A 57,322-nucleotide genomic window follows, 5' to 3' on the forward strand; every position below is an offset into this window, starting at 1 on the left:
CACGCCCGCCCGACGAAGCCTTCTCACGCCCGGCCGACGAGGCGCCCTCACGCCCGCCCGACGAAGCCTTCTCACGCCCGGCCGACGAGGCGCCCTCACGCCCGCCCGACGAAGCCTTCTCACGCCCGGCCGACGAGGCGCCCTCACGCCCGCCCGACGAAGCCTTCTCACGCCCGGCCGCCGCATGGGCGGCGGCCACCGGCCCCGCGGCCCCCAGCCCTGCGGCCACCCGTCCTGCGGCCGACAGCCCCGCGGCCCCCAGCCCTGCGGCCGCCCGTCCTGTAGCGGACAGCCCGGCGGCCGTGTCCACAGCACCCGACAGCCCGACGGCCGAGTCCACAGCACCCGACAGCCCGACGGCCGAGTCCACAGCGGCCGACAGCCCGACGGCCGAGTCCACAGCGGCCGACAGCCCGACGGCCGAGTCCGCGTCGTGGATTCGGACGACGTAGTCCGGTCCGCTCATCACGCCGTTCGTGGTGCGCAGCCGGGCGGTCCGGTCAGCGGCCGCGGCCACGTCCTCCAGGAGGATCTCCACCCCGCCGTCCGCGCTGACGGCTCGGCGCACGCCCGTGCTGTCCGGGCGGGACGACAGTGCTCTGCCGAGCAGGTCGAGCAGCCGCTCGAACGCCGCCGGGTCGAGCGCGCCGAAGGCGGAGAGCCGTACCGGCCGCCCGTCGGTGGTCAGGGCCTGCCAGGCCGCCTGCAGTTCGGCGCGTTCCCGGCGGGCGCGCTCGGCTCGCGCGGCTCTCGTCGCGGAGATGTCCCGCACCCTGCCGGTGCGGGTGAAGCGCTCCGTGCGGCCGCTGGTGCGCAGCAGCGCGGACACCTCCACCGGCGGCGCGTCGGCCCAGGTCCGGGAGACCGGGACCAGTTCGGGGTCGGGATGCGCGAGGTGGGCGTGGCGCGCGGACCCCAGTCCGAAGGCCAGCGACCACAGCCGGTGCAGGTCCTCCTCCCCCGGCGCGGCGGCGAACCAGCGGGCGAGCTCCCGGAAGTCCTGGACGGCGCTGGACGAGCGCCGCCGTGACTCCGTGATCCGGTCGAGCACCTGCAGCAGCGAGACGATCGCCCGCCGGGCGACGTCGTGCAGCTGCTCGACCCGGGGCGGCGACCCGTCGGTGGGCAGGAACCAGGCCCGCAGCCCCGCCCAGCGCGCCCGGCGCCGCTCCAGCCAGGCGGCCGCCGGGTCCGCCCCGGCCGCCGGCGGCAGTTCCGCGCCCCGCAGCGCTCGCTCGTGGAGCAGCCCGACGCCGCGCTCCTCCACGCGGCCCACCGCCACGGCGACCCCGGCGCCACGCCGGTCCAGGTTGACGAGGAACTCCCGCAGGTACGCCACCGTCGCGGCCTTCACCTCCCGGAAGACCCCGGGATCGGCTCCCTCGGCGCGCAGCAGCCGCTGCAGTTCCCCGTTGAACGTCTTGGTGTTGTCCAGCAGCGCTTCGAGGTGCCCCTCCAGTTCCTGGAGGGTGCTGAAGATCCGGCGGTCCGCCGACGAAGGCTGCTCCAGCAGGACGTACAGCTCGTCGAGCCGGTCGGTGACGGCCTCCAGTACGGCGGTCTGGAGCGCCCCCGTCGAGGCGAGCACGGTCAGCGCGTGTTCCACGCCCGCGATGGCGGCCTCGCCCTGGCGGGTCAGGGAGTACTGGAGGTTGCGGCGCTCGTACTCCTCCGCGGTGCGGTAGTTCTCCGCGTGGTTCTGGACGACGTCCAGCAGGTTCCACCGCTGGAGCATGCGGAGCGCGTCGTGCAGTTCCTCGTCCGTGATCGCGTCCAGCCACCCGACCGTCCGCAGCCGCGCCCGGACCTCGTCGAGCCCGAGGGCCGTCTCCAGCCGCTCGTTGGCGGCTCCGAACGCCCGCAGCACCGCCCCGTAGAGATCGGCACGATCCCCCGTGGTGAACCGGAACATCTCCGGCGGAACCCTGCGCACGTGCCTCCCCTCCCCGACAGCGAGCCATCACCAGCTCACACAACGGTAAGGGCCGCCACCGACAACCAGGGCGGAAAGGTGGGGAGAACCACCGTCGGCACGGCCGTGCAGGACCTTCGTAACGGCCGTGCAGGACCTTCTTCACGTCCCCGCGGGACTGCTGATCGACGGCATCCGAGACGGGGCACGCGCCGCACCGTTCGGCACCGGTCCCTCCCCTCGTGCGGACCGCTGCCGAACGGTGCGGACGGCGTCGACCGCGCCCCGTCGAGGGGCTGTCGACCGCGCCCGGTTGATGCGCTTCTGCCTCGGGATCGTGCCAGCTGAGGCCCGATCCGAGGAGGATCCGGTGTCCGGTCAGCCCCTTCTTCGCAGGTCAGCCATATAAACTGGGTTTTCCGGTCCGGATTTCCAGGTGCGGGGGAAGTAAGGGGTGGAGGCCTTGAGTCCCGACTCGGGGGCGCGTACAGCCTTCGCGGAACGACTCGCGCTGCTGTACAAGGAGGCCGGCAACCCTCCCCCCTCAAGCGCGTGTCCGAGGCGGTCGTCCGGCTGCAGCGGGTCGATGAACGGGGGCGGCCCGTACGGGTGTCCGCCCAGCGGATCAGCGACTGGCGGCGGGCCAGAAACGTTCCCGCGCAGTTCGCCGCCCTCGCCGCGGTGCTGCACGTCCTGATACCCGAGGCGCGCCGCTCGCGGCCCGCGCCGGTGTCGACCGGTCTGTACGACCTCGCCCAGTGGCAGCGGCTGTGGGAGCGGGCGGTGGCCGATCCGGTCGTCGGCGACGTCCCCGTCGCCTCCGTGGCGGACGAACGGCCTCCGGCCGAAGGGTCCGGCGTCCCCGGGGGCGTGTGCCCGTACCGGGGCTCGCTTCGTACCGTGAGGAGGACGCCCGTTGGTTCTTCGGCCGGGAGCGGAGCACGGACGTCATCGTCGGCCAGCTTCGCGCGGTGGAGCGGACGGGCGGCCTGGTCATGCTGGTCGGCGCCTCCGGGGCGGGAAAGTCCTCGCTGCTCAGCGCCGGCCTCGTGCCCGCGCTGCAGAACGGCGCGATGGGCGATGCGCCGGGTGAGCGGAGCGGCGGGGCGAAGGTCCTGCAGCTCGTGCCCGGCGCGGACCCCCTCGCCGAGCTGACCCGCCACATTCCCGAACTCGCCTCCGTCATCGCCGGGGAGCCCACCCCCGACAACCCGCGTTTCGCCCGCGCCGTACGGAAGGCCTTCACCGCGTGGGCCGCCCACGACGCCCCCTCGTCCCCGGCGCCGTCCCCGTCCCCGTCCTCGACGTCGACCTCGCCCTCGCCGTCACCCTCGCCGTCACCCTCGCCGTCACCCTCGCCGTCACCCTCGCCGTCACCCTCGCCGTCACCCTCGCCGTCACCCTCGCCGTCACCCTCGCCCCCCTCCCCCTCCCCCTCCCCCACCCGCCCCGTCATCATCGTCGACCAATTCGAAGAGGCCTTCACCCTCTGCCCCGACGACGCTGTTCGCCGGCTCTTCATCCAGCTCCTGCACGCGGCCTGCACCCCCGCCGAAAGCCACAGCCACAGCCACAGCCACATCGCCAGCGACAGCGACAGCCACAGCCACAGCCACAGCGACAGCGACAGCGACAGCGCGAAGGAAACCGGGACCCCGCCCCCCGTCCTCGTAGTCCTCGGGATTCGCGCCGACTTCTATGAGCAGTGCCTCAGTCATCCCGAGCTCTCCGACGCCCTCCAGCATCGGCACATGGTGCTCGGGCCGCTGAACACGCCGGAGTTGCGGGAGGCGGTGATCGGGCCGGCCAGGGCCGTGGGGCTGGAGCTCGAACCGGGGCTGGCGGAGCTGATCATCCGTGAGGTGACCGTCGACGGTCCGCGCGGAGCGCACGCCGGCGTGCTCCCCCTGCTCTCGCACGCCCTGCTCGCCACCTGGCAGCGTCGCAAGGGGGGTCGGCTGACGCTGGCGGGCTATCGCGCGGCGGGCGGCATCCAGGGCGCGGTGGCGGCGACCGCGGAACGCGCCTGGTCCGGGCTCGACCCCGCCGCACGCGCCGCGGCGCGGCTGCTCCTGCTGCGGCTGGTCCGGCTCGGGGAGGACACCCAGGCCACCCGGCGGCGGGGCACGCGCCGTCAGTTGGCGGCGGAGTCGACCGACCCCGGCAAGACGGAGGAGTCGCTCGAAGCACTGGTGCGCGCCCGGCTGGTGACCCTGGACGCGGAGACCGTCGAGATCACCCACGAGGCGCTGCTGCACGCCTGGCCCCGGCTGCGGGACTGGATCGACGAGGACCGCAGCGACCATCTGCTGCGGCAGCGGCTGGAGGAGGACGGCCGGGCCTGGGAGGGCTCGAACCGTGACTCGGCGCTGCTCTACCGGGGTTCCCGGCTGGAACAGGCCCGCAGCTGGGCGAAGTCGGCCGGCAACACGTTCCTGACCCGCAGCGCGGTGGAGTTCCTGGCCGCGTCGGTCCGGTTGCGCCGGCGCACGGTGTGGATCTTCCGGAGCGCGGTGTCGGCGCTGGTGGTGCTGGCGGTCCTCGCCGTCGGCGCGGCCTTCGTCGCCTGGCAGCAGCGCAACGACGCCGTGTTCGAGCAGGTCGTCGCGGAGGCCGACCGGGTCCAGTACACGGATCCGTCGCCGTCCGCCCAGCTCGACCTGGTGGCGCACGACCTGCGGCCGGACGACGAGGGCACGAGCAATCGCCTGATCTCGATCGTGAACGCGCCGCTGGCCACGCCTGTCCTCGGCCACACCGGCGCCGTCTATCTCACCTCGTTCAGCCCGGACGGCAAGGTCCTGGCCACCGCCGGCTACGACCGGACGGTGCGGCTGTGGGACGTGAGCGACCGCTCGCACCCCAAGCGGCTGGGCAAGCCGCTCACCGGGCACACGAGTTGGGTGAGCAGCGCGGTCTTCAGCCCGGACGGCCGCACGCTCGCCAGCGCCGGGGACGACGGCACCGTCCGTCTGTGGGACGTCCGCGACCCCGCTCGCCCGCGCGCTCTCGGGGCGCCCCTGACCGGCCACACCGGCACGATCTACCTGCTCGCGTTCAGTCCGGACGGGCGGACGCTGGCGTCGGCCGCCGAGGACCGCACCGTACGGCTGTGGGACGTGACCGATCGCGACCGGGCGCGGCCGCTCGGCGCACCGCTGACCGGGCATACGGCGGCGGTGCGTTCCGTGGCGTTCAGCCCCGACGGACGGCTCCTGGCGACGGGCGGCGACGACAACACGATCCGGCTGTGGGACACGGCCGATCCGGGTCGTCCCGAGCCGATCGGCAAGGTCCTCACCGGGCACACCGACACCGTCCACTCGCTGGCCTTCAGCCCCGACGGCAGCACCCTCGCCAGCGGCAGCGCGGACGACACCATCCGGCTGTGGAACGTCGTCGACCCGCGCCGCGCGACCCAGTTGGGCTCGCCGCTCACCGGCCACACCGGTCCCGTCTGGTCGGTGGCCTTCAGCCCCGACGGCCGGACCCTCGCGGCCGGCAGCGCGGACAGCACGGCCAGCCTGTGGAACGTCAGCGACCCCGCCTACCCGTCGCAGGTCGGCGAGCCGCTCGCGGGAGGAAGCGGCGAGATGTACGCCGTGGGCTTCAGTCCCGACGGCAGGACCCTCGCCACGGGCAGCGGCGACAGCAAGGTGCGGCTGTGGTCGGTGCCGACGTCGGACATGGTCGGCCGCAGCGGGGCGTTCCGCCCGGACGGGCAGGTGCTGGCCACCGCCGCGCGCGACGGGCGGATCCGGCTGTGGAACGTGCGGGTTCCCGGCCGGCCCGTGGCGATGGGAGAACCGTTCATGCCGGGGGACGGCGACCAGCGCATGCTGACGTTCTCCCCCGACGGCCGCACGCTCGCGGTGCTGAACGGAAACCGGCAGCTGTACCTGTGGAACGTGACCGACCCGGCCCACCCCGCCCCCTACGGCAAGCCCCTCACCCTGCGGACCCGCTTCACGGGCTCCGACACGCTGACGTACAGCCCGGACGGGCGCACGCTGGCGACCCCGTACGACGACCGCACCATCCAGCTGTGGGACGTCTCCGACCCGTCGCACGCCGTCAAGCTCGGCGCACCGCTCACCGGCCACAAGGGTTTCATCAACAGCCTGGCCTTCAGCCCGGACAGCCGTACCCTCGCCAGCGGCAGCGCGGACGCCGCCATCCGGCTCTGGAACGTCGCCGACCCCCGCCATGTCACCCGCCTCGGCGCACCCCTCACGGGGCACGGCGGACCCGTCAACGTCCTCGCCTACAGCCCGGACGGTCATACGCTGGCCAGCGGCGGCGACGACGACACCGTCCGGCTGTGGGACGTCTCCGACCCGCTCGACGCGAGCGAGTCGAGCAGGCCCCTGGCCGGGCACACCGAAGCGGTCGTGTCGCTCACGTTCAGCCAGGACGGCCGCACCCTGGCGAGCGGCGGCAACGACAACACGGTCCGGCTGTGGAGCGTGTCCGACCCGGGATCGGCCTCCCCCATCGGGCAGTCCATGAGCCCGAACGCCAAGACCGGCGACTTCCTGTCGTTCAGCCCGGGCAGCCATCTGCTCGGCGTCTCCAGCGGCGCCGACACCGTACGGCTGTGGAACCTGGACGTCGACGCGGCGATCAGCTGTATCTGCGCGACCACGCGGGGCGTGCTGACGGCTGACACATGGCACGAGTACCTGCCCAGGCTGTCGTACGACCCTCCGTGTGAGGAGTGATCGGGGGGATACGTGAGGGATAAGCGACGGTTAAGCAAACACGGCGGCGTGACAGTGATCCCGATCACAACGGCAAGGCAGCTGAGAAGTCGACTCCCGTCCGACTGCCTGCCTTGTTAGCCTTGGCCATAGCCCGGTCGCTGGTGCATCCCCCGTCGCCAGCGACCGGGCCTCTTCGCGCCCGCCGACCGCCCACCGACTGCCCGGCGACTACCCGGCGACCTGGGATCACGGGCCGAGCGGGCCGGGACCCTTACCGTGGTGCCGTGCCCAAGGCCTACCGAGTGATCGCCGTCCGTGACAACGGCAGGCACCAGTGGGAGAAGGACCGGGCCCGCTGCCCGGAAACCGCCCGTGCCGCAACCGGAGCGACGGAACGCGACACCGGCCTCCCCTCCGAGGAACTGGTCTTCCACGCCGCGTACCGAAGGATCGAGGCCCCCGAACCGCTCGCGGACGCGTTCGGCGTCCCGCCGGGCACCCCACTCCTCAAGCGCTCCTACCGCACCCGCTGCGCCACCGGCCACGCCCCGCACAACCTCGTCACCTCCTACCTCGTGCACGCGATGGTCGCCGTGAACCCCGAGCTGCTGGACGAGACCAGGGAGCCGTGGCCCGGCGGCACCCAGAGCCAACTGCACACCGTCGGCATCGAGGTGGACCGCGTCGAGGAGCGCCTCACCGCTCGCCCGCCGACCCCGCAGGAGGCCCGGGAGCTGGACCTGCCGCCGGGGACGCCGGTGATCCTGCTCCGCAAGACGTCGTACGCCGTCGACGGCCGCGTGGTGGACGTCTCCGACGTCACCCTGCCCGCCGACCGCACCGAACTGCTGTTCACCACCCGTCTGGAAAAGTGGTGAGTGCCGCCGTGAGCCGGCGCATCGTCATCGTCACCGCCGTCCACGCCCCGCCGGCCCGCTACCTGCCCGAGGCCTACGAGTCGCTGCGCGCACAGGAGTTGCCCACGGGGTGGGAGTGGCAGTGGGTGATCCGCGAGGACGGCACGACGAACGAGGTCGCGCGCCACGTGCCGGTCGCCGACGCTCGCGTGACCTTCCGCCAGGGGCGCGCCGGCGGCCCCGGGGTCGCCCGCACGCTCGCGCTCGCGCACGCCGAGGGCGAGTACGTGAAGGTCCTCGACGCCGACGACCGGCTGGCGCCCGGCGCGCTCGCCCGCGACCTGGCCTCGCTGGAGGGCGACCCGGACCTCGGCTGGGCGACCTCGCGCGTCCTCGACCTGTTCCCGGACGGCTCCACGGCCGGCTTCCCCGGCGACCCGGCCGAGGGGCCGATCGAGCGGGGGACCGTCCTCGCCCACTGGAAGGCCCACGACTTCCGCGCACCGGTGCACCCGGCCAGCCTCTTCGCCCGCCGGAACCTCCTGACCGCCCTCGGCGGCTGGATGGCCCTGCCCGCCTCCGAGGACACCGGGCTGCTGCTGGCGCTCAACTCGGTGAGCCGCGGCTGGTTCACGGCGGAGGTCGGCCTGCACTACCGGAAGCGGGACGGCCAGGTGACGGGCCAGGCATCGCACGTCGACCCCGTCGAACGGGCGGCGCGCATGGCGGTCGTGGAGGCGAGGGCCCGGGCGCTGGAGTCGTTCCGGTGGAGCTATCCGACGGCCTCGGCCTCCCCTGCCGCCGTCGGCTGACGGTCACCCGGCCGGTGCGCCGGCCACCGCCATCCAGTGGGCGACCCGCCGCAGCGTGGTCTCGTCGACCCTGTCGACCAGGGTCCGGACGGCCGTCACGTCGTCCGGGGTGAGGTCGTAGAGGCCGGCCTTGCTCAGGCCCGCCATGAGGACCTGATGCCGACGGTCCTCCATGCGTTCCGCGAGCTTGGCGTGGCCGGGGCGGGCGGCGCCGTCGGCCGGCGCCGGGGAGAGGGCCTCCGCCGGGGAGCCAGCCTCCGCCCCGGAGTCCGCCTCCGTCGGGGCAGCCGCCGCAGACGGGTCGAAGCGCTGCCACTCGCCGTCCTTCGGGCCCCACAGGGCGACGGCCGCCTCGTCGCCCCGGGCCCGTTTGACCTGGGTCATCTCACCGATCGCGTACAGCACGGGCGTGCGGTCGGGGGACTCGGCGGCCTGCCGCCAGGACGCCGAGGACGGGTCGTAGAACATCGCCACCCAGCGGGGATCCCCCGACGGCTGCGGGCTGCGGGAGGTACGGGTCGAACGGTCCGGGTCGGTCTCCATGGCGCTCACCCCTTCTGCGTCGTCTGCTGCGCCGACGCACGTGTCTGCTGCGCCGGCTTCCGCTCGGCTTCCGCGTCGGCACGTGCGTCGGCGCAGCAGACGATATCTGACGGGCCGTCAGCTCACCAGGTCCCAAGCCGCCGAGGTCCGGCCCGGTGGCCTACTTGGCCGCCGCGATCGCCGCCCTGGCCCGCTCCCGGAAGGCCTCCAGCTTGTCCACCGGCTCCGTCAGCTGCCGGCTGCGGGGCCGGATGCCGACGTCGTGCCCCGCGGCGGCCTTGCGCAGCGCGCCCACGGTGGCCCGGTCCCGGGGGATGTGACGGAAGGGGTCGAAGGAGTACCAGCGCATCGCGTTCTCGTGGGTCATCTTGGCGATGTCGTCGTCCGGCACGGAGCACTCCCGCAGCACGCCGTGCAGTTGCTCGGGCGCGTCCGGCCACAGGGAGTCGCTGTGCGGGTAGTCGCCCTCCCAGGCGATGTTGTCGATGCCGATGTCGTGGCGGAGCCGTACGCCCAGCCTGTCGGTGATGAAGCAGGTCAGGAAGTGTTCCCGGAAGACCTCGGAGGGCAGCTTGCCGCCGAAGTCCTGGAGGGTCCAGGCCGCGTGCATCTCGAACGTGCGGTCCACGCGCTCCAGGAAGTACGGGATCCAGCCCGTGCCGCCCTCGGACAGGGCGATCCTGAGGTCGGGGTACTCCTTGAGGACCCGGGACCACAGCAGGTCGGCGGCGGCCTGGACGAGGTTGATCGGCTGGAGGGTGATCATCACGTCGGGCGGTGAGTCGACGGCCGGGATGGCGAGGCGTCCCGAGGAGCCGATGTGGATCGACAGCACGGTGTTCGTGTCGCAGGCCGCCTGCCACAGGGGGTTCCAGTAGGGGTCGTGGAAGCTCGGGTAGCCGAGGGCGGCCGGGTTCTCGGGGAAGGTCATCGAGTGACAGCCCTTGGCGGCGACGCGGCGCAGCTCGGCCGCGCACAGCTCGGCGTCCCAGATGGCGGGCAGGGCCATGGGGATGAACCGTCCGGGATACGCCCCGCACCACTCGTCGATGTGCCAGTCGTTGTAGGCGCGCACGAGGGCGAGCGAGAAGTCGGAGTCCTCGGTGGCGAACATCCTCGCGGAGAAGCCGGGGAAGGACGGGAAGTTCATCTGGGCGAGGACCCCGCCGGCGTTCATGTCCTTGACCCGCTCGTGGACGTCGTAGCAGCCGGGCCGGATCTCGTCCATGCCCTGCGGGTCGAGGCCGTACTCCTCCTTCGGCCGCCCGGCCACGGCGTTGAGCGCGGCGTTGCCCACGGTGTTGTCGCGGAACTGCCAGACGTCGCTGCCGTCCTCGCGGTGGACCAGGCGCGGGGCGTCGTCGCGGTACCGCTTCGGCAGGTGGTTCACGAAGATGTCCGGCGGCTCGATGATGTGGTCGTCCACGCTGACCAGGATCAGATCGTCCCGTTCCATGTTCGGTTCCTTCCGCGCGTTCAGAGCATACGAGCAGGACCCTCTCTGTAAACGTAAATTACATTCTCACCAAGAGAGACTCAACCTTCCGAACGGCACCGGCCGTTGAAAGACGCGGAAAGGCGCGGAAAGGCGCGGAAGGGTGCTGAGGGCTGCGGAAGGGCGCTGAGGGGTGCGGAAGGTTGCCCAGGGGTGCGGAAGGTTTCAGACGCCGTCGACGCCGTCGCGGGTGAGGGCCGCTTCCCGGTGGTCGTTGCAGCGCGGGAGGGCCGCGTCGTCGGCCGCCGGGTTCCTCTGGTGGGCCTGGAGGGCGGCGCTGACCAGCGTCATGAGCAGGTCGATGTCCGTCTCGCACTCCAGGTGGACGGTCACCCAGGGCGAGCCCGGAAACAGCCGGATGGCCGTGGAATGCCTCAGGTCCCTCTCGAACCGCCGGATCGCTCTGGCGGTGAGGTGCAGGTCGACGCTCATGTCGGAATGGAAGTGCGCGATCTCGACGCCACCCGAGCGCAATGCCCGACCGGTGCCGCAGCTGGGCCGGTCCTCTGCGAGGTCCGGCCAGGTCGCCAGTCGTGTCAGGGCACGCGAGGCCGCCGTCATGCCCCCATCATGAGGCGATCACCGCCCGGCCACCAGGGGTTGAGGGGGGCGTAACCGGGAGGTAGCGCAGGGTGGTTCGTCCCGTGCGGTGTCCGGTCAGTTGTTCCACGACTCGTCGTAGGGGTCCCGCGGGGTCGCGGTCGGCTTGGCGGCGGTCACCTTGAGGAAGGGGATCGGGCCGTTGTTGACCGGGTCGTGGGCAGTGCGCGGGGTGTAGGCGCCGGTGACGGTCAGCCAGGTGTCCGGCTGGAGGACCGGGGGGATGTCGCCGGTCAGGCCGACCTTGACCGGCTGGGCGTCGGCGGCGCAGCAGTTGAGGGCCATGCGGACCAGGTAGGGGGTGCCGTCGTGGTCCAGGGCGACGAAGCCCGTGAGCTGGACCTCGCGTCCGGTGAGGGTGCGGCCGTGGTCGTAGACGGCTCGGCCCGCGTAGTCGACGACGCTGAGGGGGAGCGGGTTCGTCGCGGGGAGCGCCGGATAGGCGAGGGGTTCCTGCAGGGCCGTGCCGGTGCGGGTCGCGCTGTACGAGCCCAGGGCCGGCGGGGCGACGAGGATCAGCGCCAGGAGGGGGAGGATCAGGAGCCAGGAGACACGGGGTTCGGGGTGGGCGTGGGCGACCTCCCCACCCTCGTCGCCCTCGTCGCCCTCGTCGCCCTCGTCGCCCTCGACTTCGCCGGCCTCCTTCTGCTGGTGCTTCGCATGCTGTTGCTGCACCTGCCGGTGCTTCGCCTGCTGGTGCTTCGTCCTGCGGCGTTCGTACCAGGCCGTCGCCAGTGAGGTCGCGATCAGGACCGCGCCGGACGCCAGCAGGAGCGGTTGCAGGCCCGCCTTGACGTAGCGGAGGTAGAGGTCGGTGGCGCCCGCGTGCAGGAGGGCCGCGCCGAGCAGGAAGAGGACGGCCGCCTGGGACTGTCGGTTCACAGGAGGATCCATCCCGTCAGGACCGCCGACGCGATGGCCAGCACGAACGTCGCCGGGGCGAAGCGCAGGGCGAAGCCCCGGCCGAACGTGCCCGCCTGCATGGCGAACAGCTTGAGGTCGATCATCGGGCCGACCACCAGGAAGGCCAGTTTGGCCGTGAGGGAGAACTGGGTCAGCGACGCGGCGACGAACGCGTCCGCCTCCGAGCAGATGGAGAGGACCACCGCGAGGACGGCGAGCGTCAGGACCGCCAGCAGCGGGTTGTCCGCCGCCGTGCGCAGCCATTCCTGCGGGGCGACGGCCTTCAGGGTCGCCGCCGCCATCGCGCCCACGACCAGGAAGCCGCCCGCGTGCATCACATCGTGGCGGACCGAGTCCCAGAACGCCGCGCCCTTGGTCTCCCCCTCGTGCGGCGCGTGGGTCGGCAGGCGCAGCCAGTCCGGGCGGCCCAGCCGCTGCCACAGCCAGCCCATCACGCACGCCGCGAACAGGCTGGCCACGAACCGGGCCAGCACCATCTCGGGGTTGCGGGGGAACGCCACGGCCGTCGCCGTCAGCACGATCGGGTTGATCGCCGGGGCGGAGAGGAGGAAGGCGAGGGCCGCGGCCGGGGTCACCCCCCGGCGGACCAGCGCGCCGGCCACCGGCACCGACGCGCACTCGCAGCCGGGCAGCACCGCGCCCGCGACCCCGGCGACCGGGACGGCGAGCGCGGGGCGGGAGGGGAGCGCGCGGGCGAAGAAGGAGGGGGGCACGTAGACGGCGATCGCCGCCGACAGCAGCACCCCCAGCACCAGGAACGGCAGCGCCTGGACCACGACGGCCACGAAGACGGTCGTCCAGCTCTGCATCACCGGTGCGGACAGCGCGCGGCGGATGGGGCTCTGCAGCAGCACCATCAGGAGCAGCAGCATGGTCAGGACGAGGGGGGAGGTCAGCCGCCTGGGCTCGTCCGGCGCGGGAGGCGTCTCCCGTCGGTCGTGGCGCGTGCCCTCCTCACGCGGAGCCGCCTTGGTGATGGCCACGGGTCGCGCACCTCCGGCTTCCGTGTTCGCCCTGCTGTCGTCGCTGTCGGTTTCCTGCATTCCCTCCCCTTTCATACGGGAGTTCCGCGCCGGTTGTTCATGTGTGTTCACGTCCGCCGTGGAACCTCCCGTCCCGGTGAGGCAGTCTTCTCCCTCGTGGGGAGCGTTCCGAATCAGGGTCAGCCGCCGCCGGGCTCTGCCGGCGCGCACATGGTGGTGTGCGGCGACGACGGTCTCGCGCACCGGCTCGCCGCCGAACTGCGGGGCGTGTACGAGGAACAGGTCACGCTCGTCGTGCCGCCCGCCGAACGGACGGCACGGCCGCCGGTCGTCGGGCGGGCCCGCGCGGTGTCGGCGGCGCTGCTCGACCGCGTGGTGAGCGCGGCCGTCAACCGGGCAGCGGGCAACGGCACGATCACCGCCGCCCCGGGCGAACCCGCTGACGGCCAGCGCACGTTGGAGGCCGTCGAGGCGACCGAGGCCGTGCTCGCCGAGGCGGGCGTGGAGCGGGCCGCCGCACTGGCGCTCGTGTACGACGACGACGAGACCAACATCCGCGCCGCCCTCACCGCCCGCCGGCTCAACCCCAGACTGCGGCTCGTCCTACGGCTGTACAACCGGCGGTTGGGCCAGCACATCGAGGAACTCCTCGACCAGGCAGCCGCGTTGGCCACCGGCGGCGTACCGGGGGACGGCTCGGCGAGCGACGCCTCGACGACCGTCCTGTCCGACGCCGACACCGCCGCGCCCGCACTCGCCGCGACCGCCGTCGCCGGCACCACCAAGGTCGTCCAGACGAACGGGCTCCTGCTGCGGGCCGTCGAACGGCTGCCGACCGGGCCCGGGGAGGCCGACCCGCCGGGCCTGCCCACGCTCGCGCTGCTCTCCGCGAACAGCAACGACCCGGCCTTCGCGGACGGTTCCGACGCCAGCGGGGAGCAGGGGCCGCTGCTGCTGCCCGACGCGGCGACGGTGCGGGATGCGGCCGCGGCCGGCAGGCGCGGGTCGGTCGTCCTGGAGCAGGTCGCGTACTCCGCCGGACCGGCCGTGCAGTCCGGGCGGGGAGTCGGAGTGGTGGCGTCGTTCGCCTCGCTGTTCTCACGGCGGCTCAGGTGGTCGCTGGCAGGCCTGGTCGGGTGTGTGTTCGCGCTGGCGGCGGCGTTGTGGCTGGCGACCGGAATCCATCCGCTGGGGGCGCTGTACCTGACGCTGCTGGACCTCTTCTCCATCAACGACCCGGCGATCGGCTCGACCACCGAACGGCAGGTCCTCCAACTCCTCTCCGGACTGGTCGGGTTGCTGCTGCTGCCGGTGCTGCTGGCGGCGGTCCTGGAGGCGCTCGGCACGTTCCGCGGGGCGGGAGCGCTGCGCCGACCGCCCCGGGGCCTCGGCGGCCACGTCGTACTCCTCGGGCTCGGCAAGATCGGCACCCGTGTGCTGATCCGGCTGCGCGAGCTGAACATCCCCGTGGTGTGCGTCGAGGCGGGCCCAGAGGCACGCGGACTCGCGGTGGCCCGCCGGCTACGGGTGCCGGTCGTCCTGGGCGACGTCACCCAGGAAGGCGTCCTGGAGGCCGCGAAGATCCACCGCGCCCACGCCCTGCTCGCGGTGACCAGCTCCGACACCACGAACCTCGAAGCGTCCCTGTACGCCCGCTCGCTCCGCCCCGACCTGCGGGTCGTGCTCCGTCTCTACGACGACGACTTCGCGACCGCCGTCTACCGCACCCTGCGCGCCGCGCACCCCCAGGCGCTGACCCGCAGCCGCAGCGTCTCCCACCTCTCGGCGCCGTCGTTCGCCGGGGCGATGATGGGCCGCCAGATCCTGGGCGCGATCCCGGTCGAACGCCGGGTACTGCTCTTCGCCGCCCTGGAGGTCGGCGGCCACGCCCAACTGGAGGGCAGGACGGTCGGGCAGGCCTTCCGGCCGGGCTACTGGCGCGTCCTGGCCCTGGACACCGGCCGCGAAGGCCAGGGCGGCTCCGGCCTCCTCTGGGACCTCCCGGACACCCGTGTGCTGCGCGCCGAGGACCGAGTGATCCTCGCCGCCACCCGCCGAGGCCTGGCGGAACTAGTGCGCCGACGGGGTCGAAGGGCGGCGGGGGCGTAGGGATCGACGCCGCGAGAAGTTCTTGTGCAGGACAGGCACCGCCTCATCCGCACGTGTCCGGTCACGGCGAGGGTGGTCACGACGTTCCCTCGGTTCGACAGCAACTCGCGGATCCTCGCCCGCGCTTCGCCGACCGTGTGCGATGCCGACCGGCCCGCTGTGTCCGAGTACAACGCGTTGTGTTTCCCGAGGTCAGCCGGGACGTCGTCCAATCGCCAGCAGATGGGAGCTCGCCGCGAGAAGCTCCGGATACGGCTCGGCCATGCGTGCCGCGGTCAGCACCGACTGGAACAGGTCCGCGTCGCGGAAGGACTCGCCGGTGTTCCGCTCTGCCGCCGCGAGCATGGACCAGGCCGGGCCTTCGACGCCGAAGACCTCGGCCTCCTCGAAGCCCGCAGCAGCCACCTCGCCGCGCAGTTGCTCACCGCTGTGGAAGAACGCGGCGGTGAAGGCCTTCTTGCCGTCATGGATCTGCGTGGCGAGGATGCCGCCGATGCTCCTCTGCATGGGCTCCTCGTGCAGGTGGGCGAACGCGGCGTGCTCGAACAGTGATGCGTACCGATTGATGCCGGCCGCCGCCAGGAGACCGCCGGGCTTGAGTACGCGGTAGGCCTCCGCGAGAGCCTGGTCGCGGTCGGCGCGGTCGAGTAGGTGGTAGAGCGGCCCCAGCACGAGCACGACGTCGTACGAGGCGTCCGCGGCGGCCAGGGCACGAGCGTCGCCCAGTTCGACGGTGGCGCCCGTCTCCTTGGCCTTGTCGATGTGCCGGGCGATCGGGTCGACGAGATGCACCGTGTAGCCGTCCGCGACGAGCCACCGGGCGTGCACCCCTGGTCCGCCCCCGACGTCGAGCACCCGAGCAGCCGGCTCTGGGAGGTATCGGCGCAGCAGCTCTTGCGTGCGCAGCAACTCCAGCCGTCCGTCGGCTGTCTTGGTCAGCCGGTCCGTCTCGTCGATGGTTTCCGTGTAGAACTTCACGATCTCCGGCGCTACCTCAAGGATCGTCATGTGAGGCATTGTGTGGGCTCACCGGTGGACCAGTCCAGTGAACGGAAGTGCGCGCCCATGCCACTGCTGAAGTACGAGCAGATCGCTGAGGATCTCCGCATACGTATGGCGAATGGCGAGTTCGGCCCTGGCGACTTGCTGCCCTCCGGTCGCGACCTGGCCGAACAGTGGACCGTCTCGCGGGCCACTGTCGTCAAGGCTTACGACATCCTGCGCAACGACGGCTTGGTGGTCGCGCGGCAGGGTGCCGGATTCACCGTCGCCGAGACGCCGATCGCACGGCCTGCGGGTGGACGCCGCGCAGGCTCCACTCGTGTGTCGGGTGGCGCACCGTACCGCCGCCTCGGTGTCCCGGACCGCACCGTGCCCCCGTCGCACATCGCCCACGCCCTGGGCCTGAAGCCCGGCGAGGAAGCGCTGCGCAGGATCCGGCTGGTGCTGCTCGACGACGGATCGCCGCACAGCCTGGTGACCGCCTGGTTCCCACCCGCCGTCGCGGATGCTGCGCCGCGTCTGGCCCTGAAGGGGCCGATCGCCGAGGGCACCACGCTGTATGTGCGGCGCGAGACAGGCCGTTTTCCAGTGGAGGGTGTGGACGTCACGATGGTGCGGCTGGCCACCGAGGAGGAGGCCGGACTGCTGGACGTCGATGCGCCGACGGCGGTGGCTGTCGTGCTGCACGTGGCACTTGACGAGGATCGCCAGGCCCTCGTGTGCGAAGAGGGTGTGACGCCGTCGCACGTTTTCGAGCAGACCGACAACTACCCGATGGGGTAGGAAAACTGACGTTCCGCTTGACTGGACCGGTCCACCGGTCCAGTCTCCTTTCAGTGCCCGGCAGCTGACACTGCGAACCCCGGCGACCGCTCGCGACGGTCCCGGGGCGTGGCCGACTGAAAGGAGTCGACATGACGAACGGTACCGCCCCGCCCGGCAGCACCCACGGGAGTGCCGAGACGACGCCCGGCGGGGGCCGCTTGGCGCGCTCCACCGTAGGGAGCGGCAACACGACGCACCCCGTGGACATCGCCTTGATGCGGGAAACCGTGGAGATCCTGCTGGCCCCGGACGCCGCGCCGGGCATGCTGCCCCCGCCCGCCGACGAACTGGCCACGCTGACAGAGACCGTACGCCGACACTTGGAGCTGCTCATCCCCGAAGTCGAGCAAGCGGCCGGGAAGCTGGGGAAGGACAGCATCCCTCGATACTGCGCGCTCGCCTGTGTCGGGGAAGCACGCGGGAAACTCCGGACCGATCCGAGCCCGAGATTCGGCGGAAATGTCGGCCACGCCCAGCGACTGGCCCGCGTCCTGAACGCCCTGTGCGACCACTACGTGAAGATCGGCAGCGATCACTCGTGACGACGGTGACCGACACCACCGAGACCCTGTCCGCCGAGTGCACGCTGGCCCGCACGCCCGGCTACGAGGACGTACACGCCTGGTGCCGCCAGCTCGACGACGTACCGCTGCCGCACTCCACGCGCGTACTGCTCGTCCACCGATGCCGCTGCTCGTGCCACCGGCAGCAGCCGCCGAGGAACCCCGCGTGAGGGCCGTCACCGGCCTGTTCGTGTACGTGGCGGCCGTATCCGCCCCCGTCCTCGCCCTGGTGCCGGCGCGGGCACCGTACTGACGCACCCCACGCACCCCACGCACCCCCATGGCGGCCGCTCCGAGACAGGGCCGCACCGCAGGTGACGCTCGACTCCGCGCAGGTGGACCGCCCCGGCCGCAAGAGGCTGGGGCGCGTCCTCGTCGAAGCGCGTGCGCTGTCGTCGGACTGGGCTCCCACCTTCGCGGTCGTAGATCGAGCCGCCTTCCTGCCCGACCTGATGTGGCCGTTCGACATGGACGCGGGCAGGAGCGTCGCCGTGGACCGGGCGGGCGACCCAGACGCCTGGTATGCCGCTGCCGACAGCAACATCCCCATCGTGACCCAGTGGGACGACGGTGAGCACTCCGGCACCGAGCCCGGGCGGGTGTCCACCAGTTCCTCCTCCATGCCCTCCGTCGTGTACGCGATGCTGCAGACCCTCGACGTGGACGAGGCGATGCGCGTCGTCGGCACCGGCACCGGCGAGACGGCGGGAGCCCTGACACACCGGCTCGACCGCCGGAAGGTGACCACGGTCGAGGTGGATCCCTCCGTGTCGCGACAGGCCCGCGAGCGGCTCCGCGCGGCCGGGCTCCATCCGGAGGTGATCGCGGGCGACGGGTTTGAGGGGCATGCGGTCGCGGCACCGTACGACCGCGTTCTGGCCACCGTCGGAGTCCGGGAGATCCCTCGGGCATGGATCGAGCAGACCCGGCCCGGCGGCCTGATCGTCGCCCCATGGGGCACGCACTTCAGCGCGATTCTTGCGAGGAACCCCAGGCGTTCACGCCTGAGAGGAATCGCATCGTGAAGGGGTGACGCGGAGCGTTGCAGGATCCGGGAGTTCGGGCGCGGAGCGCCCGTTGGGCTGTCCGGCGAAGCCGGGGGCGCGGCAGCGTCGAACGTATGGTCGGTGGGTCGCTGAATGGCGGGACGGGTGTGCGGAAGTCGGCTGTTCGTACGGGATGGCTGTGTAGCTTTGGGTGTCATGAAGCTGGTGGTGCAGGTCAAGCTGTTGCCGACGCCCATACAGGCGGCGGCGCTTGAGGCGACCCTGCACGCCTGCAACGAGGCGGCGACCTGGGCGTCCGAGGTCGCCTTCGACAGGGATGCGAAGCGGAACTTCGCGCTGCGCGAGCACACCTACACCGAGATCAGGCAGCGGTGGGGACTGGGCGCGCAGGCCGCCCAGCACGTCATCAAGAAGACGTGCGACGCCTATACGACTCTCAAGGCGAACCTGAAGGCCGGGAACCTGGGCAAGCCGTGGTCGAAGCGGTACCGGCGGGCCGCCGAGAAGCCGGTCGTCTTCCGTCCCGAGGGCGCGCAGCCCTACGACGACCGGATGCTGTCCTGGCAGATCGCTGAGCGGACCGTCTCCATCTGGACCCTGTCGGGGAGGGTGAAGGGGGTGGCGTTCACCGCCTCCCCGCAGCAGCTGGCCCGCCTCGCCCTGTACCGCAAGGGCGAGTCCGACCTGCTGTACCGCGACGGCATGTGGTTTTTGCAGGCCACCTGCGAACTCCCCGAGGCCGAGCCGAACACCGCCCCGGACGGCTTCCTGGGCATCGATCTGGGGATCGTGAACATCGCGACCACCTCGGACGGCGAGATCATGGCCGGGCGCGCCCTGAACCGGGGACGGCTGCGTGAACGCACCCTGCGGACCAAGCTGCAGAAGAAGAACACCCCGTCCGCCAAACGCCGGTTGAAGAAGCGGCGGCGCAAGGAAGCGCGGCGGGCGAAGGACGTCAACCACAAGATCGCGAAACATGTGGTGGCCGAGGCGGAACGCACCGGTCGCGGAATCGCCCTGGAAGACTTGACGGGCATGCGCGAACGGGTACGGCTTCGCAAGCCCCAACGGGCCACCCACTCCAGCTGGTCCTTCGCCCAGCTGGGGGCGTTCATCGCGTACAAGGCCAAGAAAGCCGGGGTGCCGGTGGTGTACGTCGATGCGGCGTACACCTCCCGCACCTGCGCCGAATGCGGCCACATCGACAGAGCGAACCGGGTCTCCCAGGCCTGGTTCGCGTGCCGGTCCTGCGGATTCGTTGATCACGCAGACCGCAACGGCTCCCGCAACATCCGTGCTCGTGCGGAAGAGTTGTGGCGACGCGGGGCGCAGTCAACCGCCCCAGACCCACCCCCGACACCCGAGGGCGGGACCGGACGCAAGCGCAGCACCACAGCCAGTGGCGCCCGCTGTGCAAGCCCGGGACTTTAGTCCCGGGTCGTTGACCAACGCGGATGCCGTCGCCCGGCTCGTCGTCGGCGCAGGGGAGGCGTCCGGGCACTTCACCCGTCCCGTGGAGTTCATGAAGCTGCGTGCTCAGCGACTGTCGTTGCCACGGCATGGCGAGTACGTCCCAGCGGAGGGCATGGACGGTGACGGTATCCACGTGTCCGCCACGGAGATCACGGAATCGGAGTTCGTCACCGGAAGGCACACCGCTCTCCCCTTCGCTCTTGGACTGCGCGTCCGGGACTGCGTCCAGGCTGTGGCCGACAAGCGCGACGGAGCCCGCCCAGTGTGGTTCTACGGGCTCAGCGACCGTTCGTGGGCATGCGTGATGTTCCGCGACGGGGAGGACGAGGCCCGCGTCTGGCAGTCAGGGCCCCGCCGGTTGTGGGACGAGGTGGAGGCGGCCCATCGGTGGTGGATCGGCCACGACAGGCCCGAGCACACACGCTTCGGCCTGACGGTCACCACCGAGGGACGACAGGCAGCCTGGCTGGACGAGCCGACGCACTCCTGGGCCGTCTGAGGCGGTGCGTGGACGGACGCCGCGCCCGATGGTCCCCTGGGATGGTCGATCGCCGAGAGCGACCCCGCCCGTCCGCCCCGTCCGCCCGTCCACCCCGTCCGGTCGAAACAAACCGCCTACCCCAAGTGCCTCTCTGCGAACTCCAGTTCCAGCCTCACCTGCTTGATGCGTTCGTCGACCACCAGGGAGCCGTGGCCCGCGTCGTAGCGGTAGACCTCGTGGGTGGCTCCTCTTGCTTCCAGGCGCTTGACGTAGTTGTCGATCTGCCGGATGGGGCAGCGGGGGTCGTTCACGCCGGCCGAGATGTAGACGGGGGCCCGGACCTTGTCGACGTAGGTCAGGGGGGAGGAGGTCTCGAAGCGGTCGGGGACCTCCTCCGGGGTGCCGCCCAGCAGGGTGCGGTCCATCGCCTTCAGGGCCTCCATCTCGTCGTGGTAGGCCGTGACGTAGTCGGCGACGGGGACGGCGGCGATGCCCAGGGTCCAGGCGTCGGGCTGGACGCCGAGGCCGAGGAGGGTGAGGTAGCCGCCCCAGGAGCCGCCGGTGAGGATCAGCCGGGCGGGGTCGGACAGACCGGACGAGACGGCCCATTCGCGGACGGCCTCGATGTCCTCCAGCTCGATGAGGCCGACCCGGTGCTTCAGCGCGTCCGTCCAGGCGCGGCCGTAGCCCGTGGAGCCGCGGTAGTTGACGCGGACCACCGCGTAGCCGTGGTCCACCCAGGCCGCCGGGGCCGCCGCGAAGGCGTCGCTGTCGTGCCAGGTCGGGCCGCCGTGGATGTCGAAGACGGTGGGGAGGGGGCCCATGCCCGCGCCCTGCGGTCGTTGCACCAGGGCGTGGATACGGCCTCCCGGGCCCTCCACCCACACGTCCTCCACCGGGACCGAGCCGGGGGACTTCGTGCCGGGCGGGTCCAGGACGACCCCGCCGGTCGTCGAACGGACCGCCGGCGGCTGGGCCGCGGACGACCACAGGTACTCCACGCTGCCGTCCGGGCGGGCCGTCGCCCCGGACACCGTGCCCGCGGGGGTCGCTGCCTTCACGAGCTCGCCGTCGGCGAAGTCGTAGCGGAACAGTTCGCTGCGGGCCTCGAAGCTGTGCTCGATGAGCAGGCCCGAGCCGTCCGGGTACCACTCGGCGCTGACGTCGCCCGGCAGGTCCAGGGCCAGGTCCGTCTCCGAGCCCGTCGCCACGTCCCAGACCAGCGGTTCCCAGCGGCCCCGCCGCTGGTGCCCGATCAACAGCCGGGTGTCGCCGTCGACCGGGGCGAAGCCCAGCACCTCCAGGCCCAGCTCCTCGGCGCCGCCCCGGGTGTCGTCCAGCTCGGCGACCGTCGAGCCGTCCGGGCGCAGCACCCGCAGCGCGGAGTGCATCGCGTCGCCGTGCTCGGTGTGCTCGATCGCGATCAGGCTGCCGTCGTGGGACAGGTCGCCCACGCCCGCCGACTCCCGGTGGCGGTACAGCTCGAAGGGGGGCTCGCCGGCCCGCGCGACGTGGATCGTCGTCCCCTCCTCGTCCGTCGAGCGGCCGACGACCGCCGTACGGCCGTCCCGGCCCAGCGCCAGGCCCGCCGGGTAGGAGGGGTCCAGGCCGGGCGTCGCCAGTTCGTCCTCGCCGCCTGCGAACGGCTGGCGGCGCCAGACGCCGAATTCGTCGCCGTCCTTGTCGTCGAACCACCAGATCCACGCGCCGTCCGGGGAGAGCACGCCGTCCGTCGTGCCGTTGGCCCGGTTCGTCACCTGGCGCTGGTCGCCCGTGGAACGGTCCCAGGCGTACAACTCGTACGTCCCGGTCGCGTTCGACACGAACAGGGAGCGGTGCGGCGCGTCCTCCGCCCAGTCGGGCAGCGACACCCGGGGCGCCCGGAAGCGCTTCTCCCAGTCCGGCATCCCCGGCATCTCTTCGTCCCGCTCCGGTGCGGCGGACCCGTTGCTCTCAGTCATAAGCCCATACTGCCCGTCCGCGACGACAATCGACCTCCACAGCCCCCAGCCTGTGGACAACTTCCCACCGTCTTCGCACCTGCTTCGCACCTATGAGCCACCTCGCGAGCCTCACCCCGCCAGCCGGTCCCCCGCAGTCGCCCCGTACCGTGGGAGGCGTGTACCGGTTTCTGGTGACTCCACGGTGGTGGGGGATCAACGTCTTCGTGCTGCTGGCCATCCCCTTCTGTGTGTTCATGGGGTCCTGGCAGCTGAGCCGGTTCGAGGCGCGGGTGGACGACCACCGTGACGCGAAGGCGCAGGCCCGGTCCGCCGAGACGGACGCTCCGCGGCCGCTCGCCGAGCTGCTGCCCGTGGACAAGGCGACCTCCGGCAGGCAGGCCACCGCCACCGGGCGCTACGGCAGGCAGTTGCTGGTGCCCGGTCGGGAGCTGGACGGGAAGAACGGCTACTACGTGCTGACCCTGCTGCGGACCGACGGCGGCAGGGCGCTGCCCGTCGTGCGCGGCTGGCTGCCCGGCGCCGCCGACTCCGCCAAAGCCCCGGCGCCGCCGACCGGCGAGGTCACCGTCACCGGCGCGCTGCAGGCGTCCGAGCAGCCCGGCGACAACGGAGTCAGCGCCCAGGGCGGTCTGCCGGCCGGGCAGACCGCGGCGATCAGTGCGGCTTCGCTGGTCAACCTCGTGCCGGACGACCTCTACGACGCCTGGATCACCCTCGCCACCGCCGACCAGGGGATGACGGCGGTGCCCGCGAAGGCGGCCGCCGACACGGGGCTCGACCTGAAGGCGTTCCAGAACCTGGGCTACACCGGCGAGTGGTTCGTCTTCGCGGGGTTCGTGGTGTTCATGTGGTTCCGGCTGCTGCGCCGCGAGGTGGAGTTCGCGCGCGACGCGGAGCTCGGGATCGTGCCCGAGGGGCCCGGGGAGCCCGAGGAACCCGAGGGGCCCGGGGAGCCCGTCAGGTCAGCGGTTCATGAGGACACCAGCACGCCCGTGCGGTAGATCGTCCCCGTGCACGCGTTCGTCACCGTGGCCTTGGCGGTCGGCGAGCCGCCCTCCGCCGTGTACGACACGACGACGCTGCCGTCGGCCGTGGTGCCGTCCTCGGTGAGCAGCTGGGGCGAGGTGCCGGACGTGGTCTCGCCGGTCGTGCCGGTCGGCTCGGACGCGGTGGGCGACGGGGACGCCGTACCGCCGCCGCTGTCGCCGCCGCTGTTGCCGCCGGTGGTGGGGCAGGTCGCGGCGGGCACCCAGGCGAACTTCACCTCGTAGGCGGAGCCGGGGGCGAGGAGGTGCTCGGTGACGTAGAGGGAGGGGTCGGGAAGGCCGGCCGCCGCGTCCCCGGAGGTGTGCTCGACCACGGTGATCTTCGTGCTGTCGGCGGCGCCCTGCGCGTCGAACGTCACGGAGACCTTGCCGCCGACGGTGCAGCCGGTGGGCGAGGAGTTCGTGACGCGGAAGGCGCCGTAGACGATGCTGCCCGAGTCGGGGACGGCGACGGCGGGGGTCGCGGCCTCGAGCTGGGACGGTTCGCAGGCGGCCACGCTCATGTGCGTCCCGGCGGTCGGGTCGGCGCCGCTGGAGGCGGTGCCGCCCGCGGACTCCTTGCCCGGGCCGGAGTCGGTGGCGCCGCCCTTGTCCTGCTCACCGGTCTGACCGGAGGAGTCGCCGACCTTGCCCGAGGAGCCGCCGTCGGGGTTCTTGCCCTGATCCACGCCTCCCTGCGCCTGTGAGGCCTGGCCGGCGATGGAAGGGTTGGCATCAGAGCTGCCTGCGCCTGAGACGTGCAGCACGGCCGGGACGGCGGTGCCGAGGAAGAGCGCCGCGGCCGCCATGCCGACGGCCGCCTGCCGCTTGCGGGCCCGGCGGACGGGGACGGCCCGCCGCAGGTGGTCCAGGGCGCCGTCGCGCGGCTCCATCTCCTGGACGGCGTCGTGCAGCATCCGGCGCAGTGCCAGCTCGTCCGAGTCGAGCCCTTCGGGGCCCTGGTCGTCGAGGTGGTGGTTCACGGTTGAGTTCCCAGCGTGCGATTGCTTCGGCTCTTGCTTGCCCGACGAGCCTGTCGAACGCGGCGGGTTCGACGAGGCCGTCGGCTCGTGCCACGCGAACGGCTCGTGGCGCTCGTGACTGTCGTGGCCCCCATGACTCTCGTGACTGTCGTGGCTCTCGTGGGGGTCCCGCCCTTCGGCTTCCCCGCTCACGCCGGAGCCTCCATGGCTATCCGCAGGGCGGCGATGCCGCGCGAGCCGTACGCCTTGACCGAGCCGAGGGAGATGCCGAGGGTCTCGGCGACCTGGGCTTCGGTCATGTCGGCGAAGTAGCGCAGCACGAGGACCTCGCGCTGGCGGCGCTGGAGGCCCTTCATCGCCTTGATGAGCGAGTCGCGCTCCAGCTGGTCGTAGGCGCCCTCCTCCGCGCTGGCCATGTCCGGCATCGGCTTGGAGAGCAGCTTCAGGCCGAGGATGCGGCGGCGCAGTGCGGAGCGGGAGAGGTTGACGACGGTCTGGCGGAGGTAGGCGAGGGTCTTCTCCGGGTCGCGGACGCGTTTGCGTGCGGAGTGGACGCGGATGAAGGCCTCCTGGACGACGTCCTCGCAGGAGGCGGTGTCGTCGAGGAGGAGGGCGGCGAGACCGAGCAGCGAGCGGTAGTGCGCCCGGTAGGTCTCGGTGAGGTGATCGACGGTGGTTCCGGCCGCCACGGCCTCTTCGACGCCGTCACGCTGACTGGGTATGCGGGCGGGCCGCGCTGCGGGCATGGGCGCGATCACCGGCATGCCGCCGGGCGCGCCGGGCATGCGGGGTCGCAGGACGGCGCGAGCCATCGGGAGTTCGAGTACCTCAGCCACGCCAGTTGGACACACGTCCCCCCGCGGAGGTTGTACGTGCCGGGCGTCACTTTTACGTTGGACGAGGCCACGTCTACCCGTCTCATGTGTCCCGCTCTTCCCTTGTATCCCATATGAACGGGCGTCCCCACGCCCGGATCACGGCGTCCCCACGCCGGGACCGCAAAGACGCTCCCCGCCCTGCGCGCGGTTGCACAGAACGGGGAGGAAGTCTTCGGACAATCTTCAAACGGAAACGCTGTCCGATACAAGGGTTCCGAACCATCGACCGGCTCACACTTTCCCAAGGCTCTGGCCAGGGCTTTTGTCCACAGATCCGGCACAGTTCCTGACTCGCGAGTCAGCCCAGCTCCGCCGCCACCAGCTCCGCGATCTGCGCGGTGTTCAGGGCGGCTCCCTTGCGCAGGTTGTCCCCGCACACGAACAGTTCGAGCGCCGTCGGGTCGTCGAGGGCCCGCCGCACCCTTCCCACCCAGGTCGGGTCGGTGCCGACGACGTCGGCGGGGGTGGGGAACTCGCCCGCGGCCGGGTTGTCGAAGAGGACGACGCCGGGGGCCGTCGCGATGATCTCGCGGGCGCCGTCGACGGTGACCTCGTCCTGGAAGCGGGCGTGGACGGTGAGGGAGTGCGTGGTGACGACGGGGACGCGCACGCAGGTCACGGCCACCGGCAGCTTCGGCAGTCCGAGGATCTTGCGGGACTCGTCCCGTACCTTCATCTCCTCCGACGACCAGCCGTCCTCGCGCAGCGAGCCCGCCCAGGGGACGACGTTCAGCGCGACCGGCTCCGGGAACGGCCCGGTGTTGTCGCCGACGGCCCGCCGCACGTCCCCGGGGCTGGTCCCCAGCTCGGTGCCGGCGACCAGCGCCATCTGCTGCCGCAGCGTCTCCACCCCGGCCCGCCCGGCCCCGCTCACCGCCTGGTACGAGGAGACCACCAGCTCGCGCAGCCCGTACTCGGCGTGCAGCGCGCCCAGGGCGACGATCATCGACAGGGTGGTGCAGTTGGGGTTGGCGACGATGCCGCGCGGCCGGTTGCGCACCGTGTGCCCGTTGACCTCGGGGACGACCAGCGGCACGTCCGGGTCCATCCGGAAGGCGCCGGAGTCGTCCACCACGACCACGCCCTTGGCGGCGGCGATCGGCGCCCAGTGCGCGGCGACCTCGTCGGGGACGTCGAACATGGCGACGTCGACCCCGTCGAAGACTTCCTCCGACAGGGCCAGCACCTCGACCTCGGCGCCGCGCACGGCCAGCTTGCGGCCGGCCGAGCGCGGCGAGGCGACGAGTCTGATCTCGCCCCAGACGTCCGCCCGCTGGGACAGGATCTGGCGCATGACGGCGCCGACGACTCCGGTCGCCCCGACGAGCGCGAGCGTCGGCCGCCTGCGGGCGGACATCCCAGGCTGTACGGCCATCAGCGGCCGGTGCCTCCGTAGACGACGGCTTCGTCGCTGTCGGAGTCGAGGCCGAAGGCGGTGTGCACGGCGCGCACGGCCTCGTTGACGTCGTCGGCGCGCGTCACGACCGAGATCCGGATCTCGGAGGTCGAGATGAGCTCGATGTTGACGCCCGCGTCGGCCAGGGCCTTGAAGAAGTCGGCCGTGACGCCGGGGTTGGTCTTCATGCCCGCGCCGACCAGCGAGATCTTGCCGATCTGGTCGTCGTAGCGCAGCGAGTCGAAGCCGATGCCGGCGCGGTTCTTCTCCAGGGCGTCGATGGCCTTGCGGCCCTCGGCCTTGGGGAGCGTGAAGGAGATGTCCGTCAGGCCGGTGGAGGCCGCGGACACGTTCTGCACGATCATGTCGATGTTGATCTCGGCGTCGGAGATCGTGCGGAAGATCGCGGCGGCCTCGCCCGGCTTGTCCGGCACGCCGACGACCGTGACCTTGGCCTCGGAGGTGTCGTGCGCGACACCGGAGATGATGGCCTGCTCCACCGGCTTGTCCCCTTGCTCGATCGGCTCACTGCTGACCCACGTGCCCTGCAGCCCGCTGAAGGACGAGCGGACGTGGATCGGGATGTTGTAGCGGCGGGCGTACTCCACACAGCGGTGGAGCAGCACCTTGGAGCCGGAGGCCGCGAGCTCCAGCATGTCCTCGAAGGCGATCCAGTCGATCTTCCGCGCCTTCTTCACCACGCGCGGGTCGGCGGTGAAGACGCCGTCCACGTCGGTGTAGATCTCGCAGACCTCGGCGTCCAGCGCGGCGGCGAGGGCGACGGCCGTGGTGTCGGACCCGCCGCGCCCCAGCGTGGTGATGTCCTTCTTGTCCTGGCTGACACCCTGGAACCCGGCGACGATGGCGATGTTGCCCTCGTCCAGCGCGGTCCGGATGCGGCCCGGCGTGACGTCGATGATCCGGGCTTTGTTGTGGACCGAGTCGGTGATGACGCCTGCCTGGCTGCCGGTGAAGCTCTGGGCGCTGTGGCCCAGGTTCTTGATCGCCATGGCCAGCAGGGCCATGGAGATCCGCTCTCCGGCGGTCAGCAGCATGTCGAACTCTCGTCCGCTGGGCATCGGTGACACCTGCTCGGCGAGATCGATCAGCTCGTCCGTCGTGTCGCCCATCGCGGAAACGACGACGACCACCTGGTGGCCGTTCTTCTTCGCTTCCACGATCCGCTTGGCGACGCGCTTGATGCCCTCGGCATCGGCTACGGAGGAGCCTCCGTACTTCTGCACGACAAGGCCCACGTGCGCTCCTCGCTCAGTTCGTTCGTTTCCGCACATACGCCCTTGTACTGCGGTCGGCTCAGTCTAACGAGCGCCCGAAATTCACCTCCCGAGTACCGCATCGTGAGATGTCCGGACGCCCGCTTCGGGGAGTCCCTTCCCACTGAAGCCGAAGTGATAGCTGTGAATTAAGTTTCAAGCACTTCTCACGCACTATCGTGCGGCTGTGCACGTACTCCTGGTGGAAGACGACGAGCCGGTCGCCGAGTCGCTGCGGCGCGGCCTGAAGCGCTACGGCTTCGAGGTCGACTGGGTCACCACGGGCGCCGCCGCCCTCGCCCACTCCGACCCCTACGACGTCGTGCTGCTGGATCTGGGGCTGCCCGACACCGACGGCCTCGACGTCTGCAAGGCGCTGCGCGAGCGCGGCAGCGTGCCGATCATCGTGATCAGCGCCCGCAGCGACGAGACGGACCGCGTGGTCGGCCTGGAGCTGGGCGCCGACGACTACGTGTCCAAGCCGTTCGGGGTGCGGGAGGTCATCGCACGGATACGGGCGGTGATGCGGCGGGTCCAGCCGCGCACGACCGCCGCGGCGGAGAACGGCGCCGACCGGTACGGCGCCCGTCTGACCATCGACCGCAAGGCGGCCCGCGTCCATGTGGACGGCGCGGAGGTCTCCCTCGCGCCCAAGGAGTACGACCTGCTCTCCTTCCTCACCGAGGAGCCGGGCGCGCTGATGTCGCGCGAGCAGATCATGGAAGCCGTCTGGGACGCGAACTGGTTCGGGCCGACGAAGACGCTGGACGTGCACGTGGCGGCGCTGCGACGGAAGTTCGCCGGGGTCGTCGCCATCGAGGCGGTGCGGGGCGTCGGCTTCCGGCTGGAGATCGTCAAGGACCCGGAGATCGTGAAGGCGCCGGAGACCGTGAAGGCCCCGGAGACCGCCCACGGCCCGGAAACCACCCACGGCCCTAAGACCGCCCACGGCCCGGAAACCACCCACGGCCCTAAGACCGCCCACGGCCCGGAAACCACCCACGGCCCTAAGACCGCCCACGGCCCGGAGACCACCCACGGCCCTAAAACCGCCCACGGCCCGGAGACCACCCACGGCCCGAAGACCGTGAAGGGCCCCGGGTCCTCATGAACCGCCAGCTCATCCGCAGCTACATCCTGCTGGTCGCGGTCGCGATCCTGCTGTTCACGGTGCCGGTGGCCTTCACCCTCACCAAGCAGCTGCGGGACGACACCGAGCTGTCCGTCATGCGTGAGGCCAACACGATGGCGCTGCTGCTGGGCAACGGCGACCGCATCTCGTGCGAGGCCCTGACCGAGGTGGCGAACGCGTACGGCCGTAGGACCCCCGGCGACGTCCAGGTGACCCCCGCCGGCAGCTGCGCCCCGGACCTGCCGAGGCCCACCGCGGACGCGGCGCTGACCCGGGCCGTGCAGAACAACGATCCGACGACCGACTGGGGCTCGGACTTCATCTGGGGCAAGCGCCTGACGATCACCGTGCCCGCCCAGGGCGACGCGGCCGTACGGATCGTCTACTCGACCTCGGACATGACCAGGCGGCTGTGGCAGATCTGGGGCTTCCGGGCCGGGCTCGCCGCGCTCGTCCTGGCGGCGGCCGCCGCGATCGGGGCGATCGCCGCCCGCCGGATCACCGCCCCGCTGCGCGCGCTCAACTCCATGGCGAGCAGGTTCAGCGACGGCGATCTGACGGCCCGTTCCCCCGTGGCGGGCCCCCCGGAGACGCAGACCCTGGCGATCACCCTCAACCAGGCGGGCGAGCGCCTCGACACGCTGATCGCCTCGCAGCGGATCTTCGTCGCGGACGCCTCGCACCAGCTGCGGACCCCGCTGACGGCGCTCCGCCTCTCCCTGGACAACATCGCCGACGGCGTCGACGACGAGTTCGTACGGGAGGACGTGGAGCAGGCGACCGCCGAGGTGGTGCGGATGAGCCGCCTGGTCAACGGGCTGCTGGTGCTGGCGCGGGCCGAGGCCAAGGTGACGGCCGCCGAACCGCTGTCGCTGACGGACATCGTGGCCGAACGGCTGTCGGTGTGGAGGCCGGCCGCCGACGAGCGCGGTGTCACCATCGCGCTCAGGGGGAGTTGTGTCGACGACCGGCCGTCTGTGCTGGCCAGCCCCGGTCATCTGGACCAGGTGCTGGACAACGTGCTCTCGAACGCCCTGGAGGTGTCACCGGACGGCGGGACGATCACCGTCCGGGCGGAGTCGAAGGGCGACAAGGTGGTGCTGTCGGTCCTCGACGAGGGACCGGGCATGTCGGACGCGGAGAAGTCCCGCGCCTTCGACCGCTTCTGGCGCGGTCAGGGCCTCACCGGGCGCTCCGGTTCCGGTCTCGGCCTCGCCGTCGTCAAGCAGCTGGTGACCGACGACGGCGGGACGGTGACGCTGGTGGACGCTCCCGGGGGCGGGCTGTGCGTGCGGATCACGCTGCGGGCCGCACAGCGCACCGGGTGAGCGGGGCCGATCAGCCCTCGGGCATCGCGGACGAGTGGTGGTTGACGATCTTCCACTGGCCGCCGCGCTTCTCGTACTCGTAGGTGTAGCGGGCCTCGACGACGCTCTTCTTGCCGGTGGCCTTGTCGGTGAGCGTGAACTGGTACACGCCGGAGTCGAGGGCGGAGTTGCTGTCGAGGACGTTGATGTGCGTCTCGATCTTCTTGCCGACCGGCTTGTTCTGGAGGAAGTGCTCCATGTAGTCGACGATGCCGGCGTGGTCCGTGCGGACCTTGTTGGACAGGGTGGGCAGCAGGACCGCGTCCTTGGCGTAGCGGTCGGCCACGATCTCGGGGTCGCCGGTCTGCAGCGCGGCGTTCCAGCCGTCGAAGAGGGCGGCGATCTGCTTCTTGGTGGGCTTGGCGGGCTTGTTGTCGCCGGCCGCACTGACCCCGGCCGTCACCGTGGCGGCGGTGGCGAGGGCGGTGGCGGTGACGAGGGCGGCGCGTATGCGGGTCTTGCGGGTCATCGCAACTCCTGTGCGGCTGGTGCTCGTTGGGATGACTCAAGATTCGCGTGCGGCCGGTTAGCGCCCGTGCAGCCGTCGTACAGGGGACGTACAAGACCTCTCCAACGTTCGCCGGCCTTCAGGAACGGGCGGGCTTGCCGCGGTCGCGGACCAGGCTGACACCGGCCCCGAGGGAGACGACGCCCATGCCGACGGCCGTCATCACGCCCTGCGATCCGTCGACGACGAAGGGTGCGGCGGCGGCGACCACGAGGTTGAAGAGGAAGAGGAACCACAGGACGGGACGGGAGGAGAGCAGGGCCTTCATGACGGGCTTCCTTACGTGGCAGTGGATCCGGGGGGATCCGGGAAGATCCGGGGGATCCGGGGGTCGTTCGCTTGTGTGATCAACGATCCCGTCCCCGACCTGCCGAAACGAGGGAGCGCACTCCCGAACCGATGGTGTAGTCAGGTACACCATGACGAGTGAGGCGCTGCTTGCCGGGATCGTGCTGCTGGGGTCGGGCGTGCAGTGGCTGACCGGGATGGGCTTCGCGCTGGTGGCCGTCCCCGCGCTGGTGCTGCTGCTGGGCCCGGCGCAGGGGGTGGTCCTGGCGAACTGTGCGGCGGGCATGATCAGCGTCGTGGGTCTGGCGGGCGGCTGGCGCCGGGTGCGCCCGGCGGCGATGGTCCCGCTGTGCGCGGCCGCCGCCTGCACGGTCCCGGCGGGCTCCTGGCTGACCCGTCGGCTCCCGGAGCCCGTACTGCTGCTGGTGATGGGCGCGCTGGTGACGGTGGCCGTGCTGCTGGTCATGCGGGGCACGCGCATACCCGCCCTGCGCGGCACCCGGGGCGCGGTCGTGGCCGGCGCGGCGGGCGGCTTCATGAACTCGGCGGCGGGCGTCGGCGGCCCGCCGATCTCCCTGTACGCCGTCAACGCGGGCTGGACGGTACGGGAGTTCGTGCCGAACGCGCAGTTCTACGGCGTCGTCGTGAACGCCTTCTCGGTGGCGGCGAACGGGGTGCCGGAGCTGGCCGCGCCCCAGTGGGCCGCGGTCGCCGTGGCGATGACCGTGGGCGCGCTGATCGGCAGGGCGCTCGCGGGGCGGCTGCCGGAGCGGCGGGCCCGACTCCTGGTGCTGGGGCTTGCGTTGGCGGGTGGAGTGACGGCTGTGGGAAAAGGACTCTTCGGCATTTCCTGACCGTCCAACCGGTTTGGCATGTGCGTCGGACATGTCCTTGGCCTAGGTGTCACTGCTCGTGCATCATTGACCCGGCCTTCATTCGAGGAGCCGTTCCACGCGGTGACGACCGGCCGCCCGGCCGCGGAGGTTGACGATGGTCACGCCCGACCGCATCCACGTGATCTTCGTACACGGTCTTTTCTCGTCGGCGGGCGTGTGGAAGTCGTTCACCGAACTGCTCGCCGCGGACGAGGAATTGCGGGACCGCATCGACGTCCAGCCCTTCCCCTACAATTCCCCGCGCCTGCGATTACGGCCCGACCGGCGTATCGCCGACATCGACGACATCGCCGACCGGCTGGGCACCTGGCTGCGCGGCAACTGCTCCGACGGCGCACCGGTCGTGCTGGTCACCCACAGCCAGGGCGGACTCATCGTGCAGCGGCTCCTGGCGCGCACCCTGTGGCGGGGCCGCGGGCACGAACTCGCGCGCATCCAGCACATCGTGATGTACGCATGTCCGCACAACGGTTCGGGATTCTTCCTGTACCTGCGGAAAATGCTGATGTTCTTGAATCACCCGCAGGAACGCGCACTGCGACCGCTCAGCAACCGCGCGTTGCTGGAATCCCAGCGAACGGTGCTGGAAAAGGTCGTACGGCCCACCGGGAAATCCGATACGGAATGCTCGATTCCCATATCCGCCTATGGCGGGCAGACCGACAATGTCGTACCGGCCGTCACAGCGACAACTCCCTTCCCGGACGGCGGAGTCATCGAGGGCGACCACTTCTCGATAGTCCAGCCGCAGGACAAGAACGCCGAGTCGTACTCCGTCCTGCGGTCGGTGCTTTGGGAGATCGCCGCGGAAAGCCCCGCCGCCTTCGCCGCCGAGCCGGAACCCGAGCCCGAATCCGATCCCGAGCCCGAGCCGCCCCTCTCCATCACGCTGCCTCTCATGGACGGCAAGCTGCACGGCGAGGAACGCCGGCGGATCATCTCCTCGGTCGTCTCCTCCGCACCCGGGGTGCATGTGCTGGCCGGCGCGGGCGGCAGCGGCAAGAGCCGGCTGGCGCTGGAGATAGCCACCCAGGCGGCGGACCGGGGACGCCGGGTCTGGTGGGTGCGCGTCAACCAGCTCAGCGCCTGTATGCGGGCCGTGGCCAGGGAGCTCGGCATCCCCGACAGCCAGGCCGACGTCGCCTGGAAGCGGCGCAGCCAGGCGGACCTCGTCTGGCGTTTCCTCAACGAGTCCCCGCAGCCGTGGCTGATCGTCTTCGACAACGCCGACGAGCCGCAGCGCCTCGGCCCCGGCGGAGGCGCCGTCAAGGACGGAACGGGCTGGCTGCGGCCCCCACGCGGCTCGAACGGCCTGGTCGTGGTGACCAGCCGGGTCCTCAACCAGGACGTGTGGGGCACCTGGAGCCAGGTCCGCGAGGTGCCCAGGCTCGACGAGCGCGACGGCGCCGCCCTGCTCATCGAGTGCGCCGGCGCCGAGGCCGGCACCCGTGAACAGGCCCGCCATCTGTCGAGCCAGCTCGGCGGGCTCCCGCTGGCCCTGCGCACGGCGGCGAAGTACATCCAGTCCGTCCGCGAGAACAAGGTCTCCCTCGGCTCCACGGACATCCGCGACTTCCAGAGCTACGGCAGGGCCTGGGCCCGCAACTTCGCCTCTCCCGCGGGCATCCGGGGCGACGGCGGCACCCTGCTCGGCCTGGAGAAGATCGTCGACGAGGTGTGCGGCATCTCCCTGCGGCTGCTCGAACGCACCCTGCCCCAGGCCGGCCCCCTGCTGCGGGCCTTCGCCTGCATGAACATCGCCCCGATCCCGTACCGCAGGCTGCTCGGCGGAACCGCGACCGTGCAGTCCCCGCTGTGGGCGGAGTTCACCGTCGCCCAGCGGGACGAGGTGATCACCGGGCTGCAGGACCTCGGCCTGATCGAACCGGACCGCCTCCGGGCCGGCTTCCTCTCGCTGCACCCGGTCGTCCACGCGATCCTGCGCGACGACCCGGACGTCCACCGGCGCAGCGCCGACTACTACGACCTCGCCGTGCGGATGCTCCTCGACGCGGTGCACGAACAGGACCCCGACTACCCCGAGTCCTGGCCGGTCTGGGAACCGGTCATGCCCCACGCCATCGAGGTCACGCGGTCCGTGCTGCGCGCCGACGGCCCCACCGACGCCCGCGGCGTGCTCGACGGGGCCCTGGAACTGGCCCGGCTCACCAGCCGCTACCTCCTGGTCGCGGGACACCTCGGCCTGGCCCGCGAACTGGTGTCGCCGATCATCGACGCCTGCGACTCCTTCGGCAGTGACCCCGACGACCGGGAGATCCTCGGACTGCGCCACGAGAAGGGCCGCATCTTCCTGGAGGCCGGCGAACTTCCCTCGGCCGAGGCCGAGTTGCGGGCGGTCGCGGCCCGCCGCAAGGAGATCTTCGACACCCTGGCCAGCCTGCACAAACTGGCCCGGGCCATCCTGGAGCAGGAGAACCGCGCTCCCGAGGCGGAGGAGATCCTGCGCAAGGTCGTCCACGACGAGCGCAGCGTACGGGGCGAGGAGCACGCCGACACCATGGTCGTCCGGCACACCCTCGGACGCGCCCTGCTCGCCCAGGGACGGGCCGCGGAGGCGGAGACGCACCTGCGGGAGATCCTCGCCATCCGGCTGCGCAAATGGGAGCCCGGCACGCCCGAGACCCTGCACGCGCGCGAGACCCTGGCGCGCAGCCTGCTGGAACAGGAGAAGGTCGACGAGGCCGTCACCGTCATCGACGCGGCACGGCGGGACGCCAGGCAGCCCGACGACTCCCACCCGGTGATGCGGCTGCGCTACTGCGCCGCCTACGCCCTGCTGCTCCAGGGCCGGGTCGACGAGGCCGGCGCCCTGCTGACCTCGCTCCTCGCCGACCAGCGCCGGGTCCTCGGCGAGTCGCATCCCGAGGTACGCCTGACGCAGACCCTGCTCGACCGCATCCGCAAGGACCTCTGACGCCCCACACCCCCAGCCCGGCGGCCCCGACCAGCCGCTGCCAGGCATGCGTTACTGCGTGAAGTTGGCAAAAACACTGCCCGGTAGGGGACTTGCGCCCTAGCATCGTCAGCCCGCACTCTCTGAGTGCTGACCGTGACCGCACCGCCACGCACGATGAACCAGGAAGCTTCAGGGGGGTCCTGAGTGAATTCCTACGACGCGAGTGACACACCCGAGGTCGACCCGTCCTTATCCGACGGACCCGAACCCGGGACCCTCGACGCCGACGACACGGACAGCCCGCGCGAATCGTCCCGACGTGAGATCGCGCGACAGATCGCTCTCGAAGCCCTGCGAGCCGACCGCCATGTGCTGGAGATCAGCGCGGCCACGGCCTTCCGGGACTTCAGCTGTGCCCGACCGGCGTGAGTGAAGCACCGGCCTCAGAGCGGGATCACGAGAGACGGGACGTCGTCATGCAGCTCGCCGACTTGTCAGCTCGTTCAACAGCCCTGCCGCACGATCCGCACTTCCGCGTCGTCACCGCTCCCGCGTTCACCCGGGAACGCCTCGCCGATCTCGCGGCCGGCCGCTGTGCGGCCCTCAGGGTGCCCGACGTCCTGCCCGCCGCCTCCTGCGCCGAGATCCTGCGCGCCCTGGAGTCCTCCCCGTTCGAGGCGTACGGCCGACAGCGCGTCCAGCCGCCCGTGATGCGGTTCGGCGTCGGGGTCAGCGACCACCGGGAGAGCGGCGCCATCGCGAGAAGCTACTGGCCGGCCGTGGCGGCGAGCCGGGCCGCCTGGGACCGGCTCGGCCTGCCCTACGACCCGTTCGCACTGTGCCGGGAGGCACTGGGCGCCGACTGGCCGGGCGGGGTGTCGGTCGGCCGCAGGAACGGGCGGGAGCTGGCGCCGGGCGTCGCCCGCGAGCCCAACAACGGCTTCCAGGTCCACTTCGACGAAGCGCTGCGCGAGTTCCGGGAGGACCTGCTGGACGCCCCGCTGGTCGCCCAGTTCGCCTTCAACCTGTACCTCAGCGTCCCCGACTCGGGCGGCGAGACGGTCCTGTGGCGGCACCGCTGGCATCCGGCCGACGAGGCACACCGGCTGCCGGGGTCCTACGGATACGCGGAGACGGTGGTGGCGGGCGCCGAGTCGGTCGAGATCACCCCGACCGTCGGCGAGGCCCTCCTCCTCGACCCCCGCAACTTCCACGCCGTACGCCCCAGCAGCGGGGCCCGCCGGATCGCGCTGGGCTTCTCGATGGGGCTGAGCGTGACGGGCGAACTGCTGACCTGGGGATGACGGCCCCTCGACTGCGCTACGGTCACCCGATGGAGGTTTTGCGCTACGTGGCCTTCGGCGCCGATCCGGCCGGGGGCAACCCCGCCGGTGTGGTGCTCGACGCCACCGGAATCGACGACGCGACCATGCTGGCGACCGCGGCCGAGGTCGGCTACTCGGAAACGGCGTTCGTGGTGCCGTCCGACGACGGCACCCTGACCGTCCGCTACTTCAGCCCGCTCGCCGAGGTGCCGTTCTGCGGCCACGCCACGATCGCCATGGCCGTCGCCCACGCCGACCGCCACGGCACCGGACCGTTGAGCCTGCGCACCAGCGTCGGCGCCGTCCCCGTCACCACCGCCGTGGCCGACGACGGGACGACGACGGCGACCCTGGTGAGCGTCGCCCCGCACACGGAGCCCCTCGCCCCGCCCGACCTGGCCGAGCTGCTGTCCGCGCTGCGCTGGTCCGCCGACGAGCTCGACCCGGCGCTGCCGCCCCGCACGGCCTACGCCGGCGCCCGGCACCCGGTCATCGCCGCGGCCGACCGCAGCCGCCTGGCCGACCTCGACTACGACATGCCCGCGCTCAGCGCCCTCATGGCCCGCCGGGACTGGACCACCGTCGACCTGGTCTGGCGGGAGTCGCCCACCGTGTTCCACGCCCGCAACCCCTTCCCGCCCGGCGGGGTCGTCGAGGACCCGGCCACCGGCGCGGCCGCCGCCGCCTTCGGCGGCTACCTGAGGGAACTCCAACTCACCCCGACACCGGCCACCTTGACGATCCGTCAGGGCGAGGACATGGGCCGCCCGAGCACCATCACGGTGTCCGTGCCCGCCGAACGGGACAGCGGCATCGGCGTCACGGGCACGGCCGTGCCCATCTGACCGACGCGGGAGCGGTCAGCCGGCGTCCAGCGCGAAGACGACCTCGATCTCGACCGGCGAGTCCAACGGCAGCCGGGCGACGCCCACCGTGCTGCGGGCATGCCGCCCCGCGTCGCCGAACAGCGCGAGGAAGAGGTCGCTCGCGCCGTCGACGACACCGGCCTGCCCGTGGAAACCGTCGGCGCACGCCACGTACCCGACCACCTTCACCACGCCCGCCGGCGCCGCTCCGCCCGCCACGGAGTCCGCGGCGGCCAGCGCGGCGAGCGCGCACCGCCGGCTGAGCTCGTACGCCTCCTCGGCCGTCACCGTGCCCCCGACCCGGCCGGTGGCCACGAGAGCGCCGTCCACGAGGGGCACCTGCCCGGACACCGCCACCTGCCGGCCGCTGCGCACCGCCGGGACGTACACGCCCTTGGGCGGGCTGACGTGCGGCAACGCGAGACCCAGCTCGGTCAGGCGCGCGAGCAGAGCCACACGGGCAGAGACGGAGGCAGGGGCAGGGGCAGGGTGGTCTTCGGCCATCGCTTCCCGCTCCCCCTCCGTCGCGTCCGTCCCGTCGTCCGGTGCCCCCCGCGCCGCGTTCGCGCGCGGCTACTTCGCCGGGCGGGCGCCCAGGTGCTCGCCGATCTCCTCCGCCATCACCCGGCCCGCCTCGAACTCCAGCGTCTCGTCGCCCAGCGGGGTCTGGTCGGTGTCCAGGCCGTCCAGTTCCTCCAGGGGCTGGTCCAGCCGGACGTGCGCGAGCACCGAGTGCAGGGCGCGCAGGGTCGCCGAGGCAGTGGAGCCCCAGTTGGAGAAGTAGGAGAACTGCCACCACCACAGGGCCTCGGTGGTGCGGCCCGCACGGTAGTGGGCCATGCCGTGGCGCAGGTCGGCGATGACGTCGGCGAGGTCGTCGGAGATCCGGGCCGGGACGGGCGCCTTGCGGGGCTCGTAGGGGTCGAAGACCTCCGAGTAGACGTCCACCGGGTCCAGCAGTCTGGCCAGGTTCTCGCGGAGTTCGTCCGCGTCCGGCTCGAAGCCCGGGTCGGGCTCGTAGCGCTCGTCGGGGACGATGTCCTCGTGCGCGCCGAGCCGACCGCCGGCCAGGAGCAGCTGGGACACCTCCAGGAGGAGGAAGGGGACCGCCGAGCCCGGCTCGTCGCCCTTCGCCACCTCCGTGACGGCTACCAGGAAGCTCTCGACCTGATCCGCGATCTGGACCGCGAAGTCGTCCGGATTCTGGTCGGTCGCGTGCAGCGTGGCGTCAGACATCTAGGAGTCGTCTCCCCTCGAAGGCGCGGCCGAGCGTGACCTCGTCCGCGTATTCCAGGTCGCCGCCCACCGGGAGGCCGCTGGCCAGGCGGGTGACCTTCAGGCCCATGGGCTTGATCATGCGGGCGAGGTACGTGGCCGTGGCCTCGCCTTCCAGGTTCGGATCCGTGGCCAGGATCAGTTCCGTGACCGTGCCGTCGGCCAACCGCGCGAGAAGTTCTCGTATACGCAGGTCGTCGGGACCGACGCCCTCGATGGGGCTGATCGCTCCGCCGAGGACGTGGTACTTGCCGCGGAACTCGCGGGTGCGCTCGATCGCCACGACGTCCTTCGGCTCCTCGACGACACAGATGACCGTCGGGTCGCGGCGGGCGTCACGGCAGATGCCGCACAGCTCCTCCTGCGCCACGTTGCCGCAGGTCGCGCAGAAGCGGACCTTCGCCTTGACCTCCATGAGGCACTGCGCGAGCCGCCGTACGTCCGTCGGTTCCGCCTGGAGGATGTGGAAGGCGATCCGCTGCGCGCTCTTGGGACCGACGCCGGGCAGCCGCCCCAGCTCGTCGATGAGGTCCTGGACCACGCCTTCGTACAACGGACTGCCGTCCTTCCTGGGTTTCCTTGCAGTACGTACGGTAGTTGGAGGGGGCCGGTCTTAGAAAGGCAGGCCCGGGATGCCGCTGCCGCCGCCCAGGCCCTGGGCCAACGGGCCGAGCTTCTGCTGCTGGAGCGTCTGCGCGTTCTCGTTGGCCGCGTGGACGGCCGCGACGATCAGGTCGGCGAGGGTCTCGGTGTCCTCCGGGTCCACCGCCTTCGGGTCGATCTGCAGGGCCCGCAGCTCGCCGGAGCCGGTCACGGTGGCCTTCACCAGGCCGCCGCCCGCCTGCCCGTCGACCTCCGTGTTCGCCAGCTCCTCCTGAGCACGGGCCAGGTCCTGCTGCATTTTCTGGGCCTGCTGGAGCAGCTGCTGCATGTTGGGCTGGCCACCACCGGGAATCACGATCGGCTCCTGTCTGCCTTGTTCCTGTCTGCCACTGAGCCTACGTGCTCCATGAGTGCGTCGCCCCGCCACTCTTTCGAGTGAGATACCTCGGTGGCCTATACCTGATCAAGACCCCCTTCCGGGCGGAAAAGCGACGAAAGCTTGCCCTTCGCCACCCATTGGGAGGTAGGAAGGGTCGGCACATTCAGCATCAGGCGTTACGCGGAGTCACCGAGTCATAAGGGAGTGCCGGGTGGGTCAGCCGGAGATGCAGCCCGAGGGTCCGCCTCAGGACGAGCGGGGCGAGGGCGCGGCCGGGCTGCGGCCGGGCGACCTGACCGGGCGGGCGTTGCCGCTCGGCGACTGGGGCGAGCCCGCCGAGCGGCTGGACGAGCTGTACCGGTGGGTGGAGCGCGGGGCGCTGGAGACCGCCGCCTGGTACCTCGCCGACCGGGTGTGGAAGCGGCGGGGCGCACGGGTGCTGCGGGCCGGGGCGGCGGCGGGGGCGGTGTGCGGGGCCGCGCTGCCGTTGCTGGATCTGACCCGGGTGCTGGGCGGGGTCGCTCCCTGGGGGTATCTGGCGCTGCTGCTGGCGGTGGCGTGCGTGGCGGTGGACCGGTTCTTCGGGGTGACGTCCGGCTGGATAAGGGACGTGGCGACCGCGCAGGCCGTGCAGCGGCGGTTGCAGGTGTTGCAGTTCGACTGGGCCTCGGAGAGCGTGCGGGAGGTGCTGGGGCCTGCGGAGGGGACGGCGAGTGAGGCCGCGGAGCGGTGTCTGGGGGTGTTGCGGCGGTTCTCGGAGGACGTGACGGATCTGGTGCGTGCGGAGACGGCGGACTGGATGGTGGAGTTTCGCAGCGGGCCCGCTCCGCTGGGGATTCAGTCCGCGGTCGCCTCCGGCGGGCGGGTGGACGTCGGCGGCGGGTCCGGGCGGTTTCCTTCGCCGCCCGGGGTGAACGCTCGGCCGAACATGCCTCGGCAGCGGCCGCCGGAGCCGCGGTGAGGCTGTCTTTCGCCCCCGCCGCCCCTACCCGTTCCCATCCCCGGGGGCTTCGCCCCCAGACCCCCTGTCGGCCCTTGAAGGGCCTCGTCCTCAAGCTCCCCCGGAGGGGGGACCCCCGGACGGGCTGGGTGTGCCGGGCGGTCTGGAACGGCCCAGCCGGCTGGAGCTGCACAGGCGCAGGCCCTCCGGTGTCCAGCACGGTAGGTGGCCGTGGGTGCGGATGACGTCCTGGCCGTTGCCTCGGGTGAGGTAGGTGAGGAAGCTCGACGCCAGGGAGTCGGCCGGCGGGCGGCCGTAGGTGTAGGCGTATTCGATCTCCCGGTAGGGGTAGTCGCTCGTGCCGTGTTCGATGGCGTCGACGGAGGGCGGGTCGCCGTCCAGGTCGAGCGGGTGCAGGCCCTTCACGCGGTCGGCCAGATTGAGCTCGCTGTAGCCGATCGCGCCCGGGGTGGCCGCGACCGTCGCCAGCACCTGGTCGGTGGAGTCGAGTTCGCAGCGGATGACGGGGGCCGTCGGGTCGTCCTTGTGGACGCAGTCGACGGAGGAGTTCGCGATCTCGCCGCGGCCCAGCACTCGCCGCTGGAACACCTGCCGGGTACCGGAGTTGGCGTCCCGGCTGACCAGGACCACCGGGAGGTTCGGGCCGCCGACCTCGTCCCAGTTGGCGATCTCCCCGCGGTACAGCCGCCGCACGTCGGCTGCGGCCAGGTTCTTCAGGCGCACGTCGTCGTGGACGACCAGCGCGAACACCGACACGGCGACGCGGTTCTCGCGCAGTTCGTCGAGCCCGGCCGGCTTGGGGCCGTCGGAGAGGGCGACGAGCGGCGGGGAGCCCTTCTTGGCGGCGGCGCCGGCGGCGGCCAGTTCGCGGATGCCGGCCGTCGAGCCGTGCGGGTCCACGGTGAGGTGCGCGCCCTCGCAGTCGCGTTCGTAGGTGGCCGCCACCTCCCGGATCACCGGGGCGAACGCGGTCGAGCCGGTGACCGTGAGCGTGCCGCGCTCGCAGCCGATCGGGGGCCGGGAGTCGTCCCGGACGACGACGATCGTCGCGAGGGTGACGACGCAGACGGTGAGCAGGATGGAGATCAGCCGGGAGGCGCGGCTGAACAGGGGCGGGGTGTCGTCCGGGGTGGCGCTGCGGTTGGGGTGCACCTCGCCGTCGCGCAGCCCGCCGTACAGCCGGATGCCCCGGCCGACGTCGCCGCCGGAGAGCAGCACGAGCAGCTTGAAGTGTTCGCGGGGGTTGAGGGGGACGCGCGGGATGCGCAGGGTGTTGCCGTCGTAGCCGAAGCCGCGGTCCGCGGTGAAGTGGTCCATGAGGTGGTCGGTGTCGGTCGGCTGGGTGACCGACACCCCGCGGATGGTGCGGTCGGTGAAGACGGCGGTCAACCCGTGGCGTTCGGGGCCGGTGTAGTCGTCCCGGGCGATGCCCTGCGAGCCGTCGTTCTCGATGCGCAGGAGGACGAGCGTGGCGTCCACCATGCCCGGGGCCTCCTCGAAGAGGCCGAGACGGCGGTTGGCGCGGCCGGATCTGACGTCGTCGCCGATCGGGTTGTCCATCTGCACGCGATACCCGACGCGTTTGCGGCGCGGCGTCCGGCGCTCGTACCAGACCATGATCCCGGATGCGACGATGCCGACGGCGGCCGTCCCGATGGCCACGACGTTCTCCGCGTTCAGCCACTGCACTGTGGGCGCCCCCGCAACTCCCGGCAGTCGTTCGTGAGTTCACCGTACGGCCGTCCGAAGGGGCGGGCGGGGCGCGTCGGTCGACGTTCGCCGGACGTTCACCCCTTGGTGTAGGTGAGCTTCTCCCCGGTGCCGGTGTTGACGCGTTGCAGCTTGCCGTCGGCGAGCAGGGTGACCTCGGAGGCGGCGCCGGGGCTGCACGAGGTGAGGGGTTCGCCGGCGGTGACCTTGGAGGGGCCGATCTCCAACGGGCCGTCGCCGCTGGGCCGTTCGGTGAGGCCGGCGCTGAACTCGCAGTGGTAGGCGTCTCCGTCGGCGACGAGGGCGAGCACCGTGTCGCCCACCGCGCCCTGGCGGATGGTGAGTCGGCGCTTGTTCGTGCCGCCGGCGTTCTCGATCGTGGTGGTCCAGGTGCCGAGGTAGGCCGCCGGGACCACACCGTCCGACGACGACGGGGACGGCGAAGGGGACGAGGACTCCGAGGGGTTCGGCAGTGTGGAGGCCTTCGGGGGCGGGGAGTCCGAGGCAGCCGTGGCGGGGCCGGGCGTCGGCTGCGCGGTGGCGCTGTCGTCGCCGTTCAGGAACGCGTACACGGAGCCGCCGGCGGCGATCGCGACCACCAGGGCGACCAGGACCAGCAGCGCGGTCGTACGGCGGTTGCGGCGCGGGGTCTGCTGCGGGTCGGCGTCGGGCTGCCCGTAGGGGGCGGCGCCGCCGTCCGCGTACGGGTTGTACGGGGCCGGGGCGCCGGGCGCCGGGGGCCAGGCTCCCGACGGCGGGGGCGGGTAGCCGTAGGCGGGGGCGGGGGCGGCGGCCGGGTGTTGCCGGGGGTGGCCGTACGCCGGATGGGCCGGGGCGGTGTCCGCGCCGGGCGGGGGCGGCTGCGGCGGGATGCCGTCGGGGCCCGCGAGCAGGGTGGGGCGGTGGTCCGGGGAGAACGCGTCGCCGCGCGGGCCGGAGTGTTCCGGGGTGGCTTCGGGGGCGGTCGCCGGGTGCTTGAGGAAGGCCGAGGCGGGGCGGGAGGGGCTGGCGCCGTCCGTGCTCTCGGGATCCTCCGCCTCCAGCAACTGCACGGCGTGACGGCCGAGTTGGGCGACGAGGGCGCCGGGCAGCCAGGGGTCGCGGGAGCGGCCGTCGGAGACGGTGTCGTCGGCGCCCGTGAGCTCCAGGACGCGGTCCGGGGTGGGGCGGGCGGCCGGGTCCTTGCGCAGGCAGGCGCGGACCAGGTCGGCGATGCCCTCGGGGACGCCCGCCAGGTCGGGTTCCTCCTCGGCGATGCGGAACATCAGGGCGTGCACCCCGCTGTCGGCGGAGCCGAAGGGAAGGGTCCCGGTGGCGGCGTAGGCGATGACGGAGCCGAGGCAGAAGACGTCGCTGGCCGGGGTGACGGCGTCGCCGCGCACCTGCTCGGGGGCCAGGAAGCCGGGCGAGCCGACCACCGCGCCGGCCTGGGTGAGCCGGCTCTCGCCGGTGACGCTCTCCAGCGCCCGTGCGACGCCGAAGTCGATGACGCGGGGGCCTTCGATGGTGACCATCACGTTGGACGGCTTGAGGTCGCGGTGGACGATCCCGGCCGCGTGGATGTTGGTGAGCGCGTGCGCGAGCCCGGCGGCGAGGATGCGCACCGACCGCTCGGGCAGCGGCCCGTGGTCGTGGCTGACGACCTGCTGAAGGCTCGGCCCCGCGACGTAGCCGGTGGCGACCCAGGGCACCTCGGCCTCGGTGTCGGCGTCCAGGACGGGCGCGGTCCAGAACCCGCCGACCCGCTGGGCGTTGCGCACCTCCTGCCGGAAGCGCGCCCGGAACTCCTCGCGCGCCGCCAGTTCCCGCCGCACCAGCTTCACGGCGACCGTCCGCCCCCGGTCCGAACGGGCGAGGTAGACCTGTCCCATCCCGCCCGCTCCCAGCCGCGCGAGCAGCCGGTAGCCGCCGATGCGCTGCGGGTCCCCGGACCCCAGTTTCTCCATCGCAGCGCCGCCCTTCCCCCACATGTGTGATCGAGACATGTGCGTGCCGAGGATAAACCGGCCGTTCGGGGAGTCGCGTGGCGCGATGTCTACGGTTCCGTAACGGGCGCGGGCGGCGGAGAGGGAGTCGGCAGGGGCGGAGCGGAGCCCGAGGATCTCGCGCGCGAAGGCGACCGGTTCGGTCGGACCACCGGCACCGGCCCCGGCCGCCCGCCGGCGCAGCGCAGCGGCGGCCGTGGTCGTCCCGGTGACGCGCATGACGCCCCCCGGCGGTGATCAGCCCGCCGTCGGCGACGGGGTCCGCCTCGACGTACCGCTCCGCGCCGCCGTACCCCGTCGCGGCCAGGTACCAGCTATGACAACACGCTGTCCTTTACGCGGCATGCTGTCCATGGCGGCCCATCGCCCTGGCACGCCCGACAACCTGTCGCGGATTCCCCCCGTCCACAGAACAGGACGCCGATATCCCTTCCGCATCGCGGACATTTACGCTCACTGACATGACCTCTCAGACCGACCCCCAGGCCGGCGCGGCCGTGAAGGCCGCGGACCGCGCGCACGTCTTCCACTCCTGGTCCGCCCAGGAGCTCATCGACCCGCTCGCCGTGGCCGGCGCGGAGGGGTCGTACTTCTGGGACTACGACGGCAGGCGGTACCTCGACCTCACCAGCGGGCTCGTCTTCACCAACATCGGCTACCAGCACCCGAAGGTCGTCGCCGCGATCCAGGAGCAGGCTGCACGCCTGACCACGTTCGCGCCCGCCTTCGCCGTCGAGGCCCGCTCGGAGGCGGCCCGGCTGATCGCCGAGCGCACCCCCGGCGACCTGGACAAGATCTTCTTCACCAACGGCGGCGCGGACGCCGTCGAGCACGCCGTGCGCATGGCCCGGCTGCACACCGGCCGGGCCAAGGTGCTCGCCGCCTACCGCTCGTACCACGGCGGCACCCAGCAGGCCGTCAACATCACCGGCGACCCGCGCCGCTGGGCCTCCGACAGCGCCTCCGCCGGGGTCGTGCACTTCTGGGCGCCGTTCCTGTACCGCTCCCGCTTCTACGCCGAGACGCAGGAGCAGGAGTGCGCGCGGGCCCTGGAGCACCTGGAGACGACGATCGCCTTCGAGGGGCCGGGGACGGTCGCCGCGATCATCCTGGAGACGATTCCGGGCACCGCCGGGATCATGCTCCCGCCGCCCGGCTACCTCGCCGGGGTGCGCGAGATCTGCGACAAGTACGGGATCGTCTTCATCCTGGACGAGGTCATGGCCGGGTTCGGCCGCACCGGCGAGTGGTTCGCGGCCGACCTGTACGACGTCACCCCCGACCTGATGACCTTCGCCAAGGGCGTGAACAGCGGATATGTGCCGCTCGGCGGGGTCGCCGTCTCCGGCGCGATCGCGGACACGTTCGGGAAGCGGCCGTACCCCGGCGGTCTGACGTACTCCGGGCACCCGCTGGCCTGCGCCGCCGCCGTCGCGACGATCAACGTCATGGCGGAGGAGGGCATCGTCGAGAACGCGAGGAACCTGGGCGCGTCCGTCGTCGAGCCGGGCCTGAAGGCGCTGGCCGAGCGGCACCCGAGCGTCGGCGAGGTGCGCGGCGTCGGCATGTTCTGGGCGGTCGAGCTGGTGAAGAACCGGGAGACCCGCGAGCCGCTGGTGCCGTACAACGCCGCCGGCGAGGCGAACGCGGCCATGGTCGCCTTCGGCGCCGCCGCGAAGAAGGCCGGGGTGTGGCCGTTCGTGAACATGAACCGGACGCACTTCGTGCCGCCGCTCAACGTCTCCGAGTCGGAGGTCAAGGAGGGACTCGCGGCCCTGGACGCCGCCCTCTCGGTGGCCGACGAGTACACGCAGTAGGAGCAGAACGGTCTTCACGCGTGGAAGGGCTTGAAATCTTCGAACGCGTAAGGTGGCGTGCTCGTACATACCGATGAGCACGCCACCTTTTCGTGTCCGAGCATTTCGCACCCGACGATGGAGACGCCCCGACCATGCCCGCCAGCAGCGGCAACGGCGCCGTGACGCGCAGCACCCTGCGACAGCAGATCGCCGACGCGCTTCGCGACGAGGTGCTGGGCGGACGGCTGCAGCCGGGGCAGGAGTTCACGGTGAAGGAGATCGCCGAGCAGTACGGCGTCTCCGCGACCCCCGTCCGCGAGGCCCTCGTCGATCTTTCCGCCCAGGGCCTGCTGGAGGCCGACCAGCATCGGGGCTTCCGGGTCCACGAGTACTCCGTCGAGGACTACCGGGGCATGATCGAGGCGCGCAGCCTGATCATCGAGGGGATGTTCCTCGCCGTGGACGAGGGCCGCCAGCCCCACCAGAACCTGGAGGAGCCGCGGATCGCCGCCGCCGTCGCGGGGGTGCGCCGGCGCGGCGAGGAGGCGCAGCGGGCCGCGGCCGCCGGTGACCTGACCGTCCTCATCGGCTACGACCTGCGTTTCTGGCGTGAGCTGAGCGCCCTGTTCGGCAACCGCTATCTCGCCGACTTCCTGCACCGGCTGCGCGTGCAGTCCTGGGTGTGCACGGTGCAGCACCTGCGGCGGCTGACCGATCTGCGCGGCTGCCTGTGGTCCGGCCACACCGAACTCGTCGACGCCCTGTACCGCCGCGACACCGCCGCCGCCCGGATGATCCTCGCCGCGTACAACGCCGACTCCATCAGCCTGATCGAGCGACTGGCGGCCGGATGAGCGGGGCGGACGCCACTGCTCCCCGCACCACGGCCGTCGAACTCTCCGTCGTCATCCCCGCCTACAACGAGGAGCGGCGGCTCGGCGCCACCCTGGACGCGGTGGCCCGCCATCTCGACGCGACGGGGAGTCACTGGGGCAGCTGGGAGATCCTGGTCGCCGACGACGGGTCCAGCGACGCCACCCGCGAACTCGTCACCGTCCGCCGCGACCCCCGGGTGCGGCTCGTCGTCGGCGCCGGGTCCGGCAACCGGGGCAAGGGGCACGCGCTGCGTCTCGGGGTCGCCGCCAGCCGGGGCCGCCACGTCCTGGTCACGGACGCCGATCTCGCCACTCCCATCGAGGAGTTGGGCCGGCTGGAGAAGGAGCTCGCCGACGGCTGCGCGGCGGCGATCGGCTCCCGGGCGGTCCCCGGCGCGACCCTGGGCGACCGGCAGCACCGGATCCGCGAACTCCTCGGCGCGGCGGGCAACCTGCTCATACGCCGGACGACCCTGCGCGGGATACGCGACACCCAGTGCGGGTTCAAGCTGTTCGACGGCGACAAGGCCCGGGCCGCCTTCGCCGCCTCGCGTCTCAACGGCTGGGCCATCGACGTGGAGGTGCTGCGGTACTTCCAGCGCGCGGGCTGGCCGGTCGCGGAGACGCCGGTGCACTGGTCGCACCAGCCCGGCTCGAAGGTCCGCCCCGCGGACTACCTCCGGTTCCCACGCGACCTGGTCCGGCTGCGGTTCCCGGTCCCGAGACCCGTGGACGTCCTGGCCGTCGTCCTGTTCCTCGCGATGGCCGTGGCCCTCTACTCGGGGCGCGTCCTCGACCCCGCCCACCGGTATCTCACCGACTCCCTCCAGGACCAGAACCAGTGGGAGTGGTTCTTCGCGGTGACCGCCGACAACGTCGCCCACCTGCGCAACCCGCTCTTCACCGACCTCCAGGGCTTCCCCGACGGCGTCAACCTGATGGCCAACACGGCGATGCTGGGCCTGTCCGTCCCGCTCACGCCCGTCACCCTGCTGCTCGGCCCGGCCGTCACCCTCAGCCTGGTGATGACGCTGGGCCTGGCCGCCACCGCCGCCGCCTGGTACCGGCTGATCGTGCGACGGCTCGTCCGGCAGCGGGCGGCCGCCTTCGCCGGGGCCGCGCTGGCCGCGTTCGCGCCGCCGATGATCAGCCACGCCAACGCCCACCCGAACTTCGTCGTCCTGTTCATGATCCCGCCGATCATCGAGCGCGCCCTGCGGCTGACGACCGGTGAACGGGTCACCCGGGACGCGGTCGTCCTCGGCCTGATGGCGGGCTACCAGTTCTTCCTCGGCGAGGAGCCCCTGCTGCTCGCCACGATGGGCATGATCCTGTTCGCGCTCGCCTACGCGGCCGTCCGCCCCGACGTGGCACGCAAGGCGGCCCGCCCGCTGCTGAACGGTCTGGCGATCGCCGCCGCCGTCTGTCTGCCGCTCGTCGTCTACCCGCTGGCCTGGCAGTTCTCCGGACCGCAGAGCTACTCCGGCATCGATCACGGCACCGCGCCCGGCGTCGCCAACTCCATGCGCGGGCTGCTGTCGTTCGCCGAGCGCTCCCTGATCGCGGGCGACGCCGACCGCGCCGACGCCCTCTCCCTCAACCCGACCGAACAGAACGCCTTCTACGGCTGGCCGCTCGCCCTGCTGGCGCTCGCGATCACCGTACGGCTGTGGCGGCGGCCCGCGGTGAAGGCGCTGGCCTGCACGGCGGCGGGCGCGGCGGTGCTGTCCCTCGGCCCGCGCATCCCGCTCCCCCTCACCGACACGACCGTCCCCGGACCCTGGAGCCTGCTCGCCGGCCTCCCCCTCTTCGAGTCGGTCATCGAGAGCAGGATCGCGCTGGTCTGCGCCCCCGCGCTGGGCATGCTGCTCGCCCTGGCGATCGACCGGCTGGCGCAGGCCCGCCGCCTGGGCGCCCAGTACGCCGGACTGCTCGCCGTCTGCCTCGCCCTGCTCCCCCTCGTCCCGGCCCCGCTGAAGTCCGAGCCGCGCGCCGAGACGCCCGCCTTCTTCACCGACGGCGTCTGGAAGACGTACGTCCGCGCCGGCGAGACCCTCGTCCCGGTGCCGCTCGCCGAACCCGAGGACGCCGAGGCGCTGCACTGGCAGACGGCGGCCGGCCTCGGCTTCCGGATGCCCGGCGGCTACTTCAACGGCCCCTACGGCGACGGCGACCGCACCGGCGTCTACGGCGTCCCGCTGCGCTTCACGGCGAGCCTGCTCCGCGACGTGCGCTACACGGGCGTGGTCCCGGCGATCGACGCCCGCGCCCGGACCGAGGCCCGCGAGGACCTCGCGTACTGGCGGGCGGGCGCCCTGGTGCTCGCCCCGCAGCCGCGCGCCGACCGACTGCGTGAGACGGTGGAGAAGCTGTTGGGCCGACCGGGTAGGCAGGTGGCCGGAGTGTGGGTATGGGACCTGCACCAGGGGACGCAGGACGGGAGCTGACGTGCGCGGCAGCGACTACCCTGCCCTGACCGGCAAATGGTGACGACGACGGCAACGGCAACGCCCGCATCGACCGTGCAACGTGCGAAGTGAGGAGCTCTCTTTGGCCTGTGACCTGTGGCTGGTGCCGCTCGTCGATGTGTTGTGTCACACCCCCGACAACCCCTTCGCCGACGAACTCGCCCAGTACAACAAGGTGCTGGCCGAGGCGGGGCTCCCGCCGGTGCCGGTGTACCAGTACATGCCGGGCCTGTCCGGCGAGGTCGCCCCGGTGGCCGGCTTCGACTACGACGCCCTGCACTTCCTGCGCCGCGCCTATCTGCTCCAGGTGTGCCGGCTGCCGGTGACGCCGGTGGACGAGCTGGGCGGCGACTACGAGCAGCTCCTGGAGATGTTCGAGGCGACGGCCCAGCAGTCGCACCTGGTCTGGCACTACGACCACGCGGGCGCGTACGTCCCCGTCGACTTCCCGCAGCCGCTGTCCAGCGACGAACTCCTCGCCGGCGGCGGCCCGCTCGGCTCCTCCCAGTCCCTGCTGCGCGAGCTGGAGTTCGTGGCGCCGTCGATCGGCATAGATCCGGCCAATCCTCCGGCGACCCCCCAACCTCCCGCCGGTCCCACGGAGTTGGAGGAACCGGCCGTTCCGGCGCCGTACGATCCCAGCCCCTTCGCGCGTGAACGGCACGTCTGGCTGGGGCTGCACGCGGCGGCGACGCGGAGTCTGGCGCAGGGGTCGATGATCGTGTTCAGCTGATGATCGTGTTCAGCTGAGGTCAGCGGCCGACCTGGGAGAGGCCCTTCTGCACGTCCTCCATGTTCATCACGGGGGTGTAGGAGATCTCCGCGTCGAGGTTGAGGAAGAACGGCTCGCTGAGCACGGGCATCTGCGAGCTGTCCTGCATGTCGAAGACCACGTACGCGGTGCGCTTGCCGTGGTCGGCGGTGAAGTAGGCCGCCTCGGGCTTGATCTGTTCCATCGACTCCTCGATCAGCTTCGTCAGGGTGCCGTTCCGAATGGCTTCGTTCGCCTTCTCCGTGTCGAAGGACGCCTTGAGCAGAACGCGCATCGCATTCACCTTCTCCGGTCGACGCACGCGGTCATGTGGGTTCAGAATATGCTCTTTTGTCGCATATCTCCCCCGGAGCGGGGTCAGGGCAGTGCGTCGATCTCCCGGACGAGACGGGCCCCTTCGCGGCTCATGACCTCCGGGTCGCGCAGGGCGCTGGAGAGCAGCGACATGCCCTGGTACGCGCCGACGAGCGCGAGGGCGTGACCGTCGGGCTCGTCGACCCCGATCTCGCGGTACTGCCGCTCCACCCAGTCCAGCAGCCCGCGGATGACGAGCCCGGCGGCGAGGTCGAGACCTCCCTCGTCGCGCTTGTCGAGCTCGACGGCGAGGGTGCCCGTGGGGCAGCCGTAACGGGCGGCGACGTCCCGCGCGTCGACCCAGCCGGCGACGAGGCCCTTCAGGCGTTCGCGCGGGTCGGCGAACTCGTCGAGGCGGGCGGTGAGTTCGCCGAGGTACTCGGCGTGCCGGTCGAGGGCGGCCTCGACCAGCTCGTCCTTGGTCTTGAAGTAGTAGTACACGTTGCCGACCGGGACGTCGGCGGCGCGGGCGATGTCGGCGATGGTCGTCCGTTCCACGCCCCGCTCGTGCAGGACCGTGGCGGCGGCCGCCATGAGCCGCTGCCGCTTGCCGACACTCTTCGCGGCCCGCTTCTCCACTGAGTCAGTCACCCAACTGACTATAGACAACGGGCGGTGGGGGCGTGCTAGCGTCACGCCCATCGAGTTAGTCAGCCGACTAACTCATGACGGGCGGAAGACGGGGACGAGATGCACGAGATGAACGAGATGCAGGAGATGCGCGAGACGGACAGGACGAACGAGGCGATCGTGGTGACCGGTGCGACCGGGAACGTCGGGCGCGCGCTGGTGCGGATGCTGTCCGAGGCCCGGGTGCCCGTGACGGCCGTCGCCCGCGCCGTCACCGACGCCGACGTGCCGGCCGGGGTGCGGGCGGTGCGCGCCGATCTGGCCGAACCGGCCGGTCTGCGGGCCGCGTTCGACGGGGCGCGGGCGCTGTTCCTGCTGGTGGCGGGCGAGGACCCGCACGGCGTCCTGGCCGAGGCGAAGTCCGCCGGGATCCGCCGGGTCGTGCTGCTGTCCTCGCAGGGCGCGGGAACCCGCCCACAGGCGTACGAGCACCCGCGCCGGTTCGAGGAGGCCGTACGGGAGTCGGGGCTCGACTGGACGGTCCTGCGGTCGGGCGGGATGGCGACCAACGCGTTCGCCTGGGCCGAGTCGATCCGCGCCCGACGAGAGGCGGCGGCGCCGTTCGGCGACGTCGGCCTGCCCTTCGTCGACCCCGACGACGTGGCCGCCGTCGCCGTCGCCGCCCTGCTCGGCGACGGCCACCTGGGCGCCACGTACACCCTGACCGGCCCCGCGCCGACCACCCCGCGCGAGCGGGTCGCGGCCATCGCCGCCGCGCTGGGCGAACCGGTGCGCTTCACCGAGCAGACCCGCGAGGAGGCCCACGCGCTCATGGCGCGGTTCATGCCGCTGCCCGTGGTCGAGGGCACCCTCGCGATCCTGGGCGAGCCCACCGAGAACGAGCGGCGTCCGAGCCCGGACGTCGAACGCGTCCTGGCCCGGACCCCGGGCGCCTTCGCCGCGTGGGCGGCGCGCAACGCACCGGCCTTCCGCTGAGGCGCTGTCAGAAGACGGGCGTGCCCGCCTGGGTCAGCTTCCAGTTGGCGGCGGCGAAGTCCGCCGGGTCGAGCGTCTTCTTCGCCGTCACGTAGTCGATCATCAGCTGGCGGATCTCGTTGGTGGAGCTGTAGGCGATGTCGGCGGTGGCGATGTGCGGGTAGCCGCTGCCGCCGTTGGCGCGGTAGTTGTTGACGGCGACGACGAAGACCTGGTCGTCGGCGACGGCGGCGCCGTTGTAGGTGAGGTTCTTGATCCTCGACCCCTCTGCCTGCGCGATGTCGATGTCGTACGAGACGCCCGCCGCCGTGTCGTACATGTAGTCCCAGAAGTTGTTGGCGTTCGTGAGCGTCGCGGTGTCGACCTTCGTGCCCGCCGGGACCTGGTGGTAGTACTTCGCCGCGTACTCCAGGTAGTCCTTGAGCTGCGCGCCGGTGAGCTTCTTGCCGTACAGGGTGTTGTCGTAGATGTAGAGCCCGGCGATGTCCTTGATGGTGACGCTGCCCGCCGGGATGTCGGCCGTGCGGGAGAAGGGCGCGGCGACGGAGATGACGGGCAGCGCCGCGTCGGACGCCGACAGGCCCGCCTTGACCGTCTGCATCTGGACCTCGTGGATGAAGTCCATGATGGGGACGTCCTTCCAGCAGGACTCCGCCGCCGAGAGGTCGGCCGTGCAGGTGCCGACGGCCGTGTTGACGTACTTGACGACGAGTTCGTGGTCGGCCTCCAGGAGCTTCCTGATCTCCGGGTCCTCGTCCACGGTGTTGGGGTTGAGGGTCTGCGCGGACTTGCCGACGACCTTCCAGCGGCCGTGCTCCAGCTCGACCTCGAAGTCGAAGACGCTGAGGCGGTATCCCCAGCAGTACGGCTCCGAGAGGAGCACCTCCTCGCCCGTCTCGGCGTTCTTGACGGTGTACGACGGCACTTCCACGTGCGTGTGGCCGACGAGGATCGCGTCGATGCCGGGGACCTGCTCGGCGACGAGGTTCGACGCGTTCTCGACGTACGGAAGGGCGTCGCCGTAGGAGGAGGAGCCGTCGAGGCCTGAGTGGTCGGTGAGGAAGACGACGTCACAGCCGAGGGCGCGGAGCCGGGGGACGTACTTCTTCGCCTGCTCGACCAGGCCCGGGAAGACCATCTTCCCGCTGACGTTGTCCTTGTCCCAGATCGCGATGCCGGGGTTGGTGAGGCCCAGGATGCCGACCTTGATGTCGGGGGCGCCCGGCACGCAGATCCGCTTCACGGTGTACGGAGGGAACGCGGGGCGCAGCGTCTTCGCGTCGAGGGCGTTCGCGCCGAGCAGCGGGAAGTGACACTGCTGCTCGAACTTCCGCAGCACCTCGATGCCGTAGTTGAACTCGTGGTTGCCGAGGGCGGCGGCGTCGTAGCGCATGTGGTTCATGGCGACGGCCATCGGGTGCTTGACGCCCTTGCCGGTGATGGGCTCCACGCGCGCGAAGTAGTAGGCGAGGGAGGTGCCCTGGATGATGTCGCCGGCGTCGACGAGCAGGACGTGCTCCTCGCCCTTCGCCTCGCGCTGCTGCTTGACGAGCGTCGCGACCCGGGCGACGCCGACGGAGTTGCCCTTGGCGTCGGAGTAGGCGGCGTCCTTGTAGTAGTCCCAGTCGAAGACATGACTGTGCAGGTCGGTGGTGCCGAGGATGGAGAAGGTCCAGGTGCGGGGCGTCTTGGCAGGCTTACGGCCGGCCGCCTGGGCGGTGCCCGCCCCCACGGTCCCCGCGACGGCGACGGCCGCCCCGGTCACAGCCGACTTCTGCACGAACTCACGGCGGTTCAGGGGAGGTACGGGCATGGCGGGTCTCCTGGGGGGGGTCTGTGGGGAGGGGGGCCGTGCGGGACCACTACACGCGTAGATGGTGGTCGCGGGCCGGGGTCGACGAGAACCAGGAACAGGCCATGGGGCAGTCAACAAACGGAAATGATCGAAAGCCTGACGGAAAGTATGGCAATGACTACCTTGAGTGGCGACTAGTCAGCCTCGAAGGAAGGGCGCATCATGACACTGATGGCTGAGCGACCGATCACGATAGACGGCACCGAACCCGACAGCTTCGAGGGTTTGCTGGACCTCCTCGACGAGCTGAACGTGCCGGACGGCCACAAGGCCGAAATCGTCAGGGGGAAGATCGTCGTGTCGCCGTGGTCGAAGGGGTACTACCTGGACGTCATGGAGCGAGTGTGCGATCAGCTACGCCCGCACGTCCCTGGAGGGCACCGGATCAGTTACGGACCCTTTCTGTACGCGTTCCCCGGGTCCGACTGCGCCTACGGCCCAGACATCCATGCCGCTGACCGTCGCGCCCACAGCACACGGAGCCATCGCCTGGACGGCGAAGCACTGTCCTTCGTCGCCGAACTAACCTCTCCCGCCACCCGGTTGGATGACCTCACCGACAAAGTCGAGGTCTACGGGAAGGCAGGCGTCTCCGTCTGTCTAATCCTCGACATGCAGGAGGAACAGGCCATCGTCTACGGGTCGCCGTCGGCAAAGGGATACGAGGTTCGCTTCAGCAAGCCCTTCGGCGAGAAGATCGACATTCCCCTGCCGTTCGGCTGCACCCTCGACACCACCGGCTTCCAGGCCCCGGGCACCGCCTGAGCAGTGACCCCACGCGCGGGTGCGCGTGGGGTCAGTGCATGAACTACCGCCCTACAGGAACGAGTTGATCTCGATCGTCTCGTCGCGGCCCGGGCCCACGCCGATCGCGGAGATCGGGGCGCCGGACATCTCCTCCAGCGCCTTCACGTACGCCTGGGCGTTCTTCGGCAGGTCGGAGAACGACTTCGCCTTCGTGATGTCCTCGGACCAGCCGGGCAGGGTCTCGTAGACCGGCTTCGCGTGGTGGAAGTCGCTCTGTGAGTACGGGAGTTCCTCGACCCGCTTGCCGTCGATCTCGTACGCCACGCAGACCGGGATCTGCTCCCAGCCGGTGAGGACGTCGAGCTTCGTCAGGAAGAAGTCCGTCAGGCCGTTGACGCGGGTCGCGTACCGGGCGATGACCGCGTCGAACCAGCCGCAGCGCCGGTCACGGCCGGTCGTCACGCCCCGCTCGCCGCCGATGCGGCGCAGCGCCTCGCCGTCCTCGTCGAACAGCTCCGTCGGGAACGGGCCCGAGCCGACGCGGGTCGTGTACGCCTTCAGGATGCCGATGACCCGGCTGATCTTCGTCGGACCCACGCCCGAGCCCGTGCAGGCGCCGCCCGCGGTCGGGTTCGACGAGGTGACGAAGGGGTACGTGCCGTGGTCGATGTCGAGGAGCGTGCCCTGACCGCCCTCGAAGAGGACGACCTTGTCCTCCTCCAGCGCCTGGTTCAGGACCAGCACCGTGTCGGTGACGTAGGGGGCCAGCTTCTCGGCGTAGCCGAGCAGCTCCTCCACCACCTGGTCGACGGCGATCGCGCGGCGGTTGTACAGCTTGGTCAGCAGCTGGTTCTTGCCGTCGAGCGCGGCCTCCACCTTCTGGGTGAGGATCGACTCGTCGTAGAGGTCCTGGACCCGGATGCCGACCCGGTTGATCTTGTCCGCATATGTCGGGCCGATGCCGCGCCCGGTGGTGCCGATCTTGCGCTTTCCGAGGAAGCGTTCCGTCACCTTGTCGACAGTCACGTTGTAGGGCGTGATGATGTGCGCGTTGCCGCTGATCAGCAGCTTCGACGTGTCGACGCCGCGCTCGTTCAGACCGCTCAGCTCGGAGAGCAGTACCGAGGGGTCGACGACGACGCCGTTACCGATGACCGGCGTGCAGCCGGGGGACAGGATTCCGGAAGGGAGAAGGTGGAGTGCGTACTTCTGATCGCCCACGACGACCGTGTGGCCGGCGTTGTTGCCACCCTGGTAGCGCACTACATAGTCCACCGAGCCACCGAGCAGGTCCGTGGCCTTTCCCTTGCCTTCGTCACCCCACTGAGCACCGAGCAGCACAAGTGCGGGCACGCGCGTACACCCCTTCCGGGTGGGGCATGTCCAAGGTCAGGGGCGTACGCGGCAGTTCGTTCCACCGCGTGCACCGCGACCGTCTTCGGTCGCCAGTTGTCGGACCCGGATGCCCCGGAATAGACGAAGCCCCTGGCGCAATAGCGCAAGGGGCTCTTGCACAAAGATGCTACCCGAGGAAGCGAGGCAGGACCGAGGTGGCGACTTCTCCGACGTCCGATCAGCTGCTGGTGATCATCGACCCGGTCGCCCGAAGCATGGACGGGGAGTCCGTCCGAATCGCGAAAGACGTGCTCAGCGCGGGTGCGGCGAGCACGAAGGTGTGCCTGCCGGAGGATCCGGAGGAATTCGCCCGGGTGCTGTCCCGGCGGGGCTCGCGGCGGCCGGTGGTGGTCGGCGACGACCGTGCGCTGAACCGCGCGGTGGCCCTGCTGCACCGGCAGCGGGCACTGGCCGAATGTGTGCTGTCGGTGGTGCCGGTGGGCGCCTCGCTGAGCGTCGCGCACGCCCTGGGGGTGCCCACGGGGGCCGTGGCGGCGGCCCGGGCCGCCCTGGACGGCGCCGAACGGCGTCTGGACGTGCTCGTGGACGACAGCGACGGGGTGGTGCTCGGCGCGCTCAGGATTCCACCGATACCGCTCGCCCCGCAGGACTCACCGAACTCGCGGGGCGCATGGGACGCACAGCACTCACGGGATGCACGGGAGTCACGGGAGTCACGGGACGAGCTGGAGATGGCTGACGGGACGGGCGGGGCGGGCGGGACAGACGGGACGGACAGGGCGGAAGGGGCGGAAGGGCTCGCGCACGGCGGGCGGCACTGGCTGCGCACGTACCAGTCGCTCGTCCGCACCCTGGTGCCGTCGCGGCCGTCCCGCCTCTCCCCCGCCCCCGCCCCGCCCGGACCGGCCCGGCTCCGGATCGAGGTCGACGGCGTGACGCTGGTCGACCTCGACCAGCCGGTGGCGGCGGTCTCGGTGACCCCGGGTCCCGCGGGCACGGCGGTCGTGACGGTACGGCCCCTGTCCCTGGGCGCGGAGGCGGCGCCTCTGGAGGCCCTGGGACGCACGGTGACCGTCTCGGGCGCGGACTTCCGCTACCGGGCGGACACGGCCGTCGCCGGGCCGGTGCGACGGCGGACGTGGACCGTGCGGGAGGGCGGGCTGGGACTGATGCTGCCGGGCCGGTGAGCCGGATAAATCCGGGGCGCCCGGCCGATGCGCCTGGTTACGCTGCGCATCCGTTGACGTGAACGCGCACGCGCCGCGAAGGCCGCGGGCCGCATGCGCGGGCGATGGGGGGCCACGATGAGCCAGTACTACGAGGTGGACGGCGAGTCGGTGTGGAACCCGGCGACGAAGGCCTCCGAACTGTTCCTGGCGCATGTGCGCGTCTACGAGGAGTGGGTCGGCGTTCCGTCGGGGTTCGGGCCGATGTGGAACGACGAGTGTCAGATCGACGTGCCGGTCTTCGAGGCGTTCGCGAACGCCGTGCTCGACCGGCACAACC

General features: G+C 71.6%; 48 protein-coding genes and 3 pseudogenes (1 of these 51 cut by a window edge). 27 read left to right on the top strand and 24 right to left on the bottom strand.

Going from position 1 to position 57,322, the window contains the following annotated elements:
- Positions 1-1,933 (bottom strand): TIGR02677 family protein (locus ACIBAF_RS38855; RefSeq protein WP_399469709.1); only part of this gene is annotated, 1,933 nt, incomplete at its 3' end.
- An 851-nt stretch (positions 1,934-2,784) separates the two neighbouring features.
- Between ACIBAF_RS38855 and ACIBAF_RS38860 the strand changes: the two genes are divergently transcribed.
- The 3 genes and pseudogenes from ACIBAF_RS38860 to ACIBAF_RS38870 all read left to right on the top strand — a co-directional run bounded on the left by ACIBAF_RS38860 (position 2,785) and on the right by ACIBAF_RS38870 (position 8,284).
- Positions 2,785-6,633: a WD40 repeat domain-containing protein gene (locus ACIBAF_RS38860; protein ID WP_399469711.1), complete on the top strand. Its 3,849-nt coding sequence runs from the start codon at positions 2,785-2,787 to the stop codon at positions 6,631-6,633.
- A gap of 281 nt (positions 6,634-6,914) precedes the next feature.
- Positions 6,915-7,493: pseudogene (locus ACIBAF_RS38865) on the top strand (UTRA domain-containing protein); the annotation flags it as partial.
- Between the two features lie 8 nt (positions 7,494-7,501).
- Positions 7,502-8,284, top strand: coding sequence for a glycosyltransferase family 2 protein (locus ACIBAF_RS38870; RefSeq protein WP_399469713.1), 783 nt, complete (start codon positions 7,502-7,504; stop codon positions 8,282-8,284).
- A gap of 3 nt (positions 8,285-8,287) precedes the next feature.
- Here ACIBAF_RS38870 and ACIBAF_RS38875 read toward each other — a convergent pair whose 3' ends face one another.
- The 5 genes from ACIBAF_RS38875 to ACIBAF_RS38895 all read right to left on the bottom strand — a co-directional run bounded on the left by ACIBAF_RS38875 (position 8,288) and on the right by ACIBAF_RS38895 (position 12,829).
- Positions 8,288-8,827 carry a hypothetical protein gene (locus ACIBAF_RS38875; RefSeq protein ID WP_399469715.1) on the bottom strand — a complete coding sequence of 180 codons (540 nt, stop codon included), beginning with the start codon at positions 8,825-8,827 and terminating at the stop codon, positions 8,288-8,290.
- Between the two features lie 160 nt (positions 8,828-8,987).
- Positions 8,988-10,283 (bottom strand): amidohydrolase family protein, encoded by a 1,296-nt coding sequence (locus ACIBAF_RS38880; RefSeq protein ID WP_399469717.1) that lies wholly within the window; start codon positions 10,281-10,283, stop codon positions 8,988-8,990.
- 204 nt (positions 10,284-10,487) lie between these two features.
- Positions 10,488-10,883 (bottom strand): luciferase family protein, encoded by a 396-nt coding sequence (locus ACIBAF_RS38885; RefSeq protein ID WP_399469719.1) that lies wholly within the window; start codon positions 10,881-10,883, stop codon positions 10,488-10,490.
- Between the two features lie 96 nt (positions 10,884-10,979).
- Positions 10,980-11,804, bottom strand: coding sequence for a TIGR03943 family putative permease subunit (locus tag ACIBAF_RS38890; protein ID WP_399469721.1), 825 nt, complete (start codon positions 11,802-11,804; stop codon positions 10,980-10,982).
- Positions 11,801-12,829: a permease gene (locus tag ACIBAF_RS38895; RefSeq protein ID WP_399469814.1), complete on the bottom strand. Its 1,029-nt coding sequence runs from the start codon at positions 12,827-12,829 to the stop codon at positions 11,801-11,803. Before ACIBAF_RS38895 ends, ACIBAF_RS38890 begins: the two co-directional genes overlap by 4 nt.
- A 210-nt stretch (positions 12,830-13,039) precedes the next feature.
- On the opposite strand from ACIBAF_RS38895, the gene ACIBAF_RS38900 reads away from it, so the two are divergent.
- Positions 13,040-14,938, top strand: a complete 1,899-nt coding sequence (locus ACIBAF_RS38900) for an NAD-binding protein (RefSeq protein ID WP_399469816.1) — start codon at positions 13,040-13,042, stop codon at positions 14,936-14,938.
- A 192-nt stretch (positions 14,939-15,130) separates the two neighbouring features.
- On the opposite strand, the gene ACIBAF_RS38905 is transcribed toward ACIBAF_RS38900, so the two are convergent.
- Positions 15,131-15,946: a class I SAM-dependent methyltransferase gene (locus ACIBAF_RS38905; protein WP_399469723.1), complete on the bottom strand. Its 816-nt coding sequence runs from the start codon at positions 15,944-15,946 to the stop codon at positions 15,131-15,133.
- A gap of 57 nt (positions 15,947-16,003) precedes the next feature.
- Between ACIBAF_RS38905 and ACIBAF_RS38910 the strand changes: the two genes are divergently transcribed.
- The 6 genes and pseudogenes from ACIBAF_RS38910 to ACIBAF_RS38935 all read left to right on the top strand — a co-directional run.
- Positions 16,004-16,723, top strand: coding sequence for a GntR family transcriptional regulator (locus ACIBAF_RS38910; protein ID WP_399469725.1), 720 nt, complete (start codon positions 16,004-16,006; stop codon positions 16,721-16,723).
- Between the two features lie 131 nt (positions 16,724-16,854).
- Positions 16,855-17,307, top strand: a complete 453-nt coding sequence (locus tag ACIBAF_RS38915; protein WP_399469727.1) for a DUF6415 family natural product biosynthesis protein — start codon at positions 16,855-16,857, stop codon at positions 17,305-17,307.
- The gene (locus tag ACIBAF_RS38920) at positions 17,304-17,498 is read left to right on the top strand and encodes a hypothetical protein (RefSeq protein ID WP_399469729.1); all 195 of its coding nucleotides are present in this window, start codon (positions 17,304-17,306) and stop codon (positions 17,496-17,498) included. The genes ACIBAF_RS38915 and ACIBAF_RS38920 overlap by 4 nt, the downstream gene beginning before the upstream one ends.
- A gap of 144 nt (positions 17,499-17,642) precedes the next feature.
- Positions 17,643-18,353 carry a methyltransferase domain-containing protein gene (locus ACIBAF_RS38925; protein ID WP_399469731.1) on the top strand — a complete coding sequence of 237 codons (711 nt, stop codon included), beginning with the start codon at positions 17,643-17,645 and terminating at the stop codon, positions 18,351-18,353.
- Positions 18,354-18,530: 177 nt separating this feature from the next.
- Positions 18,531-19,769, top strand: coding sequence for an RNA-guided endonuclease InsQ/TnpB family protein (locus ACIBAF_RS38930; RefSeq protein ID WP_399469733.1), 1,239 nt, complete (start codon positions 18,531-18,533; stop codon positions 19,767-19,769).
- Positions 19,770-19,782: 13 nt separating this feature from the next.
- Positions 19,783-20,310, top strand: a pseudogene (locus tag ACIBAF_RS38935) (protein-L-isoaspartate(D-aspartate) O-methyltransferase); the annotation flags it as partial.
- 116 nt (positions 20,311-20,426) lie between these two features.
- Here ACIBAF_RS38935 and ACIBAF_RS38940 read toward each other — a convergent pair.
- Complete coding sequence (locus ACIBAF_RS38940; RefSeq protein ID WP_399469735.1) at positions 20,427-22,253, bottom strand: S9 family peptidase; 1,827 nt, start codon at positions 22,251-22,253, stop codon at positions 20,427-20,429.
- 158 nt (positions 22,254-22,411) lie between these two features.
- Here ACIBAF_RS38940 and ACIBAF_RS38945 point away from each other — a divergent pair, with 158 nt between their 5' ends.
- Entirely contained in the window at positions 22,412-23,257 is an 846-nt protein-coding gene (locus ACIBAF_RS38945) for an SURF1 family protein (RefSeq protein ID WP_399469737.1), read from the top strand.
- Here the strand turns inward: ACIBAF_RS38945 and ACIBAF_RS38950 are convergent.
- From ACIBAF_RS38950 to ACIBAF_RS38965, 4 genes are all read right to left on the bottom strand, one after another.
- On the bottom strand, positions 23,227-24,264 hold the full coding sequence (locus ACIBAF_RS38950) for a hypothetical protein (RefSeq protein WP_399469739.1): 1,038 nt from the start codon (positions 24,262-24,264) through the stop codon (positions 23,227-23,229). The genes ACIBAF_RS38945 and ACIBAF_RS38950 overlap by 31 nt on opposite strands.
- 188 nt (positions 24,265-24,452) lie before the next feature.
- Positions 24,453-25,028 carry a SigE family RNA polymerase sigma factor gene (locus ACIBAF_RS38955; RefSeq protein ID WP_079664898.1) on the bottom strand — a complete coding sequence of 192 codons (576 nt, stop codon included), beginning with the start codon at positions 25,026-25,028 and terminating at the stop codon, positions 24,453-24,455.
- Positions 25,029-25,440: 412 nt separating this feature from the next.
- Positions 25,441-26,499, bottom strand: coding sequence for an aspartate-semialdehyde dehydrogenase (locus ACIBAF_RS38960; protein WP_399469819.1), 1,059 nt, complete (start codon positions 26,497-26,499; stop codon positions 25,441-25,443).
- Between the two features lie 17 nt (positions 26,500-26,516).
- The gene (locus ACIBAF_RS38965; RefSeq protein WP_399469741.1) at positions 26,517-27,794 is read right to left on the bottom strand and encodes an aspartate kinase; all 1,278 of its coding nucleotides are present in this window, start codon (positions 27,792-27,794) and stop codon (positions 26,517-26,519) included.
- A 205-nt stretch (positions 27,795-27,999) separates the two neighbouring features.
- On the opposite strand from ACIBAF_RS38965, the pseudogene ACIBAF_RS38970 reads away from it, so the two are divergent.
- Positions 28,000-28,674, top strand: a pseudogene (locus ACIBAF_RS38970) (response regulator transcription factor); the annotation flags it as partial.
- Between the two features lie 245 nt (positions 28,675-28,919).
- Positions 28,920-30,272: an ATP-binding protein gene (locus ACIBAF_RS38975; RefSeq protein WP_399469743.1), complete on the top strand. Its 1,353-nt coding sequence runs from the start codon at positions 28,920-28,922 to the stop codon at positions 30,270-30,272.
- Between the two features lie 10 nt (positions 30,273-30,282).
- Here the strand turns inward: ACIBAF_RS38975 and ACIBAF_RS38980 are convergent, their stop codons facing one another.
- Positions 30,283-30,780, bottom strand: coding sequence for an SgcJ/EcaC family oxidoreductase (locus ACIBAF_RS38980; protein WP_399469745.1), 498 nt, complete (start codon positions 30,778-30,780; stop codon positions 30,283-30,285).
- Between the two features lie 118 nt (positions 30,781-30,898).
- Positions 30,899-31,087 (bottom strand): hypothetical protein, encoded by a 189-nt coding sequence (locus tag ACIBAF_RS38985; RefSeq protein WP_399469747.1) that lies wholly within the window; start codon positions 31,085-31,087, stop codon positions 30,899-30,901.
- 151 nt (positions 31,088-31,238) lie between these two features.
- Between ACIBAF_RS38985 and ACIBAF_RS38990 the strand changes: the two genes are divergently transcribed.
- The 5 genes from ACIBAF_RS38990 (at position 31,239) to ACIBAF_RS39010 (ending at position 37,090) form a co-directional block, all read left to right on the top strand.
- A complete protein-coding gene (locus ACIBAF_RS38990; RefSeq protein WP_399469749.1) occupies positions 31,239-31,961 on the top strand; it encodes a sulfite exporter TauE/SafE family protein in 723 nt (240 codons plus the stop codon).
- Positions 31,962-32,097: 136 nt separating this feature from the next.
- Positions 32,098-34,938, top strand: a complete 2,841-nt coding sequence (locus ACIBAF_RS38995) for an alpha/beta fold hydrolase (RefSeq protein ID WP_399469751.1) — start codon at positions 32,098-32,100, stop codon at positions 34,936-34,938.
- A 186-nt stretch (positions 34,939-35,124) separates the two neighbouring features.
- Positions 35,125-35,349, top strand: a complete 225-nt coding sequence (locus ACIBAF_RS39000) for a hypothetical protein (protein WP_399469753.1) — start codon at positions 35,125-35,127, stop codon at positions 35,347-35,349.
- Between the two features lie 47 nt (positions 35,350-35,396).
- The gene (locus ACIBAF_RS39005) at positions 35,397-36,224 is read left to right on the top strand and encodes a proline hydroxylase (RefSeq protein ID WP_399469755.1); all 828 of its coding nucleotides are present in this window, start codon (positions 35,397-35,399) and stop codon (positions 36,222-36,224) included.
- A gap of 29 nt (positions 36,225-36,253) precedes the next feature.
- A complete protein-coding gene (locus ACIBAF_RS39010) occupies positions 36,254-37,090 on the top strand; it encodes a PhzF family phenazine biosynthesis protein (protein WP_399469757.1) in 837 nt (278 codons plus the stop codon).
- Positions 37,091-37,105: 15 nt separating this feature from the next.
- Here the strand turns inward: ACIBAF_RS39010 and ACIBAF_RS39015 are convergent, their stop codons facing one another.
- From ACIBAF_RS39015 to ACIBAF_RS39030, 4 genes are all read right to left on the bottom strand, one after another.
- Entirely contained in the window at positions 37,106-37,567 is a 462-nt protein-coding gene (locus tag ACIBAF_RS39015) for a RidA family protein (RefSeq protein WP_399469759.1), read from the bottom strand.
- A gap of 117 nt (positions 37,568-37,684) precedes the next feature.
- Positions 37,685-38,347, bottom strand: a complete 663-nt coding sequence (locus tag ACIBAF_RS39020; RefSeq protein ID WP_399469761.1) for a DUF5063 domain-containing protein — start codon at positions 38,345-38,347, stop codon at positions 37,685-37,687.
- Positions 38,340-38,939 carry a recombination mediator RecR gene (recR, locus tag ACIBAF_RS39025; RefSeq protein WP_079660860.1) on the bottom strand — a complete coding sequence of 200 codons (600 nt, stop codon included), beginning with the start codon at positions 38,937-38,939 and terminating at the stop codon, positions 38,340-38,342. The genes ACIBAF_RS39020 and recR overlap by 8 nt, the downstream gene beginning before the upstream one ends.
- A gap of 60 nt (positions 38,940-38,999) precedes the next feature.
- A complete protein-coding gene (locus ACIBAF_RS39030; protein ID WP_351910315.1) occupies positions 39,000-39,344 on the bottom strand; it encodes a YbaB/EbfC family nucleoid-associated protein in 345 nt (114 codons plus the stop codon).
- 235 nt (positions 39,345-39,579) lie between these two features.
- Here ACIBAF_RS39030 and ACIBAF_RS39035 point away from each other — a divergent pair, with 235 nt between their 5' ends.
- A complete protein-coding gene (locus tag ACIBAF_RS39035) occupies positions 39,580-40,329 on the top strand; it encodes an SLATT domain-containing protein (RefSeq protein ID WP_399469764.1) in 750 nt (249 codons plus the stop codon).
- A 90-nt stretch (positions 40,330-40,419) separates the two neighbouring features.
- On the opposite strand, the gene ACIBAF_RS39040 is transcribed toward ACIBAF_RS39035, so the two are convergent.
- Both ACIBAF_RS39040 and ACIBAF_RS39045 read right to left on the bottom strand, forming a co-directional pair.
- Positions 40,420-42,018, bottom strand: coding sequence for a substrate-binding domain-containing protein (locus ACIBAF_RS39040; RefSeq protein WP_399469766.1), 1,599 nt, complete (start codon positions 42,016-42,018; stop codon positions 40,420-40,422).
- A 98-nt stretch (positions 42,019-42,116) separates the two neighbouring features.
- On the bottom strand, positions 42,117-43,985 hold the full coding sequence (locus ACIBAF_RS39045; RefSeq protein ID WP_399469821.1) for a serine/threonine-protein kinase: 1,869 nt from the start codon (positions 43,983-43,985) through the stop codon (positions 42,117-42,119).
- Between the two features lie 500 nt (positions 43,986-44,485).
- Between ACIBAF_RS39045 and ACIBAF_RS39050 the strand changes: the two genes are divergently transcribed.
- The 4 genes from ACIBAF_RS39050 (at position 44,486) to ACIBAF_RS39065 (ending at position 49,899) form a co-directional block, all read left to right on the top strand.
- Positions 44,486-45,841 (top strand): aspartate aminotransferase family protein, encoded by a 1,356-nt coding sequence (locus ACIBAF_RS39050; protein WP_399469768.1) that lies wholly within the window; start codon positions 44,486-44,488, stop codon positions 45,839-45,841.
- A gap of 134 nt (positions 45,842-45,975) precedes the next feature.
- Positions 45,976-46,677, top strand: a complete 702-nt coding sequence (locus tag ACIBAF_RS39055) for a GntR family transcriptional regulator (protein WP_399469770.1) — start codon at positions 45,976-45,978, stop codon at positions 46,675-46,677.
- Complete coding sequence (locus ACIBAF_RS39060; RefSeq protein ID WP_399469772.1) at positions 46,674-49,145, top strand: glycosyltransferase; 2,472 nt, start codon at positions 46,674-46,676, stop codon at positions 49,143-49,145. Before ACIBAF_RS39055 ends, ACIBAF_RS39060 begins: the two co-directional genes overlap by 4 nt.
- A gap of 103 nt (positions 49,146-49,248) precedes the next feature.
- Entirely contained in the window at positions 49,249-49,899 is a 651-nt protein-coding gene (locus tag ACIBAF_RS39065) for a hypothetical protein (RefSeq protein WP_399469774.1), read from the top strand.
- A 19-nt stretch (positions 49,900-49,918) separates the two neighbouring features.
- Here ACIBAF_RS39065 and ACIBAF_RS39070 read toward each other — a convergent pair whose 3' ends face one another.
- Both ACIBAF_RS39070 and ACIBAF_RS39075 read right to left on the bottom strand, forming a co-directional pair.
- Positions 49,919-50,212: a hypothetical protein gene (locus ACIBAF_RS39070; protein ID WP_399469776.1), complete on the bottom strand. Its 294-nt coding sequence runs from the start codon at positions 50,210-50,212 to the stop codon at positions 49,919-49,921.
- An 83-nt stretch (positions 50,213-50,295) separates the two neighbouring features.
- Complete coding sequence (locus tag ACIBAF_RS39075) at positions 50,296-50,883, bottom strand: TetR/AcrR family transcriptional regulator (protein ID WP_399469778.1); 588 nt, start codon at positions 50,881-50,883, stop codon at positions 50,296-50,298.
- Positions 50,884-50,991: 108 nt separating this feature from the next.
- Here ACIBAF_RS39075 and ACIBAF_RS39080 point away from each other — a divergent pair, with 108 nt between their 5' ends.
- Entirely contained in the window at positions 50,992-51,858 is an 867-nt protein-coding gene (locus ACIBAF_RS39080) for an SDR family oxidoreductase (protein ID WP_399469780.1), read from the top strand.
- 7 nt (positions 51,859-51,865) lie between these two features.
- On the opposite strand, the gene ACIBAF_RS39085 is transcribed toward ACIBAF_RS39080, so the two are convergent.
- Positions 51,866-53,671: a bifunctional metallophosphatase/5'-nucleotidase gene (locus ACIBAF_RS39085; protein ID WP_399469782.1), complete on the bottom strand. Its 1,806-nt coding sequence runs from the start codon at positions 53,669-53,671 to the stop codon at positions 51,866-51,868.
- A 204-nt stretch (positions 53,672-53,875) separates the two neighbouring features.
- Here ACIBAF_RS39085 and ACIBAF_RS39090 point away from each other — a divergent pair, with 204 nt between their 5' ends.
- Positions 53,876-54,478 carry a Uma2 family endonuclease gene (locus ACIBAF_RS39090; RefSeq protein WP_399469784.1) on the top strand — a complete coding sequence of 201 codons (603 nt, stop codon included), beginning with the start codon at positions 53,876-53,878 and terminating at the stop codon, positions 54,476-54,478.
- A gap of 51 nt (positions 54,479-54,529) precedes the next feature.
- Here ACIBAF_RS39090 and ACIBAF_RS39095 read toward each other — a convergent pair whose 3' ends face one another.
- The gene (locus tag ACIBAF_RS39095; RefSeq protein WP_399469786.1) at positions 54,530-55,813 is read right to left on the bottom strand and encodes an adenylosuccinate synthase; all 1,284 of its coding nucleotides are present in this window, start codon (positions 55,811-55,813) and stop codon (positions 54,530-54,532) included.
- 197 nt (positions 55,814-56,010) lie between these two features.
- Between ACIBAF_RS39095 and ACIBAF_RS39100 the strand changes: the two genes are divergently transcribed.
- Complete coding sequence (locus ACIBAF_RS39100) at positions 56,011-57,003, top strand: diacylglycerol kinase (protein WP_399469788.1); 993 nt, start codon at positions 56,011-56,013, stop codon at positions 57,001-57,003.
- 117 nt (positions 57,004-57,120) lie between these two features.
- Positions 57,121-57,322, top strand: the start of a protein-coding gene (locus ACIBAF_RS39105) for a DUF6086 family protein (protein ID WP_399469790.1). Its footprint extends 215 nt past the window's final position; 202 of the gene's 417 nt are visible here — the first part of the coding sequence; the start codon lies at positions 57,121-57,123; its stop codon lies beyond the right edge, outside the window.

Origin of the sequence: Streptomyces sp. NPDC051677, assembly GCF_044453465.1 — a bacterium.
Taxonomy (GTDB): domain Bacteria; phylum Actinomycetota; class Actinomycetes; order Streptomycetales; family Streptomycetaceae; genus Streptomyces.

What these genes read in the sequence shown, in the direction of transcription:
- ACIBAF_RS38875 (WP_399469715.1), bottom strand. Translation starts at nt 8,827, where the DNA reads ATGGAGACCGACCCGGACCGTTCGACCCGTACCTCCCGCAGCCCGCAG.
- ACIBAF_RS38880 (WP_399469717.1), bottom strand. Translation starts at nt 10,283, where the DNA reads ATGGAACGGGACGATCTGATCCTGGTCAGCGTGGACGACCACATCATC.
- ACIBAF_RS38885 (WP_399469719.1), bottom strand. Translation starts at nt 10,883, where the DNA reads ATGACGGCGGCCTCGCGTGCCCTGACACGACTGGCGACCTGGCCGGAC.
- ACIBAF_RS38900 (WP_399469816.1), top strand. Translation starts at nt 13,040, where the DNA reads ATGGTGGTGTGCGGCGACGACGGTCTCGCGCACCGGCTCGCCGCCGAA.
- ACIBAF_RS38905 (WP_399469723.1), bottom strand. Translation starts at nt 15,946, where the DNA reads ATGACGATCCTTGAGGTAGCGCCGGAGATCGTGAAGTTCTACACGGAA.
- ACIBAF_RS38910 (WP_399469725.1), top strand. Translation starts at nt 16,004, where the DNA reads ATGCCACTGCTGAAGTACGAGCAGATCGCTGAGGATCTCCGCATACGT.
- ACIBAF_RS38915 (WP_399469727.1), top strand. Translation starts at nt 16,855, where the DNA reads ATGACGAACGGTACCGCCCCGCCCGGCAGCACCCACGGGAGTGCCGAG.
- ACIBAF_RS38930 (WP_399469733.1), top strand. Translation starts at nt 18,531, where the DNA reads ATGAAGCTGGTGGTGCAGGTCAAGCTGTTGCCGACGCCCATACAGGCG.
- ACIBAF_RS38940 (WP_399469735.1), bottom strand. Translation starts at nt 22,253, where the DNA reads ATGACTGAGAGCAACGGGTCCGCCGCACCGGAGCGGGACGAAGAGATG.
- ACIBAF_RS38955 (WP_079664898.1), bottom strand. Translation starts at nt 25,028, where the DNA reads ATGCCGGTGATCGCGCCCATGCCCGCAGCGCGGCCCGCCCGCATACCC.
- ACIBAF_RS38960 (WP_399469819.1), bottom strand. Translation starts at nt 26,499, where the DNA reads ATGTCCGCCCGCAGGCGGCCGACGCTCGCGCTCGTCGGGGCGACCGGA.
- ACIBAF_RS38975 (WP_399469743.1), top strand. Translation starts at nt 28,920, where the DNA reads ATGAACCGCCAGCTCATCCGCAGCTACATCCTGCTGGTCGCGGTCGCG.
- ACIBAF_RS38980 (WP_399469745.1), bottom strand. Translation starts at nt 30,780, where the DNA reads ATGACCCGCAAGACCCGCATACGCGCCGCCCTCGTCACCGCCACCGCC.
- ACIBAF_RS38985 (WP_399469747.1), bottom strand. Translation starts at nt 31,087, where the DNA reads ATGAAGGCCCTGCTCTCCTCCCGTCCCGTCCTGTGGTTCCTCTTCCTC.
- ACIBAF_RS38990 (WP_399469749.1), top strand. Translation starts at nt 31,239, where the DNA reads ATGACGAGTGAGGCGCTGCTTGCCGGGATCGTGCTGCTGGGGTCGGGC.
- ACIBAF_RS38995 (WP_399469751.1), top strand. Translation starts at nt 32,098, where the DNA reads ATGGTCACGCCCGACCGCATCCACGTGATCTTCGTACACGGTCTTTTC.
- ACIBAF_RS39005 (WP_399469755.1), top strand. Translation starts at nt 35,397, where the DNA reads ATGCAGCTCGCCGACTTGTCAGCTCGTTCAACAGCCCTGCCGCACGAT.
- ACIBAF_RS39010 (WP_399469757.1), top strand. Translation starts at nt 36,254, where the DNA reads ATGGAGGTTTTGCGCTACGTGGCCTTCGGCGCCGATCCGGCCGGGGGC.
- ACIBAF_RS39020 (WP_399469761.1), bottom strand. Translation starts at nt 38,347, where the DNA reads ATGTCTGACGCCACGCTGCACGCGACCGACCAGAATCCGGACGACTTC.
- ACIBAF_RS39045 (WP_399469821.1), bottom strand. Translation starts at nt 43,985, where the DNA reads ATGGAGAAACTGGGGTCCGGGGACCCGCAGCGCATCGGCGGCTACCGG.
- ACIBAF_RS39050 (WP_399469768.1), top strand. Translation starts at nt 44,486, where the DNA reads ATGACCTCTCAGACCGACCCCCAGGCCGGCGCGGCCGTGAAGGCCGCG.
- ACIBAF_RS39055 (WP_399469770.1), top strand. Translation starts at nt 45,976, where the DNA reads ATGCCCGCCAGCAGCGGCAACGGCGCCGTGACGCGCAGCACCCTGCGA.
- ACIBAF_RS39060 (WP_399469772.1), top strand. Translation starts at nt 46,674, where the DNA reads ATGAGCGGGGCGGACGCCACTGCTCCCCGCACCACGGCCGTCGAACTC.
- ACIBAF_RS39070 (WP_399469776.1), bottom strand. Translation starts at nt 50,212, where the DNA reads ATGCGCGTTCTGCTCAAGGCGTCCTTCGACACGGAGAAGGCGAACGAA.
- ACIBAF_RS39080 (WP_399469780.1), top strand. Translation starts at nt 50,992, where the DNA reads ATGAACGAGATGCAGGAGATGCGCGAGACGGACAGGACGAACGAGGCG.
- ACIBAF_RS39085 (WP_399469782.1), bottom strand. Translation starts at nt 53,671, where the DNA reads ATGCCCGTACCTCCCCTGAACCGCCGTGAGTTCGTGCAGAAGTCGGCT.
- ACIBAF_RS39090 (WP_399469784.1), top strand. Translation starts at nt 53,876, where the DNA reads ATGACACTGATGGCTGAGCGACCGATCACGATAGACGGCACCGAACCC.